This is a genomic window from Streptomyces sp. NPDC046712 (assembly GCF_040645695.1).
Taxonomy (GTDB): domain Bacteria; phylum Actinomycetota; class Actinomycetes; order Streptomycetales; family Streptomycetaceae; genus Streptomyces.
Map to the genome: position 1 here is coordinate 1 of NZ_JBEYYW010000041.1, position 54,971 is coordinate 54,971.

Genomic DNA, 54,971 nt, shown 5'->3' on the forward strand with positions numbered 1-54,971 from the left:
CTCGGCGAGTGCGAGCAGATGCGTGCGCTCGGCGACGAAGCGCTCGGCGTCGGCCCGTCCGAGGAGCCCGCGGCGCAGCGCCTCGGGGGCCGGCTGGCGCCCCTGGTATCCGCCACCGGAGACCATCACCCTGGCCCGGGTCGCCGGCCAGGCCTTGAACGCGTTCTGCTTGATCCGCGCCGACAGCAGCCGGTCGACCGCGCGGCTCACGGGTGTGCCCGGCAACGGCAGGTTCGTCCAACCGCCACGACCACCAACCCGGCGAACCTATGCGGTCAGAGCACTAGGGCCTGTCCGGCCCTGACCCGCCGGACTGCCCCTGGTCGAGCCCCAGCGAGCGCTTCAGGAAGTCCACCTGGAGCAGGAGCAGGTTCTCCGCCACCTGTTCCTGAGGCGTCATATGGGTCACGCCCGTCAGCGGCAGGACCTCATGGGGTCGGCCCGCCGCGAGCAGCGCCGAGGACAGCCGCAGCGTATGGGCCATCACCACATTGTCGTCGGCCAGCCCATGGATGATCATCATCGGTCGTGCCGGGTTCTCCGGTGCCGACAGACCGTCGTCGGTGACCAGCGAGTTCGCCGCGTACACCTCCGGGCTGTCCTGCGGCGTCCCCAGATACCGCTCCGTGTAGTGGGTGTCGTAGAGCCGCATGTCGGACAGGGGCGCCCCCGCGATCGCGGCATGGAACACATCGGGCCGCCGCAGCACCCCGAGCGCCGCGAGATAACCGCCGTAGGACCAGCCCCGGATCGCCACCCGCCCCAGATCCAGCGGGAAGTCCTTCGCCAGCGCCCGCAGCGCCTCGACCTGGTCGTCGAGCGTGGGCGTCAGGTCGTTCGCGATCGCCTTCTCCCAGGCGGGAGACCGGCCCGGAGCACCCCGCCCGTCCGCCACGATCACGGCGAAGCCCTGGTCCGCGAACCACTGGGACGTCAGATGCGGATTGTGGGCGGCGAGCACCCGCTGGCCGTGCGGGCCCCCGTACGGATCCATGAGCACGGGCAGTAGTCCGTCACCTTCCCGGTACCCCGAGGGGAGCAGGACGGCGCACGGAATCCGCCGTGCGCCCCCCTCCAGCAGACGCACCCCCGCCGACAGCACCGGAGTCTCCGCGTGCGAGGCGATCACCGCCACCTCGGCGCCGTCACGCAGCACCCGCGCCACGCTCCCCGGCGTGTCCGGCCGGGCGGATACCAGCACCGTCACCGCGCCGCCGCGCACCGCCGAGTGAATTCCGGCCCCCTCCGAGACCCGCTCCACACCCAGCTCATTGACCCGGTAGACATGGATCTCCCCGGTCTCCGGCTCCGCCGCCTCCTCGCCGGCCGACGCCGAGACCAGGACGTCGTTCTCCCCGATGTCCAGGACGTTCCGAAGATGGAGCTGCGCCCCGGTCAACGCCCGGTCCCCGACCGCGAGCACCCGCGCCCCGCCCTCGTCGGCGATCCGGACGAGACGCCCGTCCGGGGCCCAGGCCGGCACCCCCGGCAGCAGCTCCAGCCACACCGGGTCCTCGTCCACATGCACCGTCCGGGTCGCCCCGGTCTCCGCGTCCACCGCCAGATGGAGCTGCGTGCGCTGGTCACGGGCCTGTACGAGGATCAGCGGGGCCCCACCCGAGGACCAGTGCACCCGGGCCAGATAGGGGTACCGGTCCCGGTCCCACTCGACCTCCGTACGCTCCCCGGCCAGATCCACCACGTACAGCCGCACCTCCGCGTTCGGTGTCCCCGCCGCCGGATACGGCACCACCCGCGGCTCCCGGTCCGGATGCGCCGGGTCCGCGATCCACCAGCGCCGCACCGACCGGTCGTCCGCCCGCGCCACGAGCAGCCGGTCCGACTCCGGCGACCACCAGAAGCCCCGCGAGCGCCCCATCTCCTCGGCCGCCACGAACTCCGCCAGACCGTAGGTCGTCTGCGCGTCCTCCGGCTCCGCCAGCGCCCGGTCGCCCTCCCCGTCCGCACCCGCCACCCGCAGCGCGCCACGCGTCACATAGGCGATGTGCCGGCCGTCCGGCGAAGGCCGCGGATCGATCACCGGGCCGGGAACCCGCAGTTCCCGCGCCGTCCCCGCCCTCAGCTCCGCCGCGAACAGCCGCCCCGACAGCGCGAACGCCGCCAACTCCACGGCCCCGTCCACCGCGTAGGCCACGATCCCGCCGGAGCCCTCACGGCTCCGCTCCCGCCGGTCGCGCTCCTCGGCCGACAACTCCTCGGCCGCGCCCCCGAGCAGCGCCTCCGGATCCGCCGCGACCCGCTCCCGCGTCTCGCCCGCCGGACCGTCCAGGTCCAGCACCCACAGCGCGTGCGAGCGGTCCGTACCGGACGACGAGCGTACGAACACCACCCGCTGACCGTCCGGTGACACCGTGAACGCACGCGGAACGCCCAGGGTGAAGCGCTGCGTCCGGGCGTACTGACGAGGGAACGAGAGCGGGAACGACCGCTGTTGCCTGGAGGTCATGCGACCGAACCTAGCGCTGTGCGCCCCCCTATGCCCCCGTACACCATCAATGCGAAGCCACACATAGTTATGATCCGTAGCGCTGGGTGGGTAGGGGACAGCTGGCACATGCTCGCCGACCTGACCGTCCGAATATCCGACCGAAGAAGTGTGGAGGTGAACCGCCGTGGCACTCTCGATTTCGGCGGTGGTGCTGCTGGCGATCGTCGTCTTCCTGCTGATCCGGAAATCCGGGCTGAAGGCTGGACATGCGGCGGTCTGCGCGCTCCTGGGGTTCTACCTGGCGAGCTCGTCCATCGCCCCGTCCATCAGCACGCTCACCACGAACGTGGCGGGCATGATCGGCGGCCTCAAGTTCTGACCTGCTGTTTCACGGTCTGCTTCCGGCCTGCCGTTCCGATCCGGGCCCTGCCTCGTAGGGTGGGGCCATGACGGTTCTCCCAGCCCGTCGTCTGCTCCTGGTGCACGCGCACCCCGACGACGAGTCGATCAACAACGGCGCCACCATGGCCAGGTACGCGGCCGAGGGTGCCCAGGTCACGCTCGTGACCTGCACGCTCGGCGAGGAGGGCGAGGTCATCCCGCCCGAGCTCGCCCACCTGGCACCCGACCGGGAGGACCGGCTCGGGACCCACCGCGTCGGCGAACTCGCCGCCGCGATGAAGGAACTGGGCGTCACCGACCACCGCTTCCTCGGCGGCCCCGGCCGCTTCCGCGACTCCGGAATGATGGGCGTCGAGCAGAACCGGCGCGAGAACGCCTTCTGGAACACGGACGTCGACACCGCGGCCCCGTACCTCGTCGAGATCATCCGCGAGACCCGCCCGCAGGTCCTGGTCACCTACGACCCCGACGGCGGCTACGGCCACCCCGACCACATCCAGGCCCACCGCGTCGCCATGCGCGCCGCCGAGCTGGCGGCGGACGCCTCGTACCGCCCCGACCTCGGCTCCGCGCACTCCCTCGCGAAGATCTACTGGAACCGGGTCCCGCGCCAGGTCGCCGAGGCCGCTTTCGCCCTGCTGCGCGCCGCAGGCACCGAATTCCCCGGCATCGCCGAGATCGACGACGTCCCCGGAGTCGTCGACGACTCCCTGATCACCGCCGAGATCGACGGCGGTGCGGGCGGTACGGGCGGCGCGGACTGGGCGGCGCGCAAGACCGCCGCGATGCGGGCGCATGTCACCCAAATCGCCGTGGACGGGCCCTTCTTCGCCCTCTCGAACGACCTCGGCCAGCCGATCTTCACCACGGAGTACTACCAATTGGTCAGCGGCACGCCGGGCGCGCCGGCGGGCGTGCGCGAGGACGACCTGTTCGCCGGTGTGGTGACGCCGTGAGTATCCGCGTGGTCTGGTACGTACTCCTCCTCGTCCTCGGGGCACTCGTCGGAGCGGCGGGCTCACTCGCCCAAAGCTCCTGGGTCCCCGGCGGATTGATCCTCGCGCTGCTCGCCACCGCGGGCGTCTTCTACGGAGGGCTGCGGGCCACCGACACCCAACTCGGCCTCGTGGCCCCCGCGGCGGGCTGGCTCGCCGCGATCGTGCTGCTCAGCCTCGGACGGCCGGAAGGCGACGGGGTCTTCGGCGGCGGGATCGCGGAGATGATCTATCTTCTCGGTGGCATGGCCGTCGCTGTGATGTGCGCCACCATGTCGCGGCTCTGGCGACCGGCCCCGTGAACAGGCCGACTTGAGCGGAGCTTCTGTGAAGGGCTGCCCGGACTTCGGCCGGAATGCCCCGTGCTGGATCCCCGGCCGTCGGGTGCCTGTCGGCGACGGCCAGTATGGTGGTGCGCGCCGCCGAGCCGCCCGGGAACACGAGCACCAGCAAGAGCGGGCGGTGGAGCCAACCGGGAGAACCTGCTTTGAGTCGTGAAACTGGTCGAGAGACTGACAGTTCGTCCTCCGGCGCCCAGGGGCGCGGTGGAGCCGCGTACCCGTCGGGTACACCGCCGTACGGATCCCGCCAGTATCCGTCGCTCCACCCCACGCAGGACGGGTCCGACGAGATGTCCGGCGCCGCTGCCGCGCCCGCTCCTGCGCAGCCGGAGGAGCCGAAGACCGAGACCACGCTGACCACCCGGATCCGGATCAACATTCCGGGTTCGCGGCCCATCCCGCCCGTGGTGGTCCGCAAGCCGGTCGCCGAGGCCGAGGCCAAGACATCGGAGCGTGAGCCGGCCGCAGAGGCGGCTCCGGCACCCGCGCCCGCCCCCGCCCCTGCCCCGGAGCCCGAGGCTCCGGCCGCGGCGGAGCCGGGGTCCAAGGCGGAGGACAAGCCCACCAGCGACTGGTTCGCCCCGCGCAAGCCGGCCGCTCCCGCGGCTTCGTCGGCCCCTGCTCCGGCCGCGCCGTCCGCTCCCACCGCGCCGTCCGGACCCTCCAGGCCGTCGGCGCCCTCGGGTCCGTCGGGTCCCTCGGGCAGGGGTGCCGGTGGCGCCCCAGGCGCCGGTCCGCGCCCTGGTGGTTCCGGCGCACCCGGCCGTACGCCTGTGCCGGGCGTGCGGCCCCCGGCCACGGGCGGCCCGGCCCGCGGTTCCGGCTTCGCCGGTCCCGCCACCGGCGGCATCCCCACGGTCGGCGGTGCCTCGATCGCGGCGACCCCCGCGTCCGGCACGCCGATGTTCCTCACGACGCCGCCGCAGGACGAGGCCGCGTACGGCCCCGACGGCGCCCCGTACTCCCCGGGCGGTCCCGGCGCTCCCAAGGCGCCCAGCGGCCCGACCACCGGCCCCGTCACCGGCAGCAGCACGGTGGGTGGCCCGGTGGGCGGCGGTTCGATGGGTGGCGGCCCCTTCGGGGGATCGCCGCGCATGTCGGACGACACCGCCGTCCTGACCCCGCAGAGCCCCGGCCCGATCACCCCGCCCGGCGCGGGCCCCGGCGGCGGCCACGTCTCCGGGGACACGCTCACCAGCGGCATCCCCGTCGTGCCCTCCGGCCCCGCGGGCCCTTCGGGTCCGGACCTCACGCCCCGCCTCCCGGATCGTGGCTTCTCGGCCCCCGAGGTCGTCGGCGGCGCCCCGGCGCCCGCCGCCCCCAGGACCGCGACGCCCGCCGCCTCCTCCGCCCCGGCGAAGAAGGGCCGCTCCAAGCTCGTCCTCGTCGGTGTCGGCGTCTTCGGCCTCATCGGCGTCGCCTACGGCGCCGGCCTGCTCCTCAACCACTCCGACGTCCCCAAGGGCACGACCGTCCTCGGTGTCGACATCGGCGGCGGTACGAAGGAGGAGGGGGTCAACAAGCTGGAGGCCGCCCTCGGCAAGCGCGCCCACGCCCCCCTCAAGCTCAACATCGGCGGGAAGACGGTCGAGCTGTCCCCGGACAAGGCCGGTCTCTCCCTCGACAGCCAGGAGACCGTCCGCGCGGCCGCGGGCAGCGACTACAACCCCGTGTCCGTGATCGGCTCCCTCTTCGGTGGCGAGCGCGTCGCCGAGCCGAAGCTCCCGGTCGACGAGGAGAAGCTGGCCGTCGCCCTCACCGACGTCTCCGGCGCGTCCGGCTCGGCGACCGAGGGCACGATCCGGTTCTCCCCGAACAAGGCCACCGCCGTGCCGGGCAAGCCGGGCAAGGGTCTCGACGTCGGCCGTTCGATGATCTTCGTCAAGGACGCGTTCCGCGCCCAGGTCCAGACGGGGCGGTCGAAGGCCGTCGAGCTGCCCGTCGTCACCCGCGAGCCCACGATCACCCAGGCCGAGCTGGACCGGGCGATGAAGGAGTTCGCCGAGCCCGCCATGTCCGGCCTGATCACGATCAAGGCGGGCTCGAAGGAGATCAAGTTCGGCCCGGCGAAGTCGCTGCCGCAGATCCTCTCCATGAAGCCCGTCAACGGCCGCCTGGTGGAGGTCTACGACAAGAAGGCGATCGAGACGCTCCTCGACGGCGTCTTCGACGGCATCATGATCACCAAGGGCGACGGCAAGAAGCACCAGGTCTCCGCCGACGACGTCGCCTTCGTGATGCGCGACGCCCTGATGGGCAAGACCCCGGCCGAGCGGACGAAGGTCATCGACCTGAGTGGCCAGGGCTGACGCCTCGTACGAGAGAGGGAGCCCCACCCGGCGGTGCCGGGTGGGGCTCCTTGTCTTTGGCCTTCGGTTGCGACCGTGACGCCGGCGTGCGCGGCTTGTGAAGATGCGGCAGGTTCGTCAAATCCTTAGAAGGGACTGAGTGGGCCGAGGCCCCCGCGACTACGATCACAGGGGCCCCTGTGTCGCGGAACTTGCTGGGGCAAACGCGGGAAGTCCTGTCATATGGGGGTAAGGGTGACGACGTTCGACGAGGAGTGGGCCACCGTGCGGTCCGTCGCGGTGGAGCAGCAGGAGACGCGTATGCGGCTCAACCAGCTCCCGGCCGATGGCGGCGGCGGGTCCGGCAAGAAGCTGCACGTCGACTCCGCGGAGCTCCGTGGCAGGGCGGGCAAGGCGGACACCGTCCGCACGGACTTCGTGAAGGCGGACAACGCCGCGAGCAAGGAGACGGGCGAGGTCGGGGCCGGCCTGAAGGGCTTCCGCTCCGCCCCCGCCTTCAAGACCTTCTCCACGCGCTGGGACGCGCAGATGAAGTACGTGGAGGGGCTGCTGGCGAACGCCGTGGCGGGCGGGCTCCGGGAATCCGCCGCCGAGTTCGACGCCCGCGAGCGGGCCGAGAAGGAACGGCACAGCAGGGGCGACAAGTCCGGCGGCTCCGACCGCAATCTGGCCTGAGCGACCGAGGGGACACCGGAACCATGCTCGACTACAAGACGCTCCTCGACGCCGACCTCGCGCCGCTCTCCGAAGCGGTCGCCAAGTGGGCGAAGCTCCCGGAGGAGTTCGGCAAGGCCGCCACGCTGTACGGCAACACGGTGGAGAAGGGGCTCGCCGAGTCCGACTGGAAGGGCGAGGCGGCGGATGCGGCGCTCGACAACGTCGCCCTGGTCGGCAAGCAGATCCGCGCGGCCCAGGACGAGGCGGGCGACGTGCACCGCCTGCTGAGCGACGCCCACCACGTCTTCTCCGAGGCCCAGAAGAAGCTGAAGACGATCAGGAGCGACATCGAGAAGGACAAGTACCTCTCGATCAAGCCCGACGGCGAGGTCTGGTTCGACCCGCCGGAGGACACGCCGAGCGAGCATCTCGCCTCCCTGAACAAGGGCTACCAGGAGACGATCCAGGCGTACCGGACCAGCATCCGCAACCAGGTCACGGCGGCCGAGGAGGCCGACGGCATCCTGTACTGGGCGCTGAGCCAGGACTACAACGGTCACAACAAGGGCTTCGACTCGAACACGTACGACAGCCTCAAGGGTGCGAAGGCGGGCAAGGAGCAGGCCGACAAGGACCGCGACGCCCTCACCGAGCTGGCCAACGTGAAGCGTCCGTACACCCTGGACGAGATCAAGCGGATCAACAGCCTCCTCTCGAAGCACGAGGGAGACCCGTACTTCGCCGAGCAGTTCGCCACCGGTCTGGGACCGAAGAAGACCGTCGAGTTCTGGACGAGGATCGCCGACCGTACGCAGTACGGGGACGAGATGACCAAGGAGTCGGCGAAGATCCAGAAGAGCCTCGGCTACACCCTGGCCACCGCCTCGCACTCGACCAGCCCCGCGATGGAGAGCTGGAAGAAGGAGATGATCGAGCTCGGCGGCAAGCGGGTCGACATGGTCGACATGAACATGGGGACGATGACCAAGGGCCCGTACGGCTACCAGGTCATGAGCAGCCTCATGCGCTACGGCGACTACGAGAAGGACTTCCTCCACGACTACGGCAAGAGCCTGATCGCCTTCGAGAAGTCCCACAAGGGCACGGACCCGAAGGAGCTCTGGCAGCCGGACGGCTACGAGACGTACCTGAACTTCGGTGCGGGGACGGACCACGGCCTGGACCCGATGGCGGGGTACATGGAGGCGCTCGGGCACAACCCGGACGCGGCGAAGGAGTTCTTCAGCTCCAAGGACTGGGACTCCTCGGACAAGGAGCTCAAGGCGATGGACCCGGAGCTCAAGTACCTGCTCGAGGACCGCAAGTGGCCCGACATGCCCAACAACACGAAGGGCAGCGAGGACTTCGACGAGCTCGGCCACGCCATCGAGGCGGCGACCCTGGGCGTCCCGTACGACCAGCCGGAACTGGGGCTGCGGCGCGACGACACGACGGCGAACGTCACCGAACAGGTCATGAAGTACGTGGGAGACCACCCCAAGTACCTCGACGACCACAAGGGCATGGGCGACAGCCTGGCCAAGATGGGCGCGGGCTACATCGACGACCTCAACTGGGCGTCGTCGAACTTCGGCAACGCCTACACGGGGCAGGACCTGCGGGATGCCGCCTTCGGCCACAAGGGGCCCGGCCACATCGATCTGCTGGACACCACGGCGGCCTCGTTCCTCGCCGTGGCCGGCGGGGACGAGGACGGCTACAAGATCCTCTCCATGGCGCAGCAGGAGTACACGGCCAGCGGCCTGCGGGCGCACCCCGAGCCGAACGGCGAGGTCGCCCAGATCATCGAGACCGGCGCCAAGATGCAGGGCATGCTCGACCAGGCGCGGGCGAACGACATCCACGCGCACTACGGCGAGGCCACGAAGGAGGCGGAGCGGAAGCTCGCCGAGGCCGCCGAGTGGAAGAAGTTCGGCGTCGGTGCCGCCGTGGCGGTGGGCGTCGGAGCCGTGGCGCTGCCCTTCGCGGGCGCGGCGGCCGGTGGCGCCGCAGTGGCCGCGTTCGCCGTGCCGCAGGTGGCGGGTGCGGTCGCGGGCGCCGGTATGACGCAGTTCGGCATCGACATCAACCGGGAGCTGGAGAAGAACGGTCCGGACTTCTCGGAGAAGGAGCACATGGACCTGAAGACCTTCACGACGCTGGGCGGTGCCCGGGCGGTCACGCCGATGGACGCGTACATCGCGGCCAACAAGCTCGACGGCACGGAGTGGGCGCAGAAGATGCACAGCGGCGTGGAGGGCAAGTACAACGACGGCGCGGACGCGATCACCCGCGTCACCCCGAAGGGATGACGATGAGGGGTCGGGCGTGGCGGGCCGTGGGCGGCCTGGCGCTGGCGATGACGCTCGTGGCGTGCGGGGGCGGCGACAAGAAGGACTCCGCCGAGGGGACGGTGCCGGCGACGGAGGTGTGCGGCGGTCTCTCGCCGACGGCTGCGCGGGCGCTGGAGCAGATCGCGGAGACGAAGCGGTTCACGTACCGCTCGTACGGGATCGCGGACACGCTGAAGGACCTGCTGCACGACCCCGACCTCGACGGCGGCGGGGAGAAGACCGACTGCGTGATCCATCCGGACGTGGCCGACCCCGATGAGAGCCCGTCGGAGATGACGGTGCTGTTCGAGGAGATCGAGAAGCTCCCGGCGGCGCAGCCCCCGGGGGTCGCGGTGCTGAGCCTTCCGGTCGGCCTGCGCGCGGAAGGCGCGGACGAGGGCGCCGACCTGTGGTTCGCGTGCGAGGTGAAGGGGGTCGGGAAGCCCATCGTCCACGCCGAGTTGGTCTACGGCCCGCGCCCGCACGAGGGAAGCGTCAAGGAGGCGAACATCCGTGTCCTCCAGGACCTCTCGCGCCGCCTCGCCCTCGCCATGGGCTGCCCCGACGCCGGAGGCATCCCGACATGACCGGCGTCGTCGTCCTGCTGTTCGCCCTCGCGGCCCTCATGGGCGTGCTCGGCCTCGTCGGTCCGCGCCGCCTCCGCCGCCGCCTCACGGACCGGTCGGGGGAACCCTCGGGCGCCGTCTTCGCGATCGGTCGTGTCGCGGCGTTCGTCATCGCCGGCCTGTTCGCGTTCCTGGGAAGCCGGGCCATGGGCGTCGCCGACGAGACGTCCTGGAACGCCGACGAGGTGCGCTCGGTCGCCGCGGAGGCAGCGTCCACCCTGGGCAAGGGGACGTCCTGGGACGGCGAGATGGGGCGGTTGGAGGTCGACGAGGCCGTGCGCGACGCGGCGGACGGCATCGGCCCCTTCTGGGAACTGGAGGTGAAGGCCTCGGGGGACGACCGCTTCCAACTGGCCACCGTCGAGGACGAGTACCCGTTCTGCCTCGTCGTGACGACCGGCCGCGCGGCCACCGTCGAACCTGGCGAGTGCTGAGGCGGGCGGTCGATCGCTCGGGCCGGGTCCGGGTCTTCCCAGGCCCCGGCCGGTGGGACGGTCGGGCGGTCAGTCGGTCAGCGCCGCGAGCTCCGCGTCGGCGCGCTCGGCGACCAGGGCGAGGACGCGGCCGGCGGCGGCCAGGTCCTCGGTGGGGATCCCGCCCCAGATACGGGCGGTGATCGGGGCGGTCTCCGCGCCGACCGCGGCGATCAGCTCGCGCCCCGCGTCCGTGGGGTGAAGGTGCCCGCCGTCCGCGACGAGCAGCCGCTTGGCCAGCAGTTCGTCGAGAGTGGCGCGGATGTCGGCCGGGTCCGCCTTGAGGGAGTCCTGGACCTGGTCGACGAGCTCGTCCGGCGTCCGCGGGGCGTCGGCGGTGACGGCGGCCCGCAGGGCGACCTGCGCCTGGAACGTCATGCCGTGCCCGGCCAGGACACGCTCCAGGACGCCGCGGGCGGCGTAGTGGGCCAGGCCCAGGGCCCGGGGGTTGGCGAGGGGTGCGGTGGTGGATGCGGTGGTGGTCATGGTGGTGTCCCCTGACTGCTCTCGTCGTTCGGTACGGATGGAGCGAGAGGTGCGTCGAGCAGGGTCGTCAGCTCGTCGGTGAACGCGCGCGTCCGCGGGGCGTCGAGGCCGTCGAGCGGCTCCAGCAACTGCTGAAGCAGCTCCTGGACCACCCTGATGGCCTGGCGCGTGACGGCCGTGCCCTGCTCGGTGAGCGCGAGCTGTACGGCGCGCGGGTCGCGGGGATCGCGGGTGCGCTCGATCAGCCCGGCCGCCTCCAGGGCGCGCGCCAGCTTCGAGACGTACAGCGCCTCCAGGCCGGTGTGGTCGGCGAGTCGGCGCTGACTGGGCCGCTCACCGGTGCGTTGCATGCCGTGCAGCGACGCGACCAGCACGTACTGCGCGTGGGTGAGGCCCAGCGGAGCCACCGCGCGATCGACCGCGACGCGCCACTTGTTGGCGAGCCGCCACACCAGGAAGCCGGGAGTGGGACCCGGTGAACCCTTGCTCATGGCGAATAGAGTACATGGCTACTATGTCCATGGCTACTATTTTCCGATGTCACCAATTCCCGCCGTACCGCTGCCGCTTCACCCGCAGCCAGTCCTGGATCTCCCTGGTCTCGCGGGCCGAGGCCGGGCGCAGGTCGTCGGCGCGGATCGTGGCGACGAAGTGCACGAACCGCACCCGCCGGTGGACTCCGTCCACGCCGATGACCTTGCCGGGGCCGTAGACGTCGGTGCCGGTGTGGGCGACGAAGGTGCCCGGGCCGTAGGGGGTATGCATCGTGAGCCTTCCGCTCTGCGTGTTGGTTCCGGTCACACAGTGGCGTGGATCACGTTACGCTCCGTAGTGGGCACCTTGTGACAACGCGACCCGCACGTCGGGCACGTCGAGGCCCCCACCTGAACGACGTCGGCCCCGCACCCTGCCTGGCGGACAGGGGGCGGGGCCGAACGGTGTCGGGCCGGCGGCCTACTGGCCGGCCGTCCGGCGTCGCTTCCACCAGACGAGTCCGCCGCCGAGCGCGGCGAGGGCCGCGGCGATGCCGGCGATCAGACCGATGGGGGTGTCGGAGCCGGTGTCGGCGAGGTCACCGCCCGGGTCCTTCGGCGGGTTCTGACCGCCGCTGCCACCGCCGCTGGGCGGGGTGGACGGGTCGGGACCCGGGGTGGTCGGCTTGTCGGTGGGCTTGTCCGTCGGCGTGGGCGTCGGTGTCGGGGTGGGAGTCGGGCCGGGGTTGCCGCCGCCTCCGGTCTGGGTGTCCGCGCCCAGGTACAGGTCCTCGGTGTCCCGGTAGGAGGCGTCGTCGGACTGCAGGGAGTTACGGGTGGTGTTGTCCAGGTCCCGGTTCTCCACATCGAAGCGGACCTTGGTGATGTTCCGCTTCGGCGACTTGGAGAAGTCGACACCGCCGACGCCCTGGTTGAAGACCTTGCCGCCGTACTCCAGCTTGAACCACTCGACGCCCTCACGGGCGGACTTCATGTACCGGTCGTACGTGCCCTGCTTGGTCCACTTGTCGTTCGGGGCGCGCAGCGGCCAGGCCGAGACGTCGTTGGAGTCGATGATCGGCCGGAAGTCGGTCGGCGACTTGGCGTCCTGCTGGCGGATGTACTCGGCCGCGACGCGAGAGGTGTAGACGCGGCGCAGATCGGCGTACTTCGCACCGGTGTTGACCCGCTTGGAGACCTCGGGCATCACGTTCGCGCGCAGGTTGGCCTCGCTGAAGCGCTTCTCGGCCTCCGTGAAGGTGCAGTTGTGGGCACCGGGGGCGGACCAGTCCATGTCCATCCACTCGGTGGACACCTTCAGCGGCGCGTCCAGGATGTAGATGCCGCCGTCCTGCTCACGGACCTGGGCGACCTCCGGCTCGATCCACAGCCGGACCTCGGGGAAGCACGGGATGCCGTCCTCGCGGGGCTGGGTGTCCCAGAAGCGGCGGGCGCCGGCGTGCTTGTCGGGGTTGATGGCCTCGGCGAAGTCGAACTTCATGTCCAGGTCGGCGTCGAGAAGGATCCGGCCGGCGTCCGTGGACGCGAACTTCGAGTCCATGATCTTGTCCGGCTGGTCCGGGTTGAGGTTGACCCAGAACTTCTCCGGCGTGAGCGCCAGCCAGGTGAACAGGGCGTCGGAAGCGAGCTGCATCTTGGCCTGGCCGCCGAAGCCCGGGTTCTCGTCCGGGTCCGGCATCATGTCGGCCTTCATGGAGTACTGCACGCCCTTGCCCTTGCCCAGGCCGCCGACGTAGCGCAGCTCCAGGGTGGTGAAGTCCACGCCACCCGGCCCGCCCCGGGGAAGGGTGCCCCGCGTGTCGAGACGCCGGGCGTCGGCCTGGATGCGCTTGGCCTCTTCGAGGGTGCGGCCGGAACCGTTGATGCGGTCGTTCAGCGGGCCCCGGGTTCCGCAGTTCTTCGGCGCGGCGGCGGCCTGCAGCCGCGGGGTGACGATGCCCTGGCAGGCGGGAGCCATCCAGCTGTCGTTCTTGCCGTAGCCGGGGATCGGGGTGGTCTTGCCGACCGGGTTGTAGAACCGCTGGTTACCGCGGACCTGGTTGGTCGCGCCGGGGCGGTCCTTGATCACATCGCGGTTGAGCTGGTCGATGTGGTTCTGCTGGCCCTTGGTGAAATTCTTCGCGCCGGTGAAGCGGAAGGTGTGGTCGGGCATCGACTTGGCGACGATCCGGTCCTTCGCCAGCTGCTTGGGGTCCAGCTTGCTGTTGGACTTGAACTCGTTGAATTCCTTGGTCCGCTTGTTGTAGGCGTCGTAGCGGCGCTCGCCGACCTTGTTGCCGTCCTTGTCGAAGAGCTCGACGTAGTACTCGCACAGCCAGTCCGGGCCGATGAGCTTGTAGTCCCTGACGAGCTGGCGCTCGAAGCCGGAGCCCTTGTGGTTGTTCGTCTGGTTGCGGATGTACCGGTGCTCGAACCAGTGGTTGAAGCTGAGGTTCTCGTTGTTGGCGAGGAAGCGGGCGAAGATCTCCATCGCCCGGTCCTCGGGGTCCCCGGACTTGTCGGCCTGCTTGGTCCAGGCGTCGACGTTCTTCTTCGGATCGCCCGGGACCTTCGACATGGCCTGCTGCCGCTGGGCCGCGTTCGGGGCCTTGAGGCCGTCGAACGCCCTGCCGGGAAGGTCGTAGTCGAAGTTCTTCGGCAGGTCGTTGGACTTGTGGATCAGCCCGGCCGGGTCGTTGGGGAACCCGGAGTTGGGCGGGGTGGTCCTGGCGGCCGGGAGGCCGTTGCGGGTGTCGCAGCGCTTGCCGGTGCCGGGCTTGGGCTTCGCCGTGACGGGCGGACCCGCCGCTTGGGCGGTCTCGACCGCGGGGAGGCCGGTCAGGGTGACGGCGGCGGCCAGGGTGCCGGCCGCGGCCCATCGCACGGTCAGCCGCCACCGGGCGGGTATGCGTAACGTTCGCTTCAAGGTGCTCTGTCTTCCCTCGGTTGGGGGCCGGGGGGTGTGAAGGGGTGGCGCGCGAGGCCCCCGTGACGTGTACGCGCCAACGCCCACACTAGACCCATCCGTCGCGCGAGCAAACGCATTGGCGAGGTTGTCGACAAGGCGTCAACTCGCTGCAACGGGTGGAGGGTTGTTGCTCAGATGAAGTACAGGTTCTCCATCGCGCGGACCGCGGACTCGGCATGGCCGACGCGGAACGCGGCCGTCTGGATGTCCGGACGGTTCCAGGGGTCGGCCTGGCCCAGGGCGAGGGTCGCGAGGGCGGACCACTCGGTCTCGTTGGGCTCCTCCTCGTCCAGGTAGAGACCGGCGTCCTCCAGCGTCTCGCCGGTCAGGCCCAGGGAGGCGATCACGGCGTCCGGGTCGCCGCCGATGACGAACGGTTCGTCGCCGGGCCAGCCGGAGGCGTGGAACATGGCGCCGTCCGGCAGCCACACGAGGTCCTCGGTGTGGTCGGCGCCGGCGTGGAAGTGGACGCGGCCGACGATGCGGGCGTCGGGGAACCGCTTCCGCAGGGCCTGAGCCTCGTACAGCAGCGGGGTGTCGTTGCCGTTGTCGGCGAACGCCGGATCGCAGATTCCCAGGACATGGCCCCAGGCGCCGGCCTGGATGACGTCCAGATCGGTTCTCTGGCCGGGGTAGGGGACTTCGAGGGCGGACCGGGTCCCGAGGTCTTCGAGGATCTCGTCGACCGTGTCGAGGGAGGCGGCGAACTCGGCGGCCCGCGCGGGGTCGTTGGCGGGCAGGTCGAGGCCGCCCACGTCGAACGGGGGCTGGAGAACGGTGAGGTTGCAGTGCCCCATCGACCCGCGAACCAACCGATCCGGCGGAGAGGTCCAGAATCCGTTGCTCGTCATGGCCGCAACCGTAGTGGCGCGCGCCGACACCTGTCCCCCGTATCCGGGCCTTGCGTCTCCCGTAGGGGGAGGGACCAGAGTGGGCGCATGGACGGCGACACGCTCTACTCGATCGGTGAACTGGCGCGGCGGACCGGGACGACGGTCAAGACCGTCCGGTTCTACGCCGACGAGGGGATCGTCCCGCCCGCCGACCGCACCCCCGCCGGCCACCGCCGCTTCGGCGTCGACGCCGTCGCACGCATCGACCTCATCCGCACCCTGCGCGACCTCGGGCTCGACCTCCCCACCGTCCGGAAGGTCGTGGACCGGGAGGCGTCCCTGCCCGAGGTCGCCGCCACGCACGCCGCCGCGCTGGACGCGCAGATCCGCACGCTGCGCCTGCGGCGCGTGGTGCTGACGGCGGTGGCCGGGCGCGGGTCCACCCCGGAGGAGCTGGATCTCATGCACAAGCTGGCAAAGCTGTCCGCCGTCGAACGGAGCCGCCTGGTCGCGGCCTTCCTCGACGCCGCCTACGGCGGTCTCGACACGGGGATCGTCCGCTCGTTGACGCCCGAGCTGCCCGACGACCCCGACGACGCGCAGGTCGCCGCGTGGGTGGAGCTGGCCGAGCTGACCCAGGACCCGGAGTTCGTCGCCGCCACCCGGCGGCTGCACGAGCGGTTCGCCGCCGCGCACGAAGAGCGCCCTACACCCCCGCGCCGCGACATCGTGGCCGTCATCCGCGAGACCGCCGACCCCGCCCTCGACCCGGCCTCGCCCCAGGCGCGAACGGTCGTCGAGCACATCACCGCCCACCCCGCCTGCCCCGACGACCTCCGCTCGTACCTGCAAGCCGTCGCCGACCCGCGCCGAGCCCGCTACCTCCATCTCCTCGCCGTGATCAACGGCTGGCCACCCCCGGACCCCCTGGCCCCCGCCCTCGCCTGGTTCCTCCGAGCCCTGTCGGCGCGGTCGGGTTCGATCGGCGCGTGACCCGACGGCCCGGGCCCTGGCGACCCTGATCCTCCGACGGGGCCCTAGGGCCTGTCCGGCGGATCATGGCCGGGTCCGACCCTGATCCGCCGGACAGGCCCTAGTTCAGCAGCGCCCGCGCCGCCTGCGCGCGGTTGCGGATCGAGGCCGCCGCGCTCGGCTCGATCGCGTCCACGACCGTCGCGTACGCCTCCATCTCCGCCGCTCCCGCGAGGAACTCGCCGCGCTGCACCAGCAGCTCCGCGTGCTCGTAGCGCAGCCGCGCCGGGTGCGAGGGAAGCAGCAGGGACAGCTCGACCGCCCACAGGGCCACCGCCGAGCGCTCCGGCCGTGGCGAGGCCCAGGCGCGGATGTTGTTGAGGATCCGCAGCACGATGTCCATACGGTCCGCCGGGCGCATCATCGAGGGTTCCAGGGGCTCGCCCGTCGCGCCCGCGACCAGCAGCTCCGCGTCCATGCCCGTCATCGCCCGGCCACCCGCGAAGGGGTCCGCGAGGACCTGGGCCGCCGGGTCGCCGAACCCGACGACGAAGTGGCCCGGCAGACCGAGCCCGTACACCGGCGCGCCCGCCCTGCGGGCGACCTCCATCCAGAGCACCGACAGCAGGATCGGCAGCCCCCGCCTCCGCCGCAGGACCTCGTGGAGCAGCGAGGACTCGAGGCGCTGGTAGTCGGCCGGGGTGCCCTGGAAGCCGTACCGGCCGCCGAGCAGCCGGGCCATCGCCGCCACCCACTCCGCGGGGTCCCGCAGGCCGTAGGGCAGCTCGCCGGCGAGCCGGTCCAGTTCGATCTCCGCCGCGTCCAGGTCGGCCTCGGTCACCGAGTCGTCCGCCACGGCCCCGATCAGCAGGCACAGCCGGGCGAGGTCCGAGCGCTCCGCCCGGGCCTCCTCGGCGAACTCCTGCCGCCAGTCCGTCATGCCTCCGCCGCTCGGTAGTGGTGGTAATGGTGATGGACCGCGAAGCCCATGCCCTCGTACAGCGCCCGCGCCCCGTCGTTGTCCGTCTCCACCTGGAGCCAGGCCGCCGACGCGCCCTCGTCGAGGGCCTGCCGGGCGAGCGCCGTCATGACGGCCGTGGCCAGGCCCTGACGCCGGGACGCGGGGTCGACCTCCACCGCCATGAATCCGGCCCAGCGACCGTCCACCACACAGCGCCCGATCGCCGCCGGTATGTTTTCCGTGCCCGGTACGGACGCGAACCACACACTCGGACCGCTGGACAGGACGCTCAGCACATGGGGGCCGGGCACACCGGAGCGGTTGTAGCGGTGGAGCCAGGCCTCGTCCAGGGAGCGGGAGAGACGGACGGACGAGATGTCCGCGTCCAGGTCCCCGACCGGCGCGAGCCCCCCGACCCGTACCTCCGCCGAGACCTCCGACCGCCAGCCGCGCCCCTCCAGCTCCGCGCAGAGCAGCTCCTGCGTGCCCTCGGCGCCGGTCGCCGTCTGCACGTACGCCGGGAGGTCCCGCTTCGCGTACCAGTCGCGCACCCGCGCCAGGGCCTCGTCCAGCGGGAGGCCCGGGTCCCCGAGGGGAAGGACGGAGTTGGCGCGGCGCGTGAACCCCGCCGCCGCCCGCAGCGTCCACTCGCCGAGCGGCTCGCTCTCCACCGGCTCCCATGCGCGCGCCGTCACCCGCGCGAGCTCCTCGAAGGAGGCGGCGGGCCCGCGCCTGCGGGCCGGGGCGGCGGGGACGACCTTGCCCGCCACCAGCGTGGATTCCGCGATCCGGACACTCTCACCGGTCCTGCGTGTGATCAGCAGCACACCCGCGTCCCATGATGTGAGAACACCGACCGCGTCGGTGAATCGCTCACCCGGGGCGCCGGACTCCGTCACGTACCGAACTGAGACACGTTTTCCCACGTCAGCGCGGGTAATACGCACCTCAAGGCGCCCTCCAGCGGTGAATTCCACGGCTTCTCCGCCCCTCCTGTTCGGATCGTCCCCAAGAACGGAGATACTAGGGGCGGGCATCGACGACGCCGCGCTCCCGCGCAGACCAGCCCTACCGAGGAGGAACGACAGCGTGACCTACGTCATCGCGCAGCCTTGTGTCGACGTCAAGGACAAGGCTTGCATCGAGGAGTGCCCCGTCGACTGCATCTACGAGGGCTCCCGGTCCTTGTACATCCACCCGGACGAATGCGTCGACTGTGGTGCTTGTGAGCCGGTGTGCCCGGTCGAGGCCATCTTCTACGAGGACGACACCCCGGAGGAGTGGAAGGACTACTACAAGGCGAACGTCGAGTTCTTCGACGAGCTCGGTTCGCCCGGTGGTGCCTCCAAGCTCGGCCTGATCGAGCGCGACCACCCCTTCATCGCCGCTCTGCCGCCGCAGAACGGCTGATCAACCGCCCTCGGTCCCGTACGGCCTCGCCCGCTGTACGGGACCGACGCGTTTTCCGTACATCTGAGGAAGTGAGCCAACTCGTGAGCGCAGTCTCTTCGCGCCTGCCCGTCTTCCCCTGGGACAAGCTGGAGCCGTACAAGAAGACGGCGACCGCCCACCCGGACGGCATCGTGGACCTGTCGGTGGGCACGCCGGTCGACCCGGTGCCGGAGCTGATCCAGCGGGCGCTGGTGGCGGCGGCCGACTCGCCGGGCTATCCCACGGTGTGGGGCACCCCCGAGCTGCGGGACGCGCTGACGGGCTGGTGCGAGCGGCGCCTGGGCGCGGTCGGCCTCACCCACGGGAACGTGCTGCCGGTGGTCGGCTCCAAGGAGCTGGTGGCCTGGCTGCCGACCCAGCTGGGGCTCGGCTCCGGGGACCAGGTCGCGTACCCGCGGCTGGCCTACCCGACGTACGAGGTCGGCGCGCGGCTCTGCGGCGCCGAGCCGGTCGTGTACGACGACCCGGTCGCCGACCTCGACCCGGCGGCGGTGAGGCTGCTCTGGCTCAACTCGCCCTCGAACCCCACCGGCAAGGTCCTCGGCAAGGACGAGTTGACCCGGATCGTGGCCTGGGCGCGCGAGCACGGCATCCTCGTCTTCTCCGACGAGTGCTACCTGGAGCTGGGCTGGGAGGCCGACCCGGTCTCGGTCCTGCACCCGGACGTCTGCGGCGGTACGTACGAGGGCATCGTCTCCGTCCACTCGCTCTCCAAGCGCTCCAACCTGGCCGGCTACCGCGCCGCGTTCATCGCGGGCGACGCGGCCGTCCTCGGCGAGCTGCTTCAGATCCGCAAGCACGGCGGCATGATGACGGCCGCGCCGGTGCAGGCCGCGACGGTCGCCGCCCTGGGCGACGACGCGCACGTGGCCGAGCAGCGGGAGCGGTACGCGGCACGGCGCACGGCCCTGCGGACGGCGCTGGAGGCGCACGGCTTCCGGATCGAGCACAGCGAGGCGAGCCTCTACCTGTGGGCGACCCGCGACGAGCCCTGCTGGGAGACGGTGGCCTACCTGGCCGAGAAGGGCATCCTGGTCGCGCCCGGCGACTTCTACGGGGCGGCGGGGGAGCGGTTCGTCCGCGTGGCCTTCACCGCGACCGACGAGCGCGTCGAGGCGGCCGTCAAGCGCCTGGGCTGACGCCCGTACGACGGACGGACGACGGAGGGCCCGGGGAGCGTGACACGCTCCCCGGGCCCTCCGTCGTGACGGGTGTACCGGAAGGTCAGCCGCCGATCGGGAGGCCGCCAAGCGACGGCACGCCGCCGGTCGGCAGGCCCTGGCCGAGGGCGTCGGTCGAGGGGGCGCTCCCGGTGGCCGCGCCGGCGGTCCTGCCCGCCGCATCCACGGTCTTGCCGGCGGCCGGGACGGCCTTGTCGACGGCCTTGCCGCCGGTGTCGCCGACCACGCCGGTGGCGGTCTGCGAGGCGCCGTCGACGGTGTTGCCGACACCGGCGGCGTCGAGCGAGCTGATACCGGAGAGGGCTCCGGTGGGAGCGATGCTGTGGTCCAGGGCGCTTGCGGAGCCGGCCGCACCGACCACGGGGGCTGCTCCGGCCGCCACGAGGAGTGCGGCGCGGGCGATCCGACGGGTCAGGGGGAGGGACATGGTGCTCCTTCGACGGAGAGGACGTTCTGACTCCGTGACAACCGAGGCGGGGGAGGGAGAGGTTTCGGTGGCCGAAGGTAAAGGCTGCGCAATGCATCGCATTATCGGGTGGGAGGAAAGCGGACGAAGGCGCTGAAGATCCAACCCGCGCTGAACCGTCACTTCCCTTGCCTCGTAAGGGAAGTGGTCGGACGGTGGGGAGGGGCGCCGATGTTCTCGGCGAATGACTCGTCCGGGTGAGTCCCCGTACGCGCGCTCGGCTACTGCGCGACTCGAATGCGCACCGTGTCGTCGCCGGCCGCGGCCGCCTTCGTCCAGGCCCCCGAGACATCGCTCGCGCGCCAGATCCTGTCCGCGTACGCGACTTCCACGATCCGCAGCTCGTCCGCCCGCGCCACGGCCCAGTGGGCGAGCTCCCAGCCGCGCTGCGCGTCCGTGCCGGTGGTCGCGCGGACGGGCACGGAGAGCACGGCGGCGGCACCGCCCGCGTGCGCCCCGGAACGCCCAGCGCCCCCGGCTCCGCCGGCCGGCCTCGGGGCGGCCTTCTCGCCGAAGGCCCGCACCAGCTCGGCCCGCACCTTCGCCGGATCCCCGGACTGCCCCTCCGGCACCGCGCTCGTCGTACAGCTGAGGGCGGCGGCCGAGCGGCCGGTCAGTGCGGCGGACAGCAGCGCCGCGTCCGGCTCGTGCTTCGCGTACGCCTGCGGGAACCCACTGCGCTGCACCTTCTGCGCCGCCACGGTCAGCGGCAGCCGCGAATAGCCCGGAACCTTCGCGAGACCTTCGTAGAACTTCCCCGAGGAGTACACCGGGTCGAGGATCTGCTCCGGAGTGCCCCAGCCCTGCGAGGGGCGCTGCTGGAAGAGCCCGAGCGAATCGCGGTCGCCGTGCTCGATGTTCCGCAGCGCGGACTCCTGCAGCGCCGTCGCCAGGGCGATGGTGACCGCACGCTCGGGCATCCGCCGGGTGGTGCCCACGGCGGAGATGGTGGCGGCGTTGGCCGCCTGCTCCGGCGAGAACTCGTAGGTGTTCTCGCCACTGCCCACACTGCACCGCGGAGCGCCCTTGGAGCCCGTGACGTAGTGCACGGCCACATAGGCGACCAGACCGAGAAGCACGGCGAAGGCGGCCGTGAACCTGGCGAGGCGGCCGTGGCGGGAGCTGCGGGAAGGGCGGATGGGCTCGGACACGGGGCCAACCGTACTGGAGGCCGGGTTAGGGTCGGCACATGGCTGACAACGCTCCCCTCGACCTCACGCTGGACGGTCCGGCGCTCACCGCCGCGCTCGTCGACTTCCCCTCCGTCAGCGGGACAGAGAAGCCGCTCGCCGACGCGATCGAGCAGGCCCTGCGCGCCCTGCCGCACCTCACCGTCGACCGGTACGGCAACAACGTCGTGGCCCGCACCCGGCTCGGCCACGGGGAGCGCGTGATCCTCGCCGGGCACATCGACACCGTGCCGATCGCCGACAACGTGCCCTCGCGCCTCGACGAGAACGGCGTTCTGTGGGGCTGCGGGACCTCCGACATGAAGTCGGGCGTCGCCGTCCAGCTCCGGATCGCCGCCACCGTCCCCGAGCCCAACCGCGACCTCACCTTCGTCTTCTACGACCAGGAAGAGGTCGCCGCCCACCTCAACGGCCTCGGGAAGGTCGCAGAGGCCCACCCGGACTGGCTGGAGGGCGATTTCGCGATCCTCCTGGAGGGCTCCAACGCCGAGGTCGAGGGCGGCTGCCAGGGCACCCTGCGCGTCCTCCTGCGGACGGAGGGCGAGCGCGCCCACTCCGCGCGCTCCTGGATGGGCTCCAACGCCATCCACGCCGCGGCCCCGATCCTCGCCCGCCTCGCCTCGTACGAGCCACGCAAGCCGGTCATCGACGGCCTGGAGTACCACGAGGGCCTCAACGCCGTACGGATCGAGGGCGGCGTCGCCAACAACGTCATCCCCGACGCCTGCACGGTCGTCGTCAACTACCGCTACGCCCCCGACCTCACCCTGGCCGAGGCCGAGGCGCACGTCCGTGAGGTCTTCGCCGACTGCGGGGTCGCCGAATTCGTGGTCGACGACCACAGCGGCGGCGCTCTGCCGGGCCTCTCGCACCCGGCCGCGGCCGAGTTCATGAAGGCGGTCGGCGGCACCGCGTACCCCAAGTTCGGCTGGACCGACGTGGCCCGCTTCAGCGCCCTCGGCGTCCCCGCGGTCAACTACGGCCCCGGCGACCCGATCTACGCCCACAAGGTCGACGAGCACGTCATCGTGGACAGGATCGTCCAGTGCGAGGACCGGCTCCGCGACTGGCTCACTGGCTGACAGCCGTAATTTCGCTTTTTGTCACGTCTGTGGACCTACCCTGACCGAACCAGAAGATCAGTGGATCGGTGGAGGGAGCAGGCCATGGGTATCCCCGAGGGAGCGTCGAAGCCGGAGGAGCAGAGGCTGGGACCGGTGCTCAGGCGACGGGAGCAGGTCCAGCCGGGCACCACGGATCAGCGTCTGCTGGACACCGAGGGCGACTCGGAGTGGGTGCACACCGACCCCTGGCGCGTCATGCGCATCCAGTCCGAGTTCGTCGAGGGCTTCGGCGCGCTCGCCGAACTGCCGAGCGCGATCAGCGTCTTCGGCTCGGCCCGCACGAAGCCGGACTCGCCCGAGTACGAGGCCGGCGTGCGGCTCGGCCGCGCGCTGGTCGAGGCGGGCTTCGCGGTGATCACGGGCGGCGGCCCGGGCGCCATGGAGGCGGCGAACAAGGGCGCACGGGAGGCCAAGGGCATCTCGGTGGGCCTGGGCATCGAGCTCCCCTTCGAGCAGGGGCTCAACCCGCACGTCGACATCGGCGTGAACTTCCGCTACTTCTTCGTCCGCAAGACGATGTTCGTGAAGTACGCGCAGGGCTTCGTCGTCCTCCCTGGCGGCCTCGGCACCCTGGACGAGCTCTTCGAGGCGCTCACCCTGGTCCAGACGCGGAAGGTGACGCGCTTCCCGATCGTGCTCTTCGGTACGGAGTACTGGAAGGGCCTCGTCGACTGGCTCCGCGACTCGGTGGTGGCGGGCGGCAAGGCCTCGGAGAGAGACCTGCTGCTCTTCCACGTGACCGACGACGTGGAGGAAGCGGTGGCGCTGGTGTCCAAGGAGACGGGCCGCTAGAGCCTGTCCGGCGGATCATGGCCGGGGCCGCGGCGCCGGGCGGGGGGTGCCCGGCGCCCCGCGCCTACGCCAGCCCCCGGCGGGCGACCGCGGGCGGCCGGTGCCCCGCGATGGACGCCACCATGTCCAGGACCTGCCGCGTCTCGGCGACCTCGTGCACGCGGTACACCTGCGCCCCCAGCCACGCGGAGACCGCCGTCGTCGCCAGCGTGCCGAGCACCCGCTCCTTCACCGGCCGGTCCAGCGTCTCACCCACGAAGTCCTTGTTCGACAAGGACACCAGCACCGGCCACCCCGTCTCCGCCATCTCGCCCAGCCGCCGGGTCGCCTCCAGGCTGTGGCGGGTGTTCTTCCCGAAGTCGTGACCCGGGTCGATCATGATCCCGTCCCGTCGCACGCCCAGCTCGACCGCCCGCTCCGCGAGGCCCACGGTCACCCGCAGGATGTCGGCCATCACGTCCTCGTACGCGACCCGGTGCGGCCGGGTCCGCGGCTCCGCGCCGCCCGCGTGAGTGCAGACGAGCCCGGCGCCGTACCGGGCCGCGACCTCCGCGAGCCCCGGGTCCACGCCGCCCCACGCGTCGTTGAGGACGTCCGCGCCGGCCTCGCAGACCGCCTCGCCGACATCGGCGCGCCAGGTGTCGACGCTGATGACGACGTCCGGGTGCCGGCGCCGTACCTCCGCGACGAAACCGACCGTGCGCCGCGCCTCCTCCTCCGCCGTGACCTCCTCGCCGGGGCCCGCCTTCACCCCGCCGATGTCGATGATCGCGGCGCCCTCGGCGACCGCCTGCTCGACGCGCGCGAGGGCCGGCTCGTCGCGGAAGGTGGCGCCCTGGTCGTAGAACGAATCGGGGGTCCGGTTGACGATCGCCATGATCACCGGCTCGTGCGGCCCGAATTCACGCCGTCCCAAGCGCAGCATCCCTTATGTCCTCCCTCGCGTCCGTTCGCCTGCGACCCTAACTGTCGGTGGCGCATGGCACGATCGGCACGGGACGTTTTCCACTCCGGGGAGAGGCGCGCTGGTGTTCTGGTTTTTGCTGATCGCGATGGTCGTGGTCGTCGCGGCGGTCACCCTCGCGGTGGTCGGCGGAGGCGACAGCGAGGTGCTGCCCGAGGTGGCACCGGAGCAGTTGGTGGACCCCCTGCCGGCGAGCCGGCCGGTCGACCGCGCCGACATCGAGGCGCTCCGGCTGCCGGTGACCGCGCGGGGCTACCGCATGGCGGACGTCGACGACGTCCTCGGCCGGCTCGCCGCGGAGCTCGCCGAGCGGGACGCGCGGATCGCCGAGCTGCAGGCGGCGCTGGGGGGCGGGCGCGGCGGCCACGACCCCTCGTCCGGTCCGTCGCTTCGTAAGGACGAGGGACAGTGACCGGCGAGGCGATCCCCGGTCCTGACGGCCGACTGCGCTGCCCCTGGGGCCTGTCGACCGAGGACTACGTCGCGTACCACGACGAGGAGTGGGGCCGCCCGGTCCACGGCGACGACGCGCTGTTCGAGCGGCTGTGCCTGGAGGCGTTCCAGTCGGGTCTTTCCTGGATCACGATCCTGCGCCGGCGCGAGGGCTTCCGGCGGGCCTTCGCCGACTTCAAGATCGCCTCGGTGGCGGAGTTCGGCGAGGCGGACCGCGAGCGGCTCCTCGTGGACGAGGGCATCATCCGCAACCGGGCGAAGATCGACGCGACGATGGCGAACGCGAAGACGCTGGCGGAGTGGTCCCCGGGCGAGCTCGACACCCTGATCTGGTCGTACGCCCCGGACCCGGCGACCCGCCCGGCCCCGCTGACCGTCGCCGACGTCCCGGCCGTGACGGAGGAGTCGACGGCCCTGTCCAAGGCGCTGAAGAAGCGCGGCCTGCGGTTCATCGGCCCGACGACGGCGTACGCCCTGATGCAGGCGTGCGGCCTGGTCGACGACCATGTGCAGGGATGCGTGGCCCGGGGCGGCCGCTGAGGCGACCCGGGCCACATCCGGTGTCACCGGCCCACGTACCGCGGCTTCTCCTTCGCCAGGAACGCCTGGACCGCGATCGTGTGGTCCTCGGACGCGCCCGCCGCGGTCTGGAGCTCGTCCTCCTTCTCCAGCGCCTCCGCGAGCGAGTGGTCCGCCCCGTACGCCAGCGACTCCTTCAGCGCCGCGTACGCCACCGTCGGGCCCGCGGCCAGGGCGCGGGCGACCTTCAGTGCCTCCTGCGCGAGGTCGGCGGCCGGGACCAGCTTGTTCACGATGCCGAGCTCGTACGCCTCCTGGGCGCTGATCGAGCGCGGGAAGAGCAGCAGGTCGGACGCCCGGCTCGCGCCGATCAGCCGGGACAGCGTCCAGGACATGCCGGAGTCGGCGGTGAGCGCGACACCCGCGAAGGACGTGTTGAACGCGGCGGTGTCGGCGACCACGCGGTAGTCCGCCGCGAGCGCGAAGCCGAAGCCCGCCCCCGCCGCGACCCCGTTCACGCCCGCCACCACCGGCTTCTTCATGCCGGTCAGCGCCTTGACGATCGGGTTGTAGTGGTCCCGGACCGTGTTCATCGTGTGCTGCGTCCCGGACTCCTTGTCCGACATCAGCAGGCCCACGTGCTCCTTCAGGTCCTGCCCCACGCAGAACGCCCGGTCGCCCGCGGCCGTCAGCAGCACCGCCCGTACGGCGGTGTCCGCCGCGGCCGCCTCCGCGGCGTCCCGCAGGGCGACTTTCGCCTCGACGTTCATCGCGTTCATGGCCTCGGGCCGGTTGAGCGTGATCGTGGCGAGTCCGTCGCTCACTTCGTACAGCACGGTGTCGGCCATCGCGGCTTCCCTTCGTGAAATGCGTCCCTGTCCCGGCCAGCATGGCGGAGATCACGGACACCGCACATGTGAGCTGTGTCAAAGACCGGCGGTGGCGTGGTGGCGAAGCGGCGGCGAAGTATCGCAGGCCGATCGCCGAATTGGGCGGTTTTGCGGAAGCGCGTTGCGCAAGCGATGCAACCCGATGTTGGTCATCGGGTCCTGTGATGCGGGATAATGACCTGGAAGCAATGTGTTCGATGCCGGTGACGTGTGCTCCCGATCAGGGGCCGTCGGCTGACGAAGAGCTGGTTTCAGGAAGGGGAACAAGCATGGCGGCCATGAAGCCGCGGACGGGCGACGGCCCGCTCGAGGTGACCAAGGAGGGGCGGGGCATCGTCATGCGCGTTCCGCTCGAAGGCGGCGGTCGGCTTGTCGTCGAGCTGACCCCGGACGAGGCCGAAGCACTCGGCGACGCCCTGAAGCAGGTAGTCGGCTGACGCGACAAGCCAGGATTGTCCGCCCCTGCCCCGGCACGGTACCCACCGCGCCGGGGCAGGGGTGTTCTACGGCTCGGCAGCCCGAGCGGCGCCTTCGGAGGCGTCAGCCCCGCCGCACCGCGCACAGCAGGCCGTCGCCCACCGGCAGCAGCGACGGCAGCAGCTCCTGGCTCTCGCGGACCGCCCGCAGCAGCTCGCGCACCCGCAGCACCTCCGCCGGCTGCGCCGCCGAGTCGACCGTACGACCGTCGGCGAAGACGCCCTCGAAGCAGACCAGACCCCCCGGTCGCAGCAGGCGCAACGATTCAGCGAGGTAGTCCAGACACTCCAGCCGGTCACCGTCGCAGAAGACGAGGTCGTACCCGCCGTCAGCCAGCCGCGGCAGGACGTCCAGGGCGCGGCCCGGGATGAAACGCGCCCGGTTCCCGGCGAAACCCGCCGCCCGGAAGGCCGTCTTCGCGAACTGCTGGCGCTCCGGCTCCAGGTCCACCGTCGTCAGGACCCCGTCCGGCCGCATCCCGTACAGGAGATAGATCCCGGAGACACCCGTGCCGGTACCAATTTCGGCCACCGCTTTCGCGTCCGCCGTGGCGGCCAGCAGGCGCAGGGCGGCGCCGGTGCCCGGAGACACCGAGGGCAGCCCTGCCTCCCGGGCCCGCTCACGGGCCCAGCGCAGCGCATCGTCCTCGGCGACAAAGGCGTCGGCGAACGCCCAGCTCGTCTGCCGGTTGGCGGTAATGGCCCTCTCCTGTCCCCGTAGTTGGCGCAACGGTGACTGTATCCGCTGCACGCGGGAACCCGCAGATGGGACCGCGCGTTCAGATGAGGCAGGACGCGATGCGGGACGCCCGGCGAGCCGGCCCCAAATTCGCGTAAAGATTCTTATCCGGAGCTAACGGGCGAGGTGGCTATGGTAGGGGCTCCACTGGACACCACCAGAGCCGACAGGGGAGGTGCGGCTGCGCCTGTGGATCGGGGAGGAGTGCTTCGGCGTCTTCTCAGGTCGGCGGGTGAGCCGAAATCCGTGACCGACACCGCTGACCGAATCCACACCGCCGACTCCGCTCCCACCACCGCGACCTTCGCATCGGATGCGGAATCGCAGGCGTGGACTCCGCCCACCTGGGAGGAGATCGTCAGCACGCACAGTGGCCGGGTCTATCGCCTCGCCTACCGGCTGACCGGCAACCAGCACGACGCCGAGGACCTGACCCAGGAGGTCTTCGTCCGCGTCTTCCGCTCGCTGTCGACGTACACGCCGGGCACCTTCGAGGGCTGGCTCCACCGCATCACCACCAACCTCTTCCTCGACATGGTCCGCCGCAAGCAGCGGATCCGTTTCGACGCGCTCGCCGACGACGCGGCCGAGCGGCTGCCCAGCCGCGAGCCCTCCCCGCAGCAGGCGTTCAACGACACCCACTTCGACGCCGACGTCCAGCAGGCGCTCGACACCCTCGCGCCCGAGTTCCGGGCCGCGGTCGTCCTCTGCGACATCGAAGGACTGTCGTACGAGGAGATCGCCGCCACGCTCGGCGTGAAGCTCGGCACGGTCCGCAGCCGGATCCACCGCGGGCGCTCGCACCTGCGCAAGGCGCTGAAGCACCGTTCCCCCGAGGCCCGGGCGGAGCGCGCGCTGGCCGCCGTCGGCTGGGAGGGCGGTACGGCGTGAACACACGTCCTGCCGGCCCGACCCCCGCGGAGCAGCACCTCGGGGACCGGCTCGCCGCGTTGGTCGACGGGGAGCTCGGCCACGACGCCCGCGAGCGGGTGCTCGCGCACCTCGCGACCTGTGCCAAATGCAAGGCGGAGGCCGACGCCCAGCGCAGGCTGAAGAGCGTCTTCGCCTCCACCGCACCCCCTCCGCCCTCGGAGGGGCTCCTCGCCCGACTCCAGGGGCTGCCCGGGGGGCCCGGTGATCCGGGGGGCGACGACCGTCGGGGGGGACCCTTCGACGACCTCTTCGGCCTGGGCGGGCCCGGCGGCACGGGTGGGGTGAAGTCCGACGGCTTCGCCACGGCCACCGCCGTCTCCCCGCACTCCGGCTTCCGCATCCATGAGGTCGGCGGCCGTGCCGACCATGACCGTTCGCCCTGGCGCGGGCGGCGCTTCGGCATCGCGGCGGCCAGCGCGGTCTCCTTCGCCGCCATCGCGCTCGGCGGCGCCCTGCCGCTGGAGACCTCGGTGAGCGCCGGCGGCCGCGGCGAGGGCACGGGCAACACCGTGACTCCGCTGCGGGCCTCGGCCTCGGGCGGCGGCACCGGCACGAACTCGGGCACCGGCGTGGGTACGAACGCGGGCACGGTCACGGGTCGCGGCGGGCGCTCGGGAGAACGCTCGGTCACGGACTCCTCGGTGACCCCGTTCGGTGCGGGCGTGTCGAAGCCCGGGACCGTGGCGTCAGGACCGCTGGTGCCCGGTGGGACGACGCCCGCGGTGGCCGGCCGGCTCCAGGACCCGGCTCCGCCGTCGCTGCTCGCCCTCTCGCCGTTCATACGTCCCACGGGACCGGCGCTGCACCTGGCGTTCTCGTCCGGGCTCAACAGGCCGGACGGCGGCCCGACCGTCGGCCCCGCTTCGTCGGGCCTGACGGCCACGAGCACGTCGACGATCCCGCTCACGTCCCGACGCTGACCCGGGACCTGGTTGAATCCAGGGCACGGGTGCCCGACGCAGGCGGGCGCTGACAGGTCAGCTGTTGCGGGGAGAGCATGAACGACGGGAAGCCCACCGGCCAGAAGCCGAAGTGGTGGAGCCGGCCTACGAGTACGCCGCCGGCCGGCGGTGCGCCCGGACCGACTCCGGAGGAGATACCGGAGCCGTCGGCCGCGGACGAGGGAGACTTCACCCTCGCCGCCCCCGCGGCGCCGGAGCCGCCCGCCGGCCCGGAGGCCCCGGCGGCGCCGGCGGCCTCCACGGCGCCGGAGGTCCCCGCCGGCCCTGAGGCTCCCGAGGTCCCCGCGGTGTCGGAGCCGTCCGTCGGCCCTGAGGCCCTCGACGTCCCCGCCGTGTCGGCGGCCGTGTCGGAGGCCCCCACGGCGCCCCGGCCGCCCGTCGGCACCGAGGCCCCCGAGGCCCCGGAGGTCCTGGCGGCCTCCGAGGTCACGGAAGCCCTGGAGGCTCCGGTGGCCCCGGCGGCTCCCACGGTTCCGGACGCAGGGCACGCCCACGCCGTACCGCAGCAGGCCCGGCCCGAGCCGCAGCCGCTGCACGAGCCCGACGAGTACCGGACCCCGCCCTACGGTGGGCCCGGCCCATGGGCACCCGCCCCGCCCGTGCAACGGCCGGTGGCGACTCCGGCCCACGGGGTCCCCGTACCCCCGCAGGCGCCCCAGCCGGCCCCGCAGCAGCAGGCGCCGCATCCGGCACCGCAGCCCATGCCGCAGCCGATCGTCCCGCAGCCTACGCAGCCCACGCAGCCCGCACAGTGGGTGCAGTACGACCCCTGGGGCGCTCCCGGGGCCCCTGGCGCTGCTCTCGCCCCGCTGACCATCGGCGCGGAGCCGCCCGCCAAGCCCCGCCGTTCCCGGCGCGGGCTCGCGCTCACCGGCGCGCTGGTCTTCGCCATGATCACGGGTGTTCTCGGCGGCGCGGTCGGCGCCTATGTCGAGCGCAACGGCGGCATCACCACCATCGAGCTGCCCCAGGCCGGCCGCGAGGACTCCGGCCGCGCGCCCGACAGCGTCGCCGGGATCGCGGCCAGCGCCCTGCCGAGCGTCGTCACCCTGCACGTCAGTGGCGGCGGTTCCGCCGGTACCGGGACGGGCTTCGTCCTGGACACTCAGGGCCACATCCTGACCAACAACCACGTGGTCGACGGCGCGGGCACGTCCGGGGACATCTCGGTCACCTTCAGCAGCGGCGAGACCGCGAGTGCCAAGCTGGTCGGCAAGGACAGCGGCTACGACCTCGCCGTCGTCAAGGTCACCGGCGTCTCGGGCCTCAAGCCCCTGCCGCTCGGCAACTCGGACAACGTCCGCGTCGGTGACCCGGTCGTGGCCATCGGTGCCCCCTTCGACCTCCAGAACACCGTCACCTCGGGCATCATCAGCGCCAAGGAGCGGCCCATCACGGCCGGCGGTGAGAAGGGCGACGGCAGTGACGTCAGCTATGTCGACGCGCTGCAGACCGACGCCCCGATAAACCCGGGCAATTCGGGTGGCCCGCTGGTCGACTCCAAGGCTCGGGTCATCGGCATCAACAGCGCCATCCGCGCCGCGGGAGACGGTTCGGGCGGCGAGGGCGGCGGCCAGTCCGGCTCCATCGGCCTGGGCTTCGCCATCCCGATCAACCAGGGCAAGCGGGTCGCCGAGGAGCTCATCAACACCGGCAAGGCCACCCACCCCGTCATCGGTGTGAGCCTCGACATGCAGTTCAACGGCGACGGCGCCCGCGTCGGCGAGAAGGGCAAGGACGGCTCGGCCTCCGTCACCCCCGGCGGCCCGGCCGCCAAGGCCGGCATCCGGCCCGGCGACGTCATCACCAAGGTCGACGGCCAGCGGGTCCACAGCGGCGAGGAGTTGATCGTCAAGATCCGCGCCCACCGTCCGGGGGACCGGCTGGAGCTGACGCTGCTGCGCGGAGGCAAGGAGCAGACCAAGACGTTGACGCTCGGTTCCTCGCAGGGCGACTGAGCGCCATGTGGGGGACACCGCAAGGTACCCGCCCGGCAGTTTCGGCGGGTACCGTGGAGCGGGCCCCGGACCCCGTGTAAGGAGCAGCAAGGTGTTCAACGACCTAGGCATACTCGAGCTCGTGACGCTCGTGGTCCTCGCCGTGCTCATTTTTGGCCCGGACAAGCTGCCGAAGGTCATCCAGGACGTCTCGCGCTTCATCCGCAAGATCCGCGACTTCTCCGAGAGCGCGAAGGCCGACATCCGCACCGAGCTGGGGCCGGAGTTCAAGGACTTCGAGTTCGAGGACCTCAACCCGAAGACGTTCCTGCGCAAGCAGCTCGACGGCAACGAGGACTTCAAGGAGCTGAAGGAGCTGCGCAGCAGTTTCGACCTCAAGAAGGAGATGAACGAGGTCGCCGACGCGGTGCACGGCCGCGAGTCGGAGGCCCCTTCGGTCCCCGCCGGCGTCAACGGCTCGCCCGATCTGCTCAAGAAGAACCAGGACAAGCCGGACGCCGGTGAGCGGCCGCCGTACGACTCCGACGCGACCTGACGCCTCGGCCTGACACCATCCGGCGCGAGCCGGTGGCTATCCTCCATCTGTTGTCCGCCGACGCGGGCACGACGGATCGAGGAGGCGGCCGAGATGGAGACGACGAGTCGGGTGGAGGGAGTGCCCGCGGCCCGGCGTACGGCCGAAGGCTTTCTGAGCGCGGCCTTCACCTGGTACGGACTTGACGAGGCGTTCGCCGGACCGCGCTGGCTGATGCAGGTGGGCACGGCGGCGGACGGGACCGTCCAGCACGGGTCGATGGGCCACGGGGACGAGCCGTCCATAAAGTCCGATGCCAGCGGGGTCGAGAAGGAGCGCTTCGCGGTCGTCGTGACGGTCGCTGCGAGCCCCGTGCGGCGCTCCGGCGACGGTACGGGTGTCCTGGAGGCCACCACGGTCTCCTCCGCCGCCTGGCTGGCCGGTTCGGGGCTGCTCGCGTACACCTGGCCCGCGCAGCTCGACCACTCGCTCCGGGACGAGTGGCTGGACCAGCAGACGGAGACCGCGTTCGAGCTGGCGGACGACCTGACGGGCCCGGAGTGGTCGACGCTGTCGCTGCCGGTGGACGGGGTGCCGATGCCGTTCCACTACCGCGAGTCGGAGTTCGGGTGGGTGCTGGCCGGCTCCGCCGGCGAGGTGCACATCGGTGCGTACGGGCGGGGGATGAGCGCGTACGGGCTGGGGTTCTCCGGGGTGAAGGACCTCGAGGCGTACGCCTCCTAGGCCCGACGAAGGGCTAGGCACGACGAAGGGCTAGGCACGACGAAGGGGCACCCCGGAGAGGGGTGCCCCTTCGTCGCGACCAGAGGTCAGAACTTGTTGCGCGGGGTGATGCCCAGGCTCATGCCCGAGAGGCCCCTGGCGCGGCCGCCCAGCTTGCCCGCGATGGCGCGGAGGGCCGAGCCCGCGGGCGAGTCCGGGTCGGTCAGGACGACCGGCTTGCCCTCGTCGCCGCCCTCGCGCAGCCGGACGTCGATCGGGATGGACCCCAGGACCGGAACCGTCGCGCCCGTGGTCCTCGTCAGGCCGTCCGCGACCTTCTGGCCGCCGCCCGTGCCGAACACGTCGACCATCTCGTCGCAGTGCGGACACGGCAGGCCCGACATGTTCTCGACGACGCCGACGATCTTCTGGTGCGTCTGCACGGCGATCGAGCCGGCCCGCTCGGCGACCTCGGCGGCCGCCTGCTGCGGGGTCGTGACGACGAGGATCTCGGCGTTCGGCACCAGCTGCGCCACCGAGATCGCGATGTCGCCCGTGCCCGGGGGCAGGTCGAGGAGAAGCACGTCCAGGTCGCCCCAGTACACGTCCGCGAGGAACTGCTGGAGCGCGCGGTGGAGCATCGGGCCGCGCCACACCACCGGGGCGTTGCCCGGGGTGAACATGCCGATGGAAATGACCTTCACGCCGTTCGCGGACGGCGGCATGATCATGTTCTCGACCTGGGTCGGACGGCCGTCCGCGCCCAGCATCCGGGGCACCGAGTGCCCGTAGATGTCGGCGTCGACGACACCGACCTTCAGGCCGTCCGCGGCCATCGCCGCGGCGAGGTTCACGGTCACGGAGGACTTGCCGACGCCGCCCTTGCCGGAGGCGACCGCGTACACACGGGTCAGCGAACCGGGCTTGGCGAACGGGACCTCACGCTCGGCCGTCGTGCCGCGCAGCGCCGCGGCCAGCTCCTTGCGCTGCTCGTCGCTCATCACGTCCAGCGTCACGTCGACGCCGGAGACGCCTTCCACCCGGGAGACCGCGTCGGTGACGCGCTGGGTGATCGTGTCGCGCATCGGGCAGCCGGAGACGGTGAGATAGACCGTGACGGCGACCCTGCCGTCGGATCCGATCTCCACCGATTTGACCATGCCGAGCTCAGTGATCGGTTTGTTGATCTCGGGGTCGTTCACCGTCGCCAGTGCTTCGCGCACCGCGTCTTCCGTAGCCATACGGACGATGGTACGGCGCCGACCACCCGGCCCGGAAAGACCCGTCAGCGGTCGGGTACGTCACTCCTGTGGTCCTCGCCCGCCGGGAATAGATCCCGGCGCTCCTGCATCTCCTTGATCAGGTCCTGCAGCTCCGAACGGATCCAGTCCCGGGTCGCCACCTCGCCGAGACCCATCCGCAGCGCAGCGATCTCCCGGGTCAGATACTCGGTGTCCGCGATCGACCGCTCGTTCTGCTTCCTGTCCTGTTCGAGGTTGACCCGGTCCCGGTCGTCCTGCCGGTTCTGGGCGAGGAGGATCAGCGGGGCCGCGTACGAGGCCTGCAGCGACAGCGCCAGCGTCAGGAAGATGAACGGGTACTCGTCGAACTTCAGCAGCGACGGCGCGAAGATGTTCCACAGCACCCAGACGATGATCGTCAGGGTCATCCAGACCAGGAAGCGGCCGGTCCCCAGGAAGCGCGCGATCCGCTCCGAGAGCCTGCCGAAGGCCTCCGGGTCGTACTCCGGCAGCAGCCTGGCCCGTCGCTCGCGCGGCAGGTCGAGCCGGATCCGGGGCATGCTCCGCTCCCGCTCGCGTTCCCGGTCCCTCTCCCGCTCCGGAGCGCGCTCAGCCGCCATGAGCCGCCCTCTCCTCGTGGAACTCCGTCTCCCGCCAGTCCTCCGGCAGCAGATGGTCGAGTACGTCGTCGACGGTCACCGCGCCGAGCAGGGAACCGCTCTCGTCCACCACCGGCGCCGCGACCATGTTGTAGGCGGCGAGATAGCTCGTGACGGCCGGCAGCGGGGTGTCCGGGGCGAGCGGCGGCAGATCGCTGTCCACCAGCGAGCTGACCAGCGTGAACGGCGGATCGCGCAGCAGCCGCTGGAAGTGCACCATGCCCAGGTACTTGCCCGTCGGCGTCTCGTCGGGCGGCCGGCACACGTACACCTGCGCCGCGAGCGCCGGGGACAGGTCCTGCTGCCGTACGCGGGCCAGCGCGTCCGCGACCGTGGCGTCGGGCCGCAGCACGATCGGCTCGGTCGTCATCAGGCCGCCCGCGGTCCGCTCCTCGTACGCGAGCAGGCGGCGCACGTCCGCCGCGTCGTCCGGGCGCATCAGGGTGAGCAGCCGCTCCTTGTCCTCCTCCGGCAGCTCGGAGAGCAGGTCGGCGGCGTCGTCCGGGTCCATCGCCTCCAGGACGTCGGCGGCCCGCTCCTCCTTCAGCTTGCCGAGGATCTCGATCTGGTCGTCGTCGGGCAGCTCCTCCAGGACGTCGGCGAGCCGGTCGTCGTCGAGGGCGGCGGCGACCTCGGCCCGCCGCTTGGGGGAGAGGTGGTGCAGCACGTTGGCCAGGTCGGCGGGGCGCAGCCGCTCGAAGGTGGCGACCAGGCTCTCCGCCCCCTGCCCCTCCTCCTCCAGCGAGAACCCGGTGACCGCCGACCACTCCACGGTCAGCGTCTCGCCCTTGCGACGCAGCGCGCCGGGCTTGCCGCGCCGTACGAAGACCTTGTCGATCTCCCAGTCGCGGCGGGCCGGCAGCTGCTGGATGGCCACGTCCAGGACGGTGACCTCCTCGTCCGTCTGCACGAGCCGCACCCGGCGGTCGAGCAGCTCGCCGAGGACGAGCCGTTCCGTGGGGCGCTGCTCGAAGCGGCGCATGTTCACCACGCCCGTGGTGATGACCTGGCCGGACTCGACACCCGTGATCCGGGTCATGGGGACGAAGACCCGGCGGCGGCTGAGGACCTCGACGACCATGCCGAGCAGCCGGGGCGGGCGGCGGCCCACCCGGAGCATGGCGACGAGATCGCTGACCCGGCCGACCTGGTCCCCGTTGGGGTCGAACACGGGGACACCGGCGAGGTGCGAGACGAAGATCCGGGGGGCGCCTGCCGCCATGCCACGCGCCTCCTCGGTGTCGCACGATTCGGGTCATTGCAGAGGTATGCCGGGTTCAGGCTAGCCCGTGCTCTTCCGTGGCGCCCCGGCAGAGCGCCCGTACGGCTGCCTGCGGCCGCGGTCCGCGTCCCGGGTACGCTGCGTGCTGCCGTCCCCCCACCGACGACGTTCGAGAGGCAGCGCAGGTGACCGCACTCCCCACTGCATCGCGCATCCGCCGGGCCGTCCTGCCCGTGGCGCTCTGTGCCGGTCTCGCGGCGGGGCTCACCGCCTGCGCATCGGATCCGGACGAGGGGACGAACGGGGTCGGGAAGCTCGAGGCGACCGCCATCGAGCAGAAGGCGCAGTCCGCGGCCGACACGGCGAAGGCGGTGCGGCTGGCCGGCACCCTGGTCAGCAAGGGCGGCACGTACAAGCTGAACATGCGGCTCAAGCAGGACGGCGCGAGCGGTTCGGTGACGACGAAGAACAGCAGGTTCGAGCTGCTGCGGATCGGCGACGCGCTCTATCTGAAGGCCGACGCGGGCTTCTGGGCGCACGACGACAAGGCGACGGAGGCTCCGACGGAGTCGGACAGCGAGGCCGCCGACAAGCTCGACGACAAGTACGTGAAGGTGCCGGAGGACGACCCCTCGTACAAGCAGCTGCGCGGCTTCACCGACATGGACCTGCTCCTCGACGGGCTGATCGGGCTGCACGGCGAGGTCGTCAAGGGTGACCGCGACAAGATCGGCGGTCTCCGCACGGTCAAGGTCAAGGGCGGTGAGGACGGCGAGGGCGGCACACTGGACGTCTCGCTGGACGGGACCCCGTTCCCGCTGCGTTTCGCGCGCGGCGGTGGAGCGGGGGTGGTGGTGCTGTCCGAGTGGGACAAGGACTTCCCGCTGGAAGAGCCCTCGAAGGACCAGACCCTGGACTACGGCAAGCAGCTGCCGCGTACCTGAGGCACCGCCACTGGCGCCCTGTCCGGCGGATCTGGGCGGGACAGCCCCTGGGGGGTGTCTAGCGCTTGCGCCGCTTGAACAGCAGCCTGGGGAGCGCGGCCGGTACGGGCCGCCTCGTGACCGCGTCCGACGGCTGCGGGACGGCGGCGAGGGACCCGTCCGGCAGGTCCGTCGTGGAGTCCAGCGGCTCGAGCCGCAGCACCCGGCACTCCCGCGCCCACCGCTCCGGCATCTCCTCGCCGTCCGTCGCGTTCAGGCGCTTGCCCTTCAGCTCGGCGACCGCGGCGTCCCACTCCTCCGTACCCGGAGCCAGTTCGCTCACCGCCGCTGTCCAGGCGACGAGTCGGCCGCCCTTGTCCTTGCTGCGGACCGTCACCTCGGCCGTCGCGCCCGCGACCAGGCCGGGGAGCGGCTGCTCGCCCGGGCCGTCGCCCACGACGTGCGCCGCGCCCTCGTGCCAGACGTGCCACAGCGCCCTGGCCGCGGCGGCGTCGCCCCGGACCCAGATGAGGCCGGACTTCTTGGTGGCCTCCTCGACGAGAGCGAGGCCGAGCAGCGTGTCTGTCATGTCCAGCAGCCTATCGGCAGCCCGACTAGAGCCAGCCGTTGCGCTTGAGGGTGCGGTGGATCGCGAAACAGATGACCGTGATGCCGACGAGCACCATCGGGTAGCCGTACTTCCACTCCAGCTCGGGCATGTGGTCGAAGTTCATGCCGTACACACCGCAGACCGCCGTCGGCACGGCGATGATGGCCGCCCACGAGGTGATCTTGCGCATGTCCTCGTTCTGCGTCACCGTCGCCTGCGCGAGGTTGGCCTGGAGGATCGAGTTGAGGAGTTCGTCGAAGCCGACGACCTGCTCCTGCACGCGCGCGAGGTGGTCGGCGACGTCGCGGAAGTACTTCTGGATGTCCGGGTCCACCAGCCGCATCGGGCGCTCGCTGAGCAGCTGCATCGGGCGCAGCAGCGGGGTGACGGCCCGCTTGAACTCCAGTACCTCACGCTTGAGCTGGTAGATCCGGCCGGTGTCGGTGCCGCGCGTCGAGCCCTTGGCCGGCGGGGAGAAGACGTCGATCTCGATCTGGTCGATGTCGAGCTCGACCGCGTCGGCGACCGCGATGTAGCCGTCGACGACATGGTCGGCGATGGCGTGGAGGACGGCGGAAGGACCCTTGGCGAGCAGTTCGGGCTCGCCCTGGAGGCGGTGGCGGAGGTTGCGCAGCGAGCCCTGGCCGCCGTGCCGGACGGTGATGACGAAGTCGGGGCCGGTGAAGCACATCACCTCGCCCGTCTCGACGACCTCGCTGGTGGCGGTGAGCTCGGCGTGCTCGACGTAGTGGATCGTCTTGAAGACGGTGAAGAGGGTGTCGTCGTACCGCTCCAGCTTGGGCCGCTGGTGGGCGTGGACGGCGTCCTCGACGGCGAGCGGGTGGAGCCCGAACTCGGCGGCGATACCGGCGAATTCGGCCTCGGTCGGCTCGTGCAGACCGATCCAGGCGAAGCCGCCGCTCTCCCGTACCTGGCGCATCGCGCCGCGCGGGGTCAGGCAGGCGCGGTCGTCCACGCGGCGGCCGTCGCGGTAGACGGCGCAGTCGACGACGGCGCTGGAGGCGGACGGGTCGCGGGTGGCGTCGTAGTTGGCGTACGGGGAGGCGAGGGCGGGGCCGGCCTTGCGCAGCGAGGGGCGCAGGGAGGGGCGGACCGCGGCGCGCAGGTCACGGATCATCGACATTGGCATGCTCCTTCACGGAGAAGCCGCCGGCGAGGCGTGGCACAGCCCGGAATGGGGACGTGGAGCTACGTCGTCCACAAAGCGGGCGGCACCGCACGATCGCGGTGACGGCGTTCGCTACAGACAGGCAAAGGCGAAGTGCTCTTCCGTCGTGCGAGATGCCGGGTGACGGGGCGGACCGGGTACGGAGGCCTCAGATCACCGGGAGGAGCGCACCGGGCTCGGGGTGCGGGGCGGAAGAGCGGTTGGTACTGCCCGATCGACTTCGATCCACGCAGCCCCACCTCCTCCAGCCGGTCCCCCTTGGGGGATGACGAGTAGTCGGGAGTCCCGACCAGCGGCCAAGACTATCAGCCGACAGAGGGTCAATCCCTTCCTTTGCCCGTTCCATACGCGCTTTATGCTCAAGTCATGGGAGAAGTTCTTGCTCTGGTAGAGGCCCGGCTGCGTACGGCGCTCGGTGAACCGGACGCGCGGGCCGCGGTGACGTTCCTCGGCACGGACCGGATCGAGGTGCTCCGCTTCATCGACGGCGATGTGGTGCGGTACGCCACCCTCGGCATGTCCGCGTATCCGATGACCGATCCGACGTCCGCGCTCGCCGACCCCGTGAAGGGCCCGCGCGCGGAACTGGTGCTGTCGGTACGGGCCGGGCTCGCCGACACCGACAAGGTGCTGCGACCGCTCGCCGTCCTCGCCTCGACCCCGCAGGTCGAGGGTGTCGTGGTGGCGGCCGGCGCCTCGCTCGACGTGGGTGAACCCCTGTGGCCCGGGGCCCCGTTCAGCTCGGTGCTCGTCGCGGAGTCGGGCGGTCTGGTGGAGGACCTGGACCTCGACGACCCCATGGATCCTGTGCGGTTCCTGCCGCTGCTGCCGATGACCCCGAACGAGGCGGCGTGGAAGCGGGTCCACGGGGCGAAGGCCCTGGAGGAGCGCTGGCTGACGAACGGCACGGATCTGCGCGATCCGCTGCGCACGGCCGTACCGCTGGACTAGGACGCGGCTGTCTGCCGTGTGCGTCCGAGGTCCGGGCCGAGCCGATGAGTGCCGCTTGCACCTATTACTCGGGGTGAACTGGTCGGGCCGGACGGGTGATCGTCCTTGACGCGGGCGCGGAGCGGTAGGACCGTTGGGCTCTATGAGGGGCGAACCGAGTTGCCCGAAGTGCGGTGGCCGGGTCAGGGCGCCCGGTCTTTTTGCCGACTCCTGGCAGTGCGACGTGCACGGCTCGGTGCACCCGCTGCAACCGGTGATCCCGCCCAGCGTCGAGGCCCTCGGTGTCGTCGTGCACCGGACCCAGGTGCCCGTGTGGATGCCGTGGCCCCTGCCCGTCGGATGGCTCTTCACCGGGGTCGCGTACGCCGGTGACGACCGCAGCGGAGGGCGCGCGACGGCGGTCGCCTGCTCCGGTCCCGGACCGCTCGGCGGGATCGGTGAGCTGCTGCTCGTCGCCGAGGAGCTCGGCGTGGGGCTCGGCGCGCGGTACGCCGGGATCGACGGACCCGACCCCGGTCCGCACATGGCCATCGAGAAGCCCGCCCAGACCAAGGTGCTCGCCGCCGGGCGGCCGACGCCGCTGTGGCACGTGAACGGCACGCCGCACGACCGCGCGGTCTTCGCGGGGGAGGCGCGCGGGCTGTGGCTGTGGGCGATCGTGTGGCCCGAGCAGTCCGGGCTGCTGATGTACGACGAGCTGGTGCTGACGGACCTGCGGGACGCGGGTGCGGAGGTCGAACTGCTGCCGTGCGGGGCGCTGACGCCGCGTCTGCTGACCTAGGTCGCGTCCGGGGCCGCGGCCTCCCGGGTCGGGGCCCGGTCCGGGGCCTGGTTCGGGCCCCGGGGCCAAAGGGGCGGGGGTGTTCGATTCCCCCGTTATGCTGGAGCGTCCCCTTCGTCCGCCCCGAGCCCAGGAGTACCGCGTCGTGCGCATCGATCTGCACACCCACTCCACGGCGTCGGACGGTACGGACACCCCGGCCGAGCTGGTCCGTAACGCCGCGGCCGCCGGGCTCGACGTCGTCGCCCTCACCGACCACGACACGACGCGTGGGTACGCCGAGGCGATCGCCGCGCTTCCCGAGGGGCTGACCCTCGTCACCGGAGCCGAGCTGTCCTGCCGGATCGACGGGGTCGGCCTGCACATGCTCGCGTACCTCTTCGACCCGGAGGAGCCCGAACTGGCCGCCGAGCGCGAGCTGGTCAGGGACGACCGGGTGCCGCGCGCCCGGGCGATGGTCGGCAAGCTCCAGGAGCTCGGCGTGCCGGTCACCTGGGAGCAGGTCGCCCGGATCGCGGGGGACGGCTCGGTGGGCCGCCCGCACGTCGCGGAGGCGCTGGTCGAACTCGGCGTCGTACCGGATGTGTCCGGGGCGTTCACGCCGGAGTGGCTGGCGGACGGCGGGCGGGCGTACGTGGAGAAGCACGAGCTCGACCCGTTCGACGCGATCCGGCTCGTGAAGGCGGCCGGCGGCGTCACGGTCTTCGCGCATCCGCTCGCCGTCAAGCGCGGCGAGGTCGTGCCGGAGTCCGCGATCGCCCGGCTCGCGGAGGCCGGCCTCGACGGCATCGAGGTCGACCACATGGACCACGACGAGGCGACGCGGGCGCGGCTGCGGGGGCTCGCGAAGGAGCTCGGGCTGCTCGCGACGGGCTCCAGCGACTACCACGGCACCCGCAAGACGTGCCGCCTCGGCGACTTCACCACCGACCCCGAGATCTACGGCGAGATCACCCGCCGAGCCACGGGCGCCTTCCCGGTCCCGGGCACGGGCGGACCCGCGTAGCCCCTGACGGGCCCGCCACCCGGCTCGAATCGGGGGGCCGCACTGCCCCCGCCCGGCCGTCCTCGGCGGACGCCACCGCGGACCACCCGACGGCAGCCCGGTCGGCCTGCGGCCGGCCGCCCTGGCGGTCAGCCTCGGCGGGACGCCGACGCGGGCGTTCCCGGCGGACCACCCTGGCGGCTGGCTGGACTTCCCACGGCGCCTCCCGGCGCCCGGGGGCCCGGCTCGATTCTCGTCGGGATCTCCTGACGGAGTCCGGCTGGGTCCATGACGGCATCCGGTCGCGGGACACCGACGGGCATCGCCAGGCGGAGTCCGGTCGGTTCCGGCCGGGTCGCCGACGGGAGTGCCCCGGGGCAGTCCGGGCGCCGCCCGGTCGGTCTCCGGCTGGAGCCGCAGGGTCCCGGCGGGACCTCCTGACGGAGTCCGGCTGGGTTCTCGGCGAGTCGCCGACGGGAGTGCCCCGGGGCAGTCCGGGCGCCGCCCGGTGGGTCTCCGGCTGGAGCCGCAGGGTCCCGGCGGAGACCTCCGGCTGGAGGCCGCAGCGTCCCGGCGGGGTCCGGTCGGTTCTGGCGGAATCCCCCGGCGGGAGGCCGCTCGGGCACTTGTCGTCGGCCGGGCCTCGGACCGTCAGGGCGGCCCGCACCGCGTTTCACCCACCGCGCCCCCCGGGCGCGCCCACCCACCCCTCGTACACCCCACATCGCAAGGCTCACCGTGTTCGACGTCGCCGTCTTCGGCTCGCTGTTTCTGACCCTTTTTGTGATCATGGATCCCCCCGGGATCACCCCGATCTTCCTCGCGCTCACCTCCGGCCGGCCCGTCAAGGTCCAGCGGCGGATGGCCTGGCAGGCCGTCGCCGTGGCCTTCGGGGTCATCACCGTCTTCGGGATCCTCGGGCAGCAGATCCTCGACTACCTCCACGTGTCCGTTCCCGCGCTGATGATCGCGGGCGGTCTGCTTCTGCTGCTCATCGCGCTCGACCTGCTCACCGGCAAGACCGACGAGCCCAAGCAGACCAAGGACGTCAACGTCGCCCTCGTTCCCCTCGGCATGCCGCTGCTCGCCGGGCCCGGTGCGATCGTGTCCGTGATCCTCGCCGTGCAGCACGCCGACGGCGCCGGCGCCCAGATCTCCGTCTGGGCCGCGATCGTCGCCATGCACGTCGTGCTCTGGCTGACCATGCGCTACTCGCTGCTGATCATCCGCGTCATCAAGGACGGCGGCGTCGTGCTCGTGACCCGGCTCGCCGGGATGATGCTCTCGGCCATCGCCGTGCAGCAGATCATCAACGGCGTGATGCAGATCGTCCAAGGCGCCTAGGGCCTGTCACGCCCCCCGAACACCACTGCGCCCCCGTACGGATTCCGGTTCACGGAGTCCATGCGGGGGCGCGGTGCGTCTGAGCGTTGCCTTGTTATGAGGCCGTGGTCTCGGCCGGGCGGATCCAGATGCGCTGGCCGATCGAGGCGGCCTGCTGCACGATCCGGTTGACGGAGGCGGCGTCCACGACGGTGCGGTCGACGGGCGTGCCGTCGATGTCGTCGAGTCGCAGGATTTCGAAGCGCATGGGCTTCTCCCTTCGTCTGGAGTTGATCCTCCTGCTGGAGAACTGTGTTGCCTGTTACGTATGGTCCAACGAGGTGCATCCTGCAAACATTCCCTACGCTAAGGAAATTTTTTGGATGGCTAACTACTAAGCGGTAGGGGACATTGGCGGGCAGGGCCCGAGCGGCGGAGAATGAGGCCGGTATGAACGACGCAGAGACACCACAGACGACGCCCGGTGACCCGCTCCGTGACATCGGCGCCCGCCTGGAGCGCACCAATGAGCTCCTCCAGCGGATGCTGGCCGAGGTGGCGAAGACCCCTTCGACCCATGCCATCTTCGTCGACGCAGGTTACGTCTATGCTGCGGCCGGGTTGCTGGTCGCGGGCACCGAGGACCGCCGCTCCTTCGACCTCGACGCCGAGGGGCTGATCGAGGCCTTCATCGACAAGGCCCGCACGATCTTCGCGGACAGCCGGCTGCTGCGCGTCTACTGGTACGACGGCGCACGCCGCCGGATCCACACCCCCGAGCAGCAGTCGATCGCCGAGCTGCCCGACGTCAAGGTCCGCCTCGGCAACCTCAACGCCAACAACCAGCAGAAGGGCGTCGACTCCCTCATCCGCTCCGACCTGGAGTCCCTCGCCCGGCACCGCGCCATCAGCGACGCCGCCCTCGTCGGCGGCGACGAGGACCTCGTCTCGGCCGTCGAGGCGGCCCAGGGGTACGGGGCCCGCGTCCACCTCTGGGGCATCGAGGCCGCCGAGGGCCGCAACCAGGCCGAGCCGCTGCTCTGGGAGGTCGACAGCCAGCGCACCTTCGACCTCGACTTCTGCCGCCCGTACGTCACCCGACGGCCCGTCACGACGTACGAGAACGAGGGCGAGCCCCCGCCTTCCCGCGACGAGGTCCGGTTCGTCGGCGCCCAGATCGCCGCGACCTGGCTCGTCGAGCGGGGCCGCGACGCGATGGCCGAGCTGCTGCCCGGACATCCGTATCTGCCCGGACCGGTCGACCAGGACCTGCTGATCGAGGCGGAGAAGCTGCTCAGCCGCTCGCTGCGCGGACACGCGGCGCTCAGGAGGGCGCTGCGCGACGGCTTCTGGCAGCACCTCCAGGCGCAGTACTAGTCACGAGCGGCCCCGCCGGCCGCCACGCGCTACGGGCAGCGCTCCCAGAACGCGGTCAGCCGGTCGGCCAGTTCCTGCGGATGGGACACGTTGGGGGAGTGGCCCGCACCCACGACCACCGTGTGATGGGCGCCGGTGCGCACCGCCGCCTCCGCCAGGCCCGCCGTCGGCCAGACCATCTCCTCGTCCCCGTAGGCGATGTGCAACGGCACGGTGAGCTGCGCCAGATGGGCCGAACCGTCCCGGTCGCGCCTCAACAGCCGCCCCGCCACCGACAGTTGGGAGATCTGCGTGCTCATCCAGCGGTGCCGCAGGAACGTCACGATCTCCGGCGGGTCCGTAACTCCCGGCTCCTCGCCGCGACTGTCCAGCCAGCGCGTGGCCCGCCACACCCGCTCCTTGGGAAGCACCGCGAGCGCGCCCCGCAGCACCCGGACCCGGATGCGTTGCGGGCGGGCGACCGGACCGGGCCCCGACGACAGGAGCGTCAGCGAACGGAACGCCTCCGGGGCCAGCAGAGCCGCCCCCCGGGCCACCACCCCGCCGAACGAGTGCCCCAGCAGATGCACGGGCCCGTCGCCGAGCGCCCCCGCCTGGGCGACGGCGTCGAGGGCCAGCGCCCGGCGGCTGTACGCGGACCGGTGCCGCGGCCCCGGGCTCTCGTGCTGCCCCCGCCCGTCGACCGCGACGGCGCGGTATCCGGCGTCGCTCAGCGGCCCGAGCAGCGCGAGGAAGTCCTCCTTGCTGCCCGTGTAGCCGGGCAGCAGCAGCACGGTGCCGCGGGCCTCGCCCTCGGGCGCGGTGTCCAGGACGGCGAAGGCGCCGCGTGCCGTCACCAGCCGGTAGGCACGGGTGCGCGGCGGCGGCGCCAGGGACCGGGGCTTGCTCATAGAGGGACTGTAACCGCTGCTCGGAAGGGGTCGGACAGCACAGGTCGGACAGCACAGCGGCCCGGCCCCTGGGGAGGGACCGGGCCGCTGAGGGCGGTGCGACGACGCGTCAGCTCTCGGTCGTGGCGGCCGCGGCCTTCTTCGTCGTGCGGCGACGCGGGGCCTTGGGGGCCTCGGTCGTCCCAGCGGTGTCGGTGGCCTCCGCCGGAGCGGCGGCCGCCTTCTTCACCGTGCGGCGGCGCGGGGCCGCCTTCGGCTCGGAGGCGTCGGGCGCCTCGGCGGCGACGGCCTTCTTCGTCGTGCGGCGGCGAGGAGCCTTGGGGGCCTCCTCGACGACGGCGGCGACCTCGGCGACCTCGACGGCCGGGGCCTCGGCGGCGACGGCCTTCTTCGTCGTGCGGCGGCGAGGAGCCTTGGGGGCCTCCTCGACGACAGCGGCGACCTCGACGATCTCGGCGGCCACGGGGGCCGTCTCGACCACCGCGGCGGCGGCCTTCTTCGTCGTACGGCGGCGGGGGGCCTTCTTGGGCTCCTCGACCGTCTCGACCGGCTTGACCGCCTCGGCGACCGGAGCGACCGGCTCCGCCGCCGCGAGGGCGGCGGCCGCGGTCTCCACGGTCTGGAAGGTCACGGTCTCCTCGGGCTTCACGATGCGCGTACGGCGGCGGCGCGGGGCCTTGGGGGCCTCGTCCACCGGCGTGGCCTGCGCGACCACGGTAGCCACCGGGGCGGCAGTGGCCTTGGGAGCCACCGGAGCGGCGGTGACCACCGGAGCGGCCGCGGCCTTGGGAGCCGCGGGGGCCTCCTTCACCGGAGCGGCAGCGGCCTCCACGACCGGCGCGCCCGACGCGGCGCCCGTACGGGTGCGACGGCGGCGGCGCGGGGTGCGCGGCTCCGCCGGAGCGTCCTCGGCCACCGGAGCGACGGCGGCGGTGGTGGCTGCCGCCTCGTCCAGGGCGGATCCACCACGCGTACGGCGACGCTGGCGCGGGGTGCGCGTACGCTCCGGACGCTCCTCGGCCGCCGGGGCGGCCTGCTTGCGGCCGCGGCCGCCGCGGCCGCCGGGCTCGCCCAGGTCCTCGAGCTCCTCCGCGCCCAGACCCGCACGGGTCCGCTCGGCGCGCGGCAGGACACCCTTGGTGCCCGCCGGGATGTCCAGCTCCTCGAAGAGGTGCGGGGAGCTGGAGTAGGTCTCGACCGGGTCGTGGAAGTCCAGACCCAGCGCCTTGTTGATCAGCTGCCAGCGCGGGATGTCGTCCCAGTCGACCAGCGTCACCGCCGTGCCCTTGGCGCCCGCGCGGCCGGTGCGGCCCACGCGGTGGAGGAACGTCTTCTCGTCCTCGGGCGACTGGTAGTTGATGACGTGCGTGACGCCCTCGACGTCGATACCGCGGGCGGCGACGTCGGTGCAGACGAGCACGTCGACCTTGCCGTTGCGGAACGCGCGCAGAGCCTGCTCGCGGGCGCCCTGGCCCAGGTCGCCGTGGACCGCGCCGGACGCGAAGCCGCGCCGCTCCAGCTGCTCGGCGATGTCGGCCGCCGTGCGCTTCGTACGGCAGAAGATCATCGCGAGCCCGCGGCCGTTGGCCTGCAGGACGCGCGAGATCAGCTCCGGCTTGTCCATGGAGTGCGCGCGGTAGACGCGCTGCGTGATGTTGGCGACGGTCACGCCCTCGTCGTCCGGCGCGGTGGCGCGGATGTGCGTGGGCTGCGACATGTAGCGGCGGGCCAGACCGATGACGGCGCCCGGCATGGTCGCCGAGAACAGCATGGTCTGACGCTTCGCCGGAAGCATGTTGATGATCTTCTCGACGTCGGGCAGGAAGCCCAGGTCGAGCATCTCGTCTGCCTCGTCGAGGACCAGGGCCTTGACATGGGACAGGTCGAGCTTGCGCTGGCCGGCCAGGTCGAGCAGGCGGCCCGGGGTGCCGACGATCACGTCGACGCCCTTCTTGAGCGCCTCGACCTGGGGCTCGTACGCCCGGCCGCCGTAGATGGCGAGCACGCGGACGTTACGGACCTTGCCGGCGGTCAGCAGGTCGTTGGTGACCTGGGTGCACAGCTCGCGGGTCGGAACGACGACCAGTGCCTGCGGGGCGTCGGTCAGCTGCTCGGGCTTGGCCCGGCCGGCCTCGACGTCCGCGGGGACGGTGACGCGCTCCAGGAGGGGCAGACCGAAGCCGAGCGTCTTGCCGGTGCCGGTCTTGGCCTGGCCGATGACGTCGGTGCCGGAGAGGGCGACCGGGAGGGTCATCTCCTGGATGGGAAAGGGGGACACGATGCCGACGGCTTCGAGCGCCTCGGCCGTCTCGGGAAGAATCCCGAGCTCTCGGAAAGTCGTAGTCAGGGTGCTGCCTCTTCTGTGAGACGCGGCGCGAGGCGAACGCTGGGGGTCGTACCGTGCCGAGTCACTTCCGGCCGGATCGACGAATGGATCACAGCCGGGTGGCGCGGGACCACTGCCGTCGCTCGAGCGTCGTGCCGCTGAGGGTCCCTCCTGCGGGGGCGCGGGGAGGGTTGTCGGGTCGGAGCCAGTCGGGCCACCGACCGGGCATCCTCATTCATGAGTCGGCCCACCGGGTACGTCCGAACGTGCGAAAGCATGTCCGCATACTCAGCAGGCGCTTTACCACTGTACCCCGGAATCGCGCATGTGTGTTGGGAGAATTCGTGATGAGGGCGCGGTCACAGTGACTGACCAGGGCCTTACTCGGGTCGGCGAGCGGGCTATTGTGCGCTTCATGGAGACGCCTGACAACGCCACGCCCGCCGGAGAGAACGCCGCGGAGACCGCCGAAGAGTTCACCGGGATCGCCGCCCAGGACTGGGCCACGGCATCCGCCGAGCCGCAGTACCGTGCCGCGGTCGTCGACCTGCTCGGCGCGCTGGCCTACGGCGAGCTCGCGGCCTTCGAGCGCCTCGCCGAGGACGCGAAGCTCGCGCCGACGCTCGCGGACAAGGCGGAGCTGGCGAAGATGGCCTCCGCGGAGTTCCACCACTTCGAGCAGCTGCGGGACCGGCTGGCCGCCGTGGAGGCCGAGCCGACGGCCGCGATGGAGCCGTTCGCCAAGGCGCTGGACGACTTCCACCGGCAGACCGCGCCGTCGGACTGGCTGGAGGGCCTGGTCAAGGCGTATGTAGGCGACTCGATCGCCAGCGACTTCTACCGGGAGGTGGCGGCCCGTCTCGACTCCGACACGCGCGGGCTCGTGCTCTCGGTGCTCGACGACACGGGCCACGGCAACTTCGCCGTGGAAAAGGTCCGCGCCGCGATCGAGGCCGACCCGCGCGTCGGCGGACGGCTCGCGCTGTGGGCGCGCCGGCTGATGGGCGAGGCGCTCTCGCAGGCGCAGCGCGTGGTCGCCGAGCGCGACGCGCTGTCCACGATGCTGGTCGGCGGTGTGGCGGACGGCTTCGACCTGGCGGAGGTCGGCCGGATGTTCTCCCGGATCACCGAGGCCCACACCAAGCGCATGGCGGCGCTGGGTCTGGCGGCGTGACAGTCGTTCCTCGGCGGCGGCGCTGTTCACGCCGCCGCTGATCGGCGCAGACGGCGCGAGGCCGGGCGGATCAGCAGCGAGAGCAGGACAGCCGCGATCGCGACCGCCCCGATCAGTGTGGCCAGGGCGTGGCCGGGGCCCAGGGCCCCATGGGTCACCAGGGCGCCGAACACGGCACCCAGTGAGCCCGTGGTGAGGACGACCCCACGTGCGGGGAGGCGGTCGGGCAGCCGGTGCACGGCGGCCCAGGCCAGGGCGAGTCCGAGCAGGGCGGAGCCGAGGGCTTCCAGGAACACGGGATCACCTCGCGTGCGGTGCGGGGCGGGCAATTCGGTCGTAGGCCGTACTACCCGGGCCGCCCCGGACGCAATCCTCCTCGGCGCCCCTCACCAGGACATTCGCCCACGGCGTAGGCCCGAGGTGGCCCGAGCCGAGGCCAGGACGCACGGAAGGCCCGGCGGATCGGAATCCGCCGGGCCTTCCCCTGTTCAGCCGTACGCCTCAGAGCGCGCCGAAGCCCACCCGGCGGACCGCGGGCTCACCGATCTCCACGTACGCGATCTTCTCGGCCGGGATCAGGACCTTGCGGCCCTTCTCGTCCGTGAGGCTGAGCAGGGTCGCCTTGCCGGCCAGCGCGTCGGCCACGGCGCGCTCGACCTCCTCGGCGGACTGCCCGCTCTCCAGAACGATCTCCCGGGGTGCGTGCTGCACGCCGATCTTGACCTCCACGGCTATGTCCCTCCGAACGGTCAGCGTTGCGCGTCTCCCGCGCCGTACGCTGCACACATTAGCCCGGCGAGGGGACCCGTACGGCGCACCCGCGGAACGCCAGGAGCGAACAGCCGGAAGCGGCCGGCCGGCAGCGAGCGGGCTCGGTGGCGGCTCAGCGGCCCTCGGCGGGCGGCTGGCCGTCCGTCGGGTGCAGCGGGAAGCCGGCGATACCGCGCCAGGCCAGCGAGGTCAGCAGCGCCACCGCCTTGTCGCGGGGGATGGCGGACTCGCTCGAGAGCCAATAGCGCGCCACGACCTGTGAGACGCCGCCCAGGCCCACGGCCAGCAGCATCGACTCGTCCTTGGACAGGCCCGTGTCCTCGGCGATCACGTCCGAGATCGCCTCGGCGCACTGCAGGCTGACCCGGTCCACCCGCTCGCGCACGGCCGGCTCGTTGGTCAGGTCGGACTCGAAGACCAGACGGAACGCGCCGCCCTCGTCCTCCACGTACGCGAAGTACGCGTCCATCGTCGCCTCGACCCGGAGCTTGTTGTCCGTCGTGGACGCCAGCGCCGTGCGCACGGCCTGGAGGAGCGCCTCGCAGTGCTGGTCGAGCAGGGCCAGGTAGAGCTCCAGCTTGCCCGGGAAGTGCTGGTAGAGCACCGGCTTGCTGACGCCCGCCCGTTCGGCGATGTCGTCCATCGCGGCGGAGTGGTACCCCTGCGCGACGAACACCTCCTGGGCCGCACCCAGAAGCTGATTCCGTCGGGCTCGGCGCGGCAGGCGCGTGCCCCGAGGGCGTGCTGCCTCTGTCTGCTCGATGGCTGTCACGCCGCCTCCCAAAAATCGATCCATGCGCGCTGTGGCGCCGCGCCCGCCATCGTACTTTTGGGTAACCCGGCTGTGCGCGGTGCGGACGCAGAATTTCACGGACCGGACGCCCGGGGCGACAGGAGATTCAAGATTAAACCGAACAAATCACCGGTAGTCGTCTTCGTCCAGGGTGACGACCCGTGCCTGTTCGGACGCGTCCGCCGGGTTCGCGGAGTCCTGTTCGAGATGCGTGGGATGCTCGTCCTCCTGCTGCTGGACATCCGTGTGCTGCTCGGCGGCGTCGGCCTCCGGGATTTCCTCGTCGAGCACTGCGACCTCTTCCTCGGCGAATGTGTCCGGCTCGGTCGGATCGACAGTCATGCGATTCCTTCCGGCATGCGGGTCCTCTCCGATGGCCCTCTCTTCGAGCGTAGGAGCACACCCCGCGCGGCGCACCCGTACCTGTGACGCCACCCACACGCGCTGCCGCGTGATCGTCTCGTAATATTGCGGCCATGTCGTCGACCGAGCTGCCGGAAACCCGGACCGCTGCCGCTCCGCCCGCGTCGCGGGTCCGCACCGTACGGGTCGCGGACGGCGAGGAGTTGCGCTCCGTCGCCCTGCCCGGGCTCTCGCTGACCGTCCGCGCCCGGCCCGGCAACCGGCCGGGGCTCGCGCCCGCGCTCTACGTCCACGGCCTCGGCGGCTCCTCGCAGAACTGGTCCGCTCTGATGCCGCTGCTCGCCGACCACGTCGACGGGGAGGCCGTCGACCTGCCCGGCTTCGGCGACTCCGCGCCGCCCGACGACAGCAACTACTCGGTCACCGGACACGCCCGGGCGGTCATCCGACTCCTCGACGCACGCGGCCGCGGACCGGTTCACCTGATCGGCAACTCGCTCGGCGGCGCCGTCTCCACCCGGGTCGCCGCCGTCCGCCCCGACCTGGTCCGCACCCTCACCCTGGTCTCGCCGGCCCTGCCCGAGCTGCGCGCCCAGCGCAGCGCCTGGCCGACCGTGTTCCTCGCTCTGCCGGGGGTCGCGCCCCTGTTCGCGAAGCTGACCAAGGACTGGACGCCGGAGCAGCGGGTCCGCGGAGTGCTCTCCCTCTGTTACGGAGACCCCGGCCGGGTCACCGACGAGGGCTTCCGCCATGCGGTGGAGGAGATGGAGCGGCGCCTGGAACTCCCGTACTTCTGGGACGTCATGGCCCGGTCCTCGCGCGGCATCGTCGACGCGTACACGCTCGGCGGTCAACACGGTCTGTGGCGGCAGGCGGAACGGGTGCTCGCACCGACGCTGCTCATCTACGGCGGCCGTGACCAGCTCGTTTCGTTCCGGATGGCGCGCAAGGCGGCCGCCGCGTTCCGCGGCTCGCGCCTCCTGACGCTTCCCGACGCCGGGCATGTGGCGATGATGGAGTACCCCGAGACGGTCGCCACGGCCGTACGGGAGCTGATCGAAGCCGGCGAAGAGGCCGGCACAGTCAACAGCGGCGGGAGCTGATCCGGGGCGTGGGACGACATAGTCGGAAGGGCCCCGCGCCCGCTCCCCCGGCCGAACCGGGGCAGCGGGAAGCGGCGGCGCCGGGGACGGGACGCCGCAGGCGCGCGCCGGGCCAGGACGGGTACGCGCCGGAGGCGTACGGACAGCAGAGTCCGTACGGGCAGGGCGGCTACGGTCGCCAGGGCGGCGCCGGACCGAGGCACGGGGCGGGACCGCAGCAGGGGGCCGGGCAGACCGGCTACGCCCAGGGCGCCTACGGGCAGAGCCCGGGGACACAGAGCACGTACGGGCAGAGCCCGGGAACACAGAGCGGGTACGGGCAGCGGCCGGGGCCGCAGGGCTCGTACGGGCAGAGCGGCGGGGCCGGCCGGCCGGTCTGGGACACGCCGATGCACGGCACGCCGATGTACACCGCCCCCGCCGACACGGCCGTACGGGGCGGGCATCCCGAACACGCCGAGACGCCGCCGCGGCCCCAGCGCTACGGAGACCTGCAAGGACCGCGTCGCCCGGAGCGGGACGAGACCGCCGCGCAGACCCCGTTCATCCCGGGGCAGCGGCGCGAGACCGCCCCCGAGGAACTCCCCGAGCAGCCCCCGGCCCGGACCGGCGGCAAGGGCCGGACCCTCACCGGCATCGCCGCCGCCGCCGTCACCACCGTCCTCGCCGTCGTCGTGGCCGGCCAGGTGGCCGAAGGGGGCTCGGGCAGCCCCCTGGCCCACTCGGCCGACGGCTCCGCCGACCGGCCCGTCGAGGACGGCAGCGCCTCGCGCTCCGACAACCGGCCGACACCCCCGCAGGCCGCGCCCGCCGAGCCTGCCGCGCCCGCGCCGCCCACGTACGAGCAGTTGATGACCCGTCAGTTCCCCATCGACCCCAAGCTCAAGGGCTCGGGCGAGTTCGAGGCGGTGGCCGGCTTCGAGAAGGCGCCCGGCAAGGGCCGCAAGATCCGCTACCGGGTCGATGTCGAGAAGGGGCTCGGACTCGACGCCGCGCTCTTCGCGCAGGCCGTCCAGAAGACCCTCAACGACCGGCGGAGCTGGGCCGGTCAGGGCGAGATGACCTTCGAGCGGATCTCCAGCGGGGAGCCCGAGTTCGTCATCACCCTCGCCAGTCCCGGCACCACCGGCACCTGGTGCGCGAAGTCCGGCCTGGACACCACCGTCGACAACGTCTCCTGCGACTCCGCGTCCACCTCCCGCGTGATGATCAACGCGTTCCGCTGGGCCCAGGGCTCGGACACCTTCGGCGACAAGGCGATGTTCGCCTACCGCCAGATGCTCATCAACCACGAGGTCGGACACCGCCTCGGGCACGACCACGTGAGCTGCCGCACGCCCGGAGCGCTCGCCCCCGTGATGCAGCAGCAGACCAAGTCGCTGGACATCGACGGCATCAAGTGCCGCCCCAACCCCTGGGTGCATCCAGGGAGTTGAGGCGCCGTCCGATCACGGTCCGACCGCATCGCGAGACGCGCGTCTCGGAATTCGCCGATCGTGCGTTGACATCGGTCCCACGGTCGTAGATATTTCTCGGCATGTCGCACCGTCACGTCACCTTCGAGCGCGCCGCCATCGAGCTGGCGCTCATCGGCGTGAGCGGACACACCGTGGCCGACATTCTCTGTAGCTGACTCCGCCCGAGCGCGCGTCGGCCCTTCTCCTCCTTCCCGGACCCAGCCGCCGCATTTCCGCGCACGGGCGCTCTCCCGCTCGCAGGCGCGGCCTTCACGTATTCACCGGGGCACTCCCTCTCGTCGCCGCTGCCCGCGTGCGGAATTTCTCGCGTTCCCTTTCGCCGCAGCACGCGGTGTCCATTCGAGAGGTCTTCCCATGCGTCAACCGTCCGTCATATCGCGCCGCCTGGCAGCGGCCGCCATCGGTCTCGTCCTGACCTCGGGCGCGGTTGCCTGCGCCGGTCCCAAGGACGGTGACGCCAAGGCCGCCGGTGGGGCGAACGAGGGCGCGCCGCAGAAGGGCGGCACCCTGACCGTCCTCAACGCCGACGCCCAGTCCGACTTCGACCCCGCCCGCCTCTACACCTCCGGCGGCGGAAACGTCCCCACCCTCGTCTTCCGTACGCTCACCACCCGCAACCGCGAGGCGGGCGCCGCCGGCACCCAGGTCGTCCCCGACCTCGCCACCGACATCGGCCGCCCCAACAAGGACGCCACCGAGTGGACGTACACGCTGAAGGACGGCCTCAAGTTCGAGGACGGCACCCCGATCACCAGCGCCGACGTCAAGTACGGCATCGAGCGCTCCTTCGCGGCCGAACTCTCCGGAGGCGCCCCGTACTTGCGTGACTGGCTGGTCGGTGGAGACACCTACCAGGGTCCGTACAAGGCCGCGCCCGACGGACAGAAGGGGAAGGGCCTCGACTCGATCGTCACGCCCGACTCGAAGACGATCGTCTTCAAGCTGAAGAAGCCCGAGGGCGAGTTCCCGTTCCTCGCCACCCAGACCCAGTTCGCCCCGGTCCCCAAGGCCAAGGACACCGGCGCGAAGTACGAGGAGCACCCGATCTCCTCCGGCCCGTACAAGGTCGTGAAGAACGAGAACGACGGCGAGCACCTCGTCCTGGAGCGCAACGAGCACTGGGACCCCAAGACCGACGAAGAGCGCAAGGCCTATCCCGACAAGATCGACGTCAGGTCGGGTCTGGACGAGGCCGTCATCAACCAGCGCCTGTCCACCTCCTCGGGCGCGGACGCCGCCGCCATCACGACCGACACCAACCTCGGCCCGGCCGAGCTCGCCCAGATCGGCTCCGACAAAGAGCTCGCCGCCCGCGTCGGCACCGGCCACTTCGGCTTCACCAACTACATCGCGTTCAACCCGAAGGTGAAGCCCTTCGACAACATCAAGGTGCGCCAGGCGATCTCGTACGCGATCAACCGCACCAGCGTCGTCAACGCGGCCGGCGGCTCCGCGCTCGCCGAGCCCGCCACCACCTTCCTGCCCGAGCAGAAGGCCTTCGGCTTCACGGCCTACGACCACTTCCCGGCAGGCAAAACCGGTGACCCGGCCAAGGCCAAGGAGCTCCTGAAAGAGGCCGGTCACCCGAACGGTCTCACCGTCACGCTGCTGCACTCCACCGCGCAGAACCGCACGACCAGCCCGGAGATCGCCACCGCCGTCCAGGAGGCGCTCGGCAAGGCCGGCATCACGGTGAAGCTCGACGGCCAGGAGCCCAACGCCTTCAACGAGAAGCGGTGGAGCGTCAAGGACGCGCCCGGCTTCTTCCTCTCCCGCTGGGGCGCCGACTGGCCGGCCGGCGGCCCGTTCCTCGCGCCGATCTTCGACGGCCGCCAGATCGTCACCGACGGCTCCAACTACAACCACGCGCAGCTCAACGACCCCGCGGTCAACAAGGAGATCGACGAGATCAACAAGCTGACCGACCTCAAGGCCGCCGCCGCCCGCTGGGGCGCGCTCGACAAGAAGATCGGCGAGCAGGCGCTCGACGTGCCGCTCTTCCACCCCGTCTACAAGCGGCTCGTCGGCAAGGACGTCAAGAACGTCGTCATCAGCGATTGGACCGGCGTCCTCGACATCTCGCTGGTCGCGGTCAAGTGACGGCACTGACCGAAGCGACGGTGCCCGTGGCGGAGATCCCCGCCACGGGCACCGCCCGGCAGGTGTGGCGGCGCCTTCGCACCCGACCCTCGGCGTTC

59 protein-coding genes (1 of these 59 running past the window's edge) are annotated in these 54,971 nt (G+C 71.7%); 33 read left to right on the forward strand and 26 right to left on the reverse strand.

Annotated features, from left to right (window positions below; all coding sequences use genetic code 11):
* The coding region (locus tag ABZ939_RS34295; protein WP_361864070.1) for a hypothetical protein at positions 1-225 on the reverse strand (225 nt) is incomplete at its 3' end.
* A gap of 58 nt (positions 226-283) precedes the next feature.
* A complete protein-coding gene (locus ABZ939_RS34300) occupies positions 284-2,467 on the reverse strand; it encodes a prolyl oligopeptidase family serine peptidase (protein ID WP_361864072.1) in 2,184 nt (727 codons plus the stop codon).
* 166 nt (positions 2,468-2,633) lie between these two features.
* On the opposite strand from ABZ939_RS34300, the gene ABZ939_RS34305 reads away from it, so the two are divergent.
* The 8 genes from ABZ939_RS34305 (at position 2,634) to ABZ939_RS34340 (ending at position 10,546) form a co-directional block, all read left to right on the forward strand.
* Positions 2,634-2,828 carry a hypothetical protein gene (locus ABZ939_RS34305; RefSeq protein ID WP_137993529.1) on the forward strand — a complete coding sequence of 65 codons (195 nt, stop codon included), beginning with the start codon at positions 2,634-2,636 and terminating at the stop codon, positions 2,826-2,828.
* Between the two features lie 67 nt (positions 2,829-2,895).
* Positions 2,896-3,807: an N-acetyl-1-D-myo-inositol-2-amino-2-deoxy-alpha-D-glucopyranoside deacetylase gene (gene mshB / locus ABZ939_RS34310; RefSeq protein WP_361864074.1), complete on the forward strand. Its 912-nt coding sequence runs from the start codon at positions 2,896-2,898 to the stop codon at positions 3,805-3,807.
* Positions 3,804-4,148 (forward strand): DUF6113 family protein, encoded by a 345-nt coding sequence (locus ABZ939_RS34315; protein ID WP_361864076.1) that lies wholly within the window; start codon positions 3,804-3,806, stop codon positions 4,146-4,148. Before mshB ends, ABZ939_RS34315 begins: the two co-directional genes overlap by 4 nt.
* 329 nt (positions 4,149-4,477) lie before the next feature.
* A complete protein-coding gene (locus ABZ939_RS34320; RefSeq protein ID WP_361864078.1) occupies positions 4,478-6,496 on the forward strand; it encodes a hypothetical protein in 2,019 nt (672 codons plus the stop codon).
* A gap of 234 nt (positions 6,497-6,730) precedes the next feature.
* Positions 6,731-7,171: a hypothetical protein gene (locus ABZ939_RS34325; protein ID WP_361864080.1), complete on the forward strand. Its 441-nt coding sequence runs from the start codon at positions 6,731-6,733 to the stop codon at positions 7,169-7,171.
* A gap of 23 nt (positions 7,172-7,194) precedes the next feature.
* Complete coding sequence (locus ABZ939_RS34330) at positions 7,195-9,465, forward strand: DUF6571 family protein (protein WP_361864082.1); 2,271 nt, start codon at positions 7,195-7,197, stop codon at positions 9,463-9,465.
* A complete protein-coding gene (locus ABZ939_RS34335; RefSeq protein ID WP_361864083.1) occupies positions 9,462-10,073 on the forward strand; it encodes a hypothetical protein in 612 nt (203 codons plus the stop codon). Before ABZ939_RS34330 ends, ABZ939_RS34335 begins: the two co-directional genes overlap by 4 nt.
* The gene (locus ABZ939_RS34340) at positions 10,070-10,546 is read left to right on the forward strand and encodes a hypothetical protein (RefSeq protein ID WP_361864085.1); all 477 of its coding nucleotides are present in this window, start codon (positions 10,070-10,072) and stop codon (positions 10,544-10,546) included. The genes ABZ939_RS34335 and ABZ939_RS34340 overlap by 4 nt, the downstream gene beginning before the upstream one ends.
* 69 nt (positions 10,547-10,615) lie before the next feature.
* Here ABZ939_RS34340 and ABZ939_RS34345 read toward each other — a convergent pair whose 3' ends face one another.
* The 5 genes from ABZ939_RS34345 to ABZ939_RS34365 all read right to left on the reverse strand — a co-directional run bounded on the left by ABZ939_RS34345 (position 10,616) and on the right by ABZ939_RS34365 (position 15,363).
* Positions 10,616-11,071 carry a MarR family transcriptional regulator gene (locus ABZ939_RS34345; protein WP_361864087.1) on the reverse strand — a complete coding sequence of 152 codons (456 nt, stop codon included), beginning with the start codon at positions 11,069-11,071 and terminating at the stop codon, positions 10,616-10,618.
* Positions 11,068-11,562 carry a MarR family transcriptional regulator gene (locus tag ABZ939_RS34350; protein WP_361864089.1) on the reverse strand — a complete coding sequence of 165 codons (495 nt, stop codon included), beginning with the start codon at positions 11,560-11,562 and terminating at the stop codon, positions 11,068-11,070. Before ABZ939_RS34350 ends, ABZ939_RS34345 begins: the two co-directional genes overlap by 4 nt.
* Positions 11,563-11,611: 49 nt before the next feature.
* Positions 11,612-11,836, reverse strand: coding sequence for a hypothetical protein (locus ABZ939_RS34355; RefSeq protein WP_361864091.1), 225 nt, complete (start codon positions 11,834-11,836; stop codon positions 11,612-11,614).
* 189 nt (positions 11,837-12,025) lie between these two features.
* Positions 12,026-14,470 carry an LAETG motif-containing sortase-dependent surface protein gene (locus ABZ939_RS34360; RefSeq protein WP_361864092.1) on the reverse strand — a complete coding sequence of 815 codons (2,445 nt, stop codon included), beginning with the start codon at positions 14,468-14,470 and terminating at the stop codon, positions 12,026-12,028.
* Between the two features lie 173 nt (positions 14,471-14,643).
* Complete coding sequence (locus ABZ939_RS34365; protein WP_361864094.1) at positions 14,644-15,363, reverse strand: DUF6333 family protein; 720 nt, start codon at positions 15,361-15,363, stop codon at positions 14,644-14,646.
* 87 nt (positions 15,364-15,450) lie between these two features.
* Here ABZ939_RS34365 and ABZ939_RS34370 point away from each other — a divergent pair, with 87 nt between their 5' ends.
* Entirely contained in the window at positions 15,451-16,338 is an 888-nt protein-coding gene (locus tag ABZ939_RS34370) for a MerR family transcriptional regulator (protein WP_361864096.1), read from the forward strand.
* 100 nt (positions 16,339-16,438) lie between these two features.
* Here the strand turns inward: ABZ939_RS34370 and ABZ939_RS34375 are convergent, their stop codons facing one another.
* Complete coding sequence (locus tag ABZ939_RS34375; protein WP_361864098.1) at positions 16,439-17,257, reverse strand: transglutaminase-like domain-containing protein; 819 nt, start codon at positions 17,255-17,257, stop codon at positions 16,439-16,441.
* Positions 17,254-18,255, reverse strand: coding sequence for a GNAT family N-acetyltransferase (locus tag ABZ939_RS34380; protein WP_361864100.1), 1,002 nt, complete (start codon positions 18,253-18,255; stop codon positions 17,254-17,256). The genes ABZ939_RS34375 and ABZ939_RS34380 overlap by 4 nt, the downstream gene beginning before the upstream one ends.
* 112 nt (positions 18,256-18,367) lie before the next feature.
* On the opposite strand from ABZ939_RS34380, the gene fdxA reads away from it, so the two are divergent.
* On the forward strand, positions 18,368-18,688 hold the full coding sequence (gene fdxA / locus ABZ939_RS34385; protein WP_003985062.1) for a ferredoxin: 321 nt from the start codon (positions 18,368-18,370) through the stop codon (positions 18,686-18,688).
* Positions 18,689-18,771: 83 nt separating this feature from the next.
* On the forward strand, positions 18,772-19,869 hold the full coding sequence (locus tag ABZ939_RS34390) for a bifunctional succinyldiaminopimelate transaminase/glutamate-prephenate aminotransferase (RefSeq protein ID WP_361864102.1): 1,098 nt from the start codon (positions 18,772-18,774) through the stop codon (positions 19,867-19,869).
* A gap of 85 nt (positions 19,870-19,954) precedes the next feature.
* On the opposite strand, the gene ABZ939_RS34395 is transcribed toward ABZ939_RS34390, so the two are convergent.
* On the reverse strand, positions 19,955-20,338 hold the full coding sequence (locus ABZ939_RS34395) for an ATP-binding protein (protein ID WP_361864104.1): 384 nt from the start codon (positions 20,336-20,338) through the stop codon (positions 19,955-19,957).
* Positions 20,339-20,598: 260 nt separating this feature from the next.
* Positions 20,599-21,528, reverse strand: a complete 930-nt coding sequence (locus ABZ939_RS34400; RefSeq protein WP_361864106.1) for a hypothetical protein — start codon at positions 21,526-21,528, stop codon at positions 20,599-20,601.
* 38 nt (positions 21,529-21,566) lie between these two features.
* On the opposite strand from ABZ939_RS34400, the gene dapE reads away from it, so the two are divergent.
* Together dapE and ABZ939_RS34410 are read left to right on the forward strand one after the other, a co-directional pair.
* The gene (gene dapE, locus ABZ939_RS34405) at positions 21,567-22,649 is read left to right on the forward strand and encodes a succinyl-diaminopimelate desuccinylase (protein WP_361864107.1); all 1,083 of its coding nucleotides are present in this window, start codon (positions 21,567-21,569) and stop codon (positions 22,647-22,649) included.
* 84 nt (positions 22,650-22,733) lie between these two features.
* Positions 22,734-23,483, forward strand: coding sequence for a TIGR00730 family Rossman fold protein (locus ABZ939_RS34410; RefSeq protein ID WP_361864109.1), 750 nt, complete (start codon positions 22,734-22,736; stop codon positions 23,481-23,483).
* A gap of 64 nt (positions 23,484-23,547) precedes the next feature.
* Here ABZ939_RS34410 and folP read toward each other — a convergent pair whose 3' ends face one another.
* Positions 23,548-24,408: a dihydropteroate synthase gene (folP, locus tag ABZ939_RS34415; protein ID WP_361864111.1), complete on the reverse strand. Its 861-nt coding sequence runs from the start codon at positions 24,406-24,408 to the stop codon at positions 23,548-23,550.
* 103 nt (positions 24,409-24,511) lie between these two features.
* Here folP and ABZ939_RS34420 point away from each other — a divergent pair, with 103 nt between their 5' ends.
* Both ABZ939_RS34420 and ABZ939_RS34425 read left to right on the forward strand, forming a co-directional pair.
* Positions 24,512-24,859: a DivIVA domain-containing protein gene (locus ABZ939_RS34420; protein ID WP_361864113.1), complete on the forward strand. Its 348-nt coding sequence runs from the start codon at positions 24,512-24,514 to the stop codon at positions 24,857-24,859.
* Positions 24,856-25,440, forward strand: coding sequence for a DNA-3-methyladenine glycosylase I (locus ABZ939_RS34425; protein WP_361864115.1), 585 nt, complete (start codon positions 24,856-24,858; stop codon positions 25,438-25,440). Before ABZ939_RS34420 ends, ABZ939_RS34425 begins: the two co-directional genes overlap by 4 nt.
* Before the next feature lie 23 nt (positions 25,441-25,463).
* Here the strand turns inward: ABZ939_RS34425 and ABZ939_RS34430 are convergent, their stop codons facing one another.
* Complete coding sequence (locus ABZ939_RS34430; RefSeq protein ID WP_361864117.1) at positions 25,464-26,267, reverse strand: enoyl-CoA hydratase-related protein; 804 nt, start codon at positions 26,265-26,267, stop codon at positions 25,464-25,466.
* A 311-nt stretch (positions 26,268-26,578) separates the two neighbouring features.
* Between ABZ939_RS34430 and ABZ939_RS34435 the strand changes: the two genes are divergently transcribed.
* A complete protein-coding gene (locus ABZ939_RS34435) occupies positions 26,579-26,746 on the forward strand; it encodes a DUF3117 domain-containing protein (protein WP_006346801.1) in 168 nt (55 codons plus the stop codon).
* A gap of 103 nt (positions 26,747-26,849) precedes the next feature.
* Here ABZ939_RS34435 and ABZ939_RS34440 read toward each other — a convergent pair whose 3' ends face one another.
* Positions 26,850-27,515: an O-methyltransferase gene (locus ABZ939_RS34440; protein WP_361864172.1), complete on the reverse strand. Its 666-nt coding sequence runs from the start codon at positions 27,513-27,515 to the stop codon at positions 26,850-26,852.
* 141 nt (positions 27,516-27,656) lie between these two features.
* Between ABZ939_RS34440 and sigE the strand changes: the two genes are divergently transcribed.
* From sigE to ABZ939_RS34465, 5 genes are all read left to right on the forward strand, one after another.
* Positions 27,657-28,415, forward strand: coding sequence for an RNA polymerase sigma factor SigE (gene sigE, locus ABZ939_RS34445; RefSeq protein ID WP_329116361.1), 759 nt, complete (start codon positions 27,657-27,659; stop codon positions 28,413-28,415).
* The gene (locus tag ABZ939_RS34450) at positions 28,412-29,377 is read left to right on the forward strand and encodes a zf-HC2 domain-containing protein (RefSeq protein WP_361864120.1); all 966 of its coding nucleotides are present in this window, start codon (positions 28,412-28,414) and stop codon (positions 29,375-29,377) included. The genes sigE and ABZ939_RS34450 overlap by 4 nt, the downstream gene beginning before the upstream one ends.
* A 77-nt stretch (positions 29,378-29,454) precedes the next feature.
* A complete protein-coding gene (locus ABZ939_RS34455; protein WP_361864121.1) occupies positions 29,455-31,377 on the forward strand; it encodes a trypsin-like peptidase domain-containing protein in 1,923 nt (640 codons plus the stop codon).
* Between the two features lie 91 nt (positions 31,378-31,468).
* On the forward strand, positions 31,469-31,912 hold the full coding sequence (locus ABZ939_RS34460; RefSeq protein WP_361864123.1) for a sec-independent translocase: 444 nt from the start codon (positions 31,469-31,471) through the stop codon (positions 31,910-31,912).
* A 93-nt stretch (positions 31,913-32,005) separates the two neighbouring features.
* Positions 32,006-32,635, forward strand: a complete 630-nt coding sequence (locus ABZ939_RS34465; RefSeq protein WP_361864125.1) for a hypothetical protein — start codon at positions 32,006-32,008, stop codon at positions 32,633-32,635.
* 86 nt (positions 32,636-32,721) lie between these two features.
* Here the strand turns inward: ABZ939_RS34465 and ABZ939_RS34470 are convergent, their stop codons facing one another.
* Genes ABZ939_RS34470 through ABZ939_RS34480 form a run of 3 tightly spaced genes read right to left on the reverse strand, consistent with a single transcriptional unit; the run spans position 32,722 to position 35,736 of the window.
* Positions 32,722-33,855 carry an Mrp/NBP35 family ATP-binding protein gene (locus ABZ939_RS34470; RefSeq protein ID WP_361864127.1) on the reverse strand — a complete coding sequence of 378 codons (1,134 nt, stop codon included), beginning with the start codon at positions 33,853-33,855 and terminating at the stop codon, positions 32,722-32,724.
* A gap of 44 nt (positions 33,856-33,899) precedes the next feature.
* Positions 33,900-34,475 carry a DUF1003 domain-containing protein gene (locus ABZ939_RS34475; RefSeq protein WP_361864129.1) on the reverse strand — a complete coding sequence of 192 codons (576 nt, stop codon included), beginning with the start codon at positions 34,473-34,475 and terminating at the stop codon, positions 33,900-33,902.
* Positions 34,465-35,736: a CBS domain-containing protein gene (locus ABZ939_RS34480; protein WP_361864131.1), complete on the reverse strand. Its 1,272-nt coding sequence runs from the start codon at positions 35,734-35,736 to the stop codon at positions 34,465-34,467. The genes ABZ939_RS34475 and ABZ939_RS34480 overlap by 11 nt, the downstream gene beginning before the upstream one ends.
* Before the next feature lie 185 nt (positions 35,737-35,921).
* Here ABZ939_RS34480 and ABZ939_RS34485 point away from each other — a divergent pair, with 185 nt between their 5' ends.
* On the forward strand, positions 35,922-36,680 hold the full coding sequence (locus ABZ939_RS34485) for a hypothetical protein (RefSeq protein WP_361864133.1): 759 nt from the start codon (positions 35,922-35,924) through the stop codon (positions 36,678-36,680).
* A gap of 58 nt (positions 36,681-36,738) precedes the next feature.
* Here ABZ939_RS34485 and ABZ939_RS34490 read toward each other — a convergent pair whose 3' ends face one another.
* A complete protein-coding gene (locus ABZ939_RS34490; RefSeq protein ID WP_361864135.1) occupies positions 36,739-37,248 on the reverse strand; it encodes a hypothetical protein in 510 nt (169 codons plus the stop codon).
* Between the two features lie 25 nt (positions 37,249-37,273).
* Entirely contained in the window at positions 37,274-38,413 is a 1,140-nt protein-coding gene (locus ABZ939_RS34495) for a magnesium and cobalt transport protein CorA (protein WP_361864137.1), read from the reverse strand.
* Between the two features lie 411 nt (positions 38,414-38,824).
* Here ABZ939_RS34495 and ABZ939_RS34500 point away from each other — a divergent pair, with 411 nt between their 5' ends.
* The 4 genes from ABZ939_RS34500 to ABZ939_RS34515 all read left to right on the forward strand — a co-directional run bounded on the left by ABZ939_RS34500 (position 38,825) and on the right by ABZ939_RS34515 (position 42,519).
* Entirely contained in the window at positions 38,825-39,409 is a 585-nt protein-coding gene (locus ABZ939_RS34500; protein ID WP_361864139.1) for a suppressor of fused domain protein, read from the forward strand.
* Positions 39,410-39,551: 142 nt separating this feature from the next.
* On the forward strand, positions 39,552-40,190 hold the full coding sequence (locus ABZ939_RS34505) for a DUF6758 family protein (RefSeq protein ID WP_361864141.1): 639 nt from the start codon (positions 39,552-39,554) through the stop codon (positions 40,188-40,190).
* 145 nt (positions 40,191-40,335) lie between these two features.
* Positions 40,336-41,196: a PHP domain-containing protein gene (locus tag ABZ939_RS34510; protein ID WP_361864143.1), complete on the forward strand. Its 861-nt coding sequence runs from the start codon at positions 40,336-40,338 to the stop codon at positions 41,194-41,196.
* A 717-nt stretch (positions 41,197-41,913) separates the two neighbouring features.
* Positions 41,914-42,519, forward strand: coding sequence for a MarC family protein (locus tag ABZ939_RS34515; protein WP_361864145.1), 606 nt, complete (start codon positions 41,914-41,916; stop codon positions 42,517-42,519).
* Positions 42,520-42,613: 94 nt separating this feature from the next.
* On the opposite strand, the gene ABZ939_RS34520 is transcribed toward ABZ939_RS34515, so the two are convergent.
* Positions 42,614-42,766: a hypothetical protein gene (locus tag ABZ939_RS34520; RefSeq protein WP_128980654.1), complete on the reverse strand. Its 153-nt coding sequence runs from the start codon at positions 42,764-42,766 to the stop codon at positions 42,614-42,616.
* A 182-nt stretch (positions 42,767-42,948) separates the two neighbouring features.
* Between ABZ939_RS34520 and ABZ939_RS34525 the strand changes: the two genes are divergently transcribed.
* Positions 42,949-43,875, forward strand: a complete 927-nt coding sequence (locus tag ABZ939_RS34525; RefSeq protein WP_361864147.1) for an NYN domain-containing protein — start codon at positions 42,949-42,951, stop codon at positions 43,873-43,875.
* Between the two features lie 29 nt (positions 43,876-43,904).
* Here ABZ939_RS34525 and ABZ939_RS34530 read toward each other — a convergent pair whose 3' ends face one another.
* On the reverse strand, positions 43,905-44,765 hold the full coding sequence (locus ABZ939_RS34530; RefSeq protein ID WP_361864149.1) for an alpha/beta hydrolase: 861 nt from the start codon (positions 44,763-44,765) through the stop codon (positions 43,905-43,907).
* Between the two features lie 109 nt (positions 44,766-44,874).
* Positions 44,875-47,019 (reverse strand): DEAD/DEAH box helicase, encoded by a 2,145-nt coding sequence (locus tag ABZ939_RS34535; protein WP_361864151.1) that lies wholly within the window; start codon positions 47,017-47,019, stop codon positions 44,875-44,877.
* Positions 47,020-47,497: 478 nt separating this feature from the next.
* Here ABZ939_RS34535 and ABZ939_RS34540 point away from each other — a divergent pair, with 478 nt between their 5' ends.
* A complete protein-coding gene (locus tag ABZ939_RS34540) occupies positions 47,498-48,265 on the forward strand; it encodes a ferritin-like fold-containing protein (RefSeq protein ID WP_361864174.1) in 768 nt (255 codons plus the stop codon).
* A 26-nt stretch (positions 48,266-48,291) separates the two neighbouring features.
* On the opposite strand, the gene ABZ939_RS34545 is transcribed toward ABZ939_RS34540, so the two are convergent.
* From ABZ939_RS34545 to ABZ939_RS34560, 4 genes are all read right to left on the reverse strand, one after another.
* Entirely contained in the window at positions 48,292-48,561 is a 270-nt protein-coding gene (locus ABZ939_RS34545; protein ID WP_361864153.1) for a hypothetical protein, read from the reverse strand.
* Between the two features lie 205 nt (positions 48,562-48,766).
* On the reverse strand, positions 48,767-48,994 hold the full coding sequence (locus tag ABZ939_RS34550; protein ID WP_361864155.1) for a DUF3107 domain-containing protein: 228 nt from the start codon (positions 48,992-48,994) through the stop codon (positions 48,767-48,769).
* Positions 48,995-49,148: 154 nt separating this feature from the next.
* Positions 49,149-49,808 (reverse strand): TetR/AcrR family transcriptional regulator, encoded by a 660-nt coding sequence (locus ABZ939_RS34555; RefSeq protein WP_361864157.1) that lies wholly within the window; start codon positions 49,806-49,808, stop codon positions 49,149-49,151.
* Between the two features lie 147 nt (positions 49,809-49,955).
* Entirely contained in the window at positions 49,956-50,171 is a 216-nt protein-coding gene (locus tag ABZ939_RS34560; protein WP_361864159.1) for a hypothetical protein, read from the reverse strand.
* Between the two features lie 134 nt (positions 50,172-50,305).
* Between ABZ939_RS34560 and ABZ939_RS34565 the strand changes: the two genes are divergently transcribed.
* From ABZ939_RS34565 to ABZ939_RS34585, 5 genes are all read left to right on the forward strand, one after another.
* Complete coding sequence (locus ABZ939_RS34565) at positions 50,306-51,295, forward strand: alpha/beta hydrolase (protein ID WP_361864161.1); 990 nt, start codon at positions 50,306-50,308, stop codon at positions 51,293-51,295.
* An 8-nt stretch (positions 51,296-51,303) separates the two neighbouring features.
* Complete coding sequence (locus tag ABZ939_RS34570; RefSeq protein ID WP_361864162.1) at positions 51,304-52,731, forward strand: DUF3152 domain-containing protein; 1,428 nt, start codon at positions 51,304-51,306, stop codon at positions 52,729-52,731.
* Positions 52,732-52,832: 101 nt separating this feature from the next.
* The gene (locus ABZ939_RS34575) at positions 52,833-52,928 is read left to right on the forward strand and encodes an Ms4533A family Cys-rich leader peptide (RefSeq protein ID WP_361864164.1); all 96 of its coding nucleotides are present in this window, start codon (positions 52,833-52,835) and stop codon (positions 52,926-52,928) included.
* A 199-nt stretch (positions 52,929-53,127) separates the two neighbouring features.
* Positions 53,128-54,873 carry an ABC transporter substrate-binding protein gene (locus ABZ939_RS34580; RefSeq protein ID WP_361864166.1) on the forward strand — a complete coding sequence of 582 codons (1,746 nt, stop codon included), beginning with the start codon at positions 53,128-53,130 and terminating at the stop codon, positions 54,871-54,873.
* Positions 54,870-54,971, forward strand: the 5' end (the start) of a protein-coding gene (locus ABZ939_RS34585) for an ABC transporter permease (protein ID WP_361864167.1). The gene runs 948 nt beyond the window's last position; the window shows 102 of its 1,050 coding nt (coding positions 1-102); it begins with the start codon at positions 54,870-54,872; the stop codon falls past the right edge of the window. Before ABZ939_RS34580 ends, ABZ939_RS34585 begins: the two co-directional genes overlap by 4 nt.

Coding starts and splice junctions, on each gene's coding strand:
- ABZ939_RS34355 (WP_361864091.1), bottom strand. CDS start 11,836: ATGCATACCCCCTACGGCCCGGGCACCTTCGTCGCCCACACCGGCACC.
- ABZ939_RS34300 (WP_361864072.1), bottom strand. CDS start 2,467: ATGACCTCCAGGCAACAGCGGTCGTTCCCGCTCTCGTTCCCTCGTCAG.
- ABZ939_RS34535 (WP_361864151.1), bottom strand. CDS start 47,019: ATGACCCTCCCGGTCGCCCTCTCCGGCACCGACGTCATCGGCCAGGCC.
- ABZ939_RS34560 (WP_361864159.1), bottom strand. CDS start 50,171: ATGACTGTCGATCCGACCGAGCCGGACACATTCGCCGAGGAAGAGGTC.
- ABZ939_RS34480 (WP_361864131.1), bottom strand. CDS start 35,736: ATGGCGGCAGGCGCCCCCCGGATCTTCGTCTCGCACCTCGCCGGTGTC.
- ABZ939_RS34375 (WP_361864098.1), bottom strand. CDS start 17,257: ATGACGGACTGGCGGCAGGAGTTCGCCGAGGAGGCCCGGGCGGAGCGC.
- ABZ939_RS34580 (WP_361864166.1), top strand. CDS start 53,128: ATGCGTCAACCGTCCGTCATATCGCGCCGCCTGGCAGCGGCCGCCATC.
- ABZ939_RS34345 (WP_361864087.1), bottom strand. CDS start 11,071: ATGACCACCACCGCATCCACCACCGCACCCCTCGCCAACCCCCGGGCC.
- ABZ939_RS34495 (WP_361864137.1), bottom strand. CDS start 38,413: ATGTCGATGATCCGTGACCTGCGCGCCGCGGTCCGCCCCTCCCTGCGC.
- ABZ939_RS34340 (WP_361864085.1), top strand. CDS start 10,070: ATGACCGGCGTCGTCGTCCTGCTGTTCGCCCTCGCGGCCCTCATGGGC.
- ABZ939_RS34505 (WP_361864141.1), top strand. CDS start 39,552: ATGAGGGGCGAACCGAGTTGCCCGAAGTGCGGTGGCCGGGTCAGGGCG.
- ABZ939_RS34435 (WP_006346801.1), top strand. CDS start 26,579: ATGGCGGCCATGAAGCCGCGGACGGGCGACGGCCCGCTCGAGGTGACC.
- dapE (WP_361864107.1), top strand. CDS start 21,567: ATGGCTGACAACGCTCCCCTCGACCTCACGCTGGACGGTCCGGCGCTC.
- sigE (WP_329116361.1), top strand. CDS start 27,657: ATGGTAGGGGCTCCACTGGACACCACCAGAGCCGACAGGGGAGGTGCG.
- ABZ939_RS34520 (WP_128980654.1), bottom strand. CDS start 42,766: ATGCGCTTCGAAATCCTGCGACTCGACGACATCGACGGCACGCCCGTC.
- folP (WP_361864111.1), bottom strand. CDS start 24,408: ATGCTGCGCTTGGGACGGCGTGAATTCGGGCCGCACGAGCCGGTGATC.
- ABZ939_RS34455 (WP_361864121.1), top strand. CDS start 29,455: ATGAACGACGGGAAGCCCACCGGCCAGAAGCCGAAGTGGTGGAGCCGG.
- ABZ939_RS34465 (WP_361864125.1), top strand. CDS start 32,006: ATGGAGACGACGAGTCGGGTGGAGGGAGTGCCCGCGGCCCGGCGTACG.
- ABZ939_RS34330 (WP_361864082.1), top strand. CDS start 7,195: ATGCTCGACTACAAGACGCTCCTCGACGCCGACCTCGCGCCGCTCTCC.
- ABZ939_RS34430 (WP_361864117.1), bottom strand. CDS start 26,267: ATGGCCGACACCGTGCTGTACGAAGTGAGCGACGGACTCGCCACGATC.
- ABZ939_RS34565 (WP_361864161.1), top strand. CDS start 50,306: ATGTCGTCGACCGAGCTGCCGGAAACCCGGACCGCTGCCGCTCCGCCC.
- ABZ939_RS34530 (WP_361864149.1), bottom strand. CDS start 44,765: ATGAGCAAGCCCCGGTCCCTGGCGCCGCCGCCGCGCACCCGTGCCTAC.
- ABZ939_RS34395 (WP_361864104.1), bottom strand. CDS start 20,338: ATGTCCCTCCCCCTGACCCGTCGGATCGCCCGCGCCGCACTCCTCGTG.
- ABZ939_RS34490 (WP_361864135.1), bottom strand. CDS start 37,248: ATGACAGACACGCTGCTCGGCCTCGCTCTCGTCGAGGAGGCCACCAAG.
- ABZ939_RS34365 (WP_361864094.1), bottom strand. CDS start 15,363: ATGACGAGCAACGGATTCTGGACCTCTCCGCCGGATCGGTTGGTTCGC.
- ABZ939_RS34350 (WP_361864089.1), bottom strand. CDS start 11,562: ATGAGCAAGGGTTCACCGGGTCCCACTCCCGGCTTCCTGGTGTGGCGG.
- ABZ939_RS34335 (WP_361864083.1), top strand. CDS start 9,462: ATGACGATGAGGGGTCGGGCGTGGCGGGCCGTGGGCGGCCTGGCGCTG.
- ABZ939_RS34575 (WP_361864164.1), top strand. CDS start 52,833: ATGTCGCACCGTCACGTCACCTTCGAGCGCGCCGCCATCGAGCTGGCG.
- ABZ939_RS34470 (WP_361864127.1), bottom strand. CDS start 33,855: ATGGCTACGGAAGACGCGGTGCGCGAAGCACTGGCGACGGTGAACGAC.
- ABZ939_RS34500 (WP_361864139.1), top strand. CDS start 38,825: ATGGGAGAAGTTCTTGCTCTGGTAGAGGCCCGGCTGCGTACGGCGCTC.
- ABZ939_RS34525 (WP_361864147.1), top strand. CDS start 42,949: ATGAACGACGCAGAGACACCACAGACGACGCCCGGTGACCCGCTCCGT.
- ABZ939_RS34370 (WP_361864096.1), top strand. CDS start 15,451: ATGGACGGCGACACGCTCTACTCGATCGGTGAACTGGCGCGGCGGACC.
- ABZ939_RS34320 (WP_361864078.1), top strand. CDS start 4,478: ATGTCCGGCGCCGCTGCCGCGCCCGCTCCTGCGCAGCCGGAGGAGCCG.
- mshB (WP_361864074.1), top strand. CDS start 2,896: ATGACGGTTCTCCCAGCCCGTCGTCTGCTCCTGGTGCACGCGCACCCC.
- ABZ939_RS34410 (WP_361864109.1), top strand. CDS start 22,734: ATGGGTATCCCCGAGGGAGCGTCGAAGCCGGAGGAGCAGAGGCTGGGA.
- ABZ939_RS34475 (WP_361864129.1), bottom strand. CDS start 34,475: ATGGCGGCTGAGCGCGCTCCGGAGCGGGAGAGGGACCGGGAACGCGAG.